At 72.7% G+C, this 46,770-nt stretch carries 48 protein-coding genes (1 of these 48 running past the window's edge); 40 read left to right on the plus strand and 8 right to left on the minus strand.

Translation table 11 applies throughout. The features are described from left to right. The 9 genes from ABTZ99_RS13475 to ABTZ99_RS13515 all read left to right on the plus strand — a co-directional run. On the plus strand, positions 1 to 313 hold the 3' end of the coding sequence (locus ABTZ99_RS13475) for an AICE element replication initiation protein (RefSeq protein WP_499611219.1). Its footprint begins 1,397 nt before the window's first position; the window shows 313 of its 1,710 coding nt (coding positions 1,398-1,710); the start codon falls outside the window, past its left edge; it ends in the stop codon at positions 311 to 313. Further along, positions 310 to 600 (plus strand): hypothetical protein, encoded by a 291-nt coding sequence (locus ABTZ99_RS13480; protein WP_499611221.1) that lies wholly within the window; start codon positions 310 to 312, stop codon positions 598 to 600. Before ABTZ99_RS13475 ends, ABTZ99_RS13480 begins: the two co-directional genes overlap by 4 nt. Positions 601 to 984: 384 nt before the next feature. Beyond that, positions 985 to 1,341: a hypothetical protein gene (locus ABTZ99_RS13485; protein ID WP_499611223.1), complete on the plus strand. Its 357-nt coding sequence runs from the start codon at positions 985 to 987 to the stop codon at positions 1,339 to 1,341. Then, entirely contained in the window at positions 1,328 to 1,621 is a 294-nt protein-coding gene (locus ABTZ99_RS13490) for a hypothetical protein (RefSeq protein ID WP_499611226.1), read from the plus strand. The genes ABTZ99_RS13485 and ABTZ99_RS13490 overlap by 14 nt, the downstream gene beginning before the upstream one ends. 221 nt (positions 1,622 to 1,842) lie before the next feature. Then, the gene (locus tag ABTZ99_RS13495; protein WP_499611298.1) at positions 1,843 to 2,112 is read left to right on the plus strand and encodes a helix-turn-helix domain-containing protein; all 270 of its coding nucleotides are present in this window, start codon (positions 1,843 to 1,845) and stop codon (positions 2,110 to 2,112) included. Beyond that, positions 2,042 to 2,641 carry a hypothetical protein gene (locus tag ABTZ99_RS13500; RefSeq protein ID WP_499611228.1) on the plus strand — a complete coding sequence of 200 codons (600 nt, stop codon included), beginning with the start codon at positions 2,042 to 2,044 and terminating at the stop codon, positions 2,639 to 2,641. Before ABTZ99_RS13495 ends, ABTZ99_RS13500 begins: the two co-directional genes overlap by 71 nt. Positions 2,642 to 2,652: 11 nt before the next feature. Further along, positions 2,653 to 3,480 carry a hypothetical protein gene (locus tag ABTZ99_RS13505; RefSeq protein WP_499611230.1) on the plus strand — a complete coding sequence of 276 codons (828 nt, stop codon included), beginning with the start codon at positions 2,653 to 2,655 and terminating at the stop codon, positions 3,478 to 3,480. A gap of 245 nt (positions 3,481 to 3,725) precedes the next feature. Continuing rightward, positions 3,726 to 4,280, plus strand: a complete 555-nt coding sequence (locus tag ABTZ99_RS13510) for a hypothetical protein (RefSeq protein ID WP_499611232.1) — start codon at positions 3,726 to 3,728, stop codon at positions 4,278 to 4,280. A gap of 87 nt (positions 4,281 to 4,367) precedes the next feature. Further along, a complete protein-coding gene (locus tag ABTZ99_RS13515) occupies positions 4,368 to 4,592 on the plus strand; it encodes a hypothetical protein (RefSeq protein WP_499611235.1) in 225 nt (74 codons plus the stop codon). Positions 4,593 to 4,657: 65 nt separating this feature from the next. Here ABTZ99_RS13515 and ABTZ99_RS13520 read toward each other — a convergent pair whose 3' ends face one another. The 4 genes from ABTZ99_RS13520 to ABTZ99_RS13535 form a co-directional block, all read right to left on the minus strand. After that, positions 4,658 to 4,909, minus strand: coding sequence for a hypothetical protein (locus ABTZ99_RS13520; RefSeq protein WP_499611237.1), 252 nt, complete (start codon positions 4,907 to 4,909; stop codon positions 4,658 to 4,660). A gap of 179 nt (positions 4,910 to 5,088) precedes the next feature. Next, positions 5,089 to 6,279, minus strand: a complete 1,191-nt coding sequence (locus ABTZ99_RS13525) for a helix-turn-helix domain-containing protein (RefSeq protein WP_499611239.1) — start codon at positions 6,277 to 6,279, stop codon at positions 5,089 to 5,091. A 126-nt stretch (positions 6,280 to 6,405) separates the two neighbouring features. Continuing rightward, a complete protein-coding gene (locus ABTZ99_RS13530) occupies positions 6,406 to 6,681 on the minus strand; it encodes a hypothetical protein (RefSeq protein ID WP_499611241.1) in 276 nt (91 codons plus the stop codon). A 238-nt stretch (positions 6,682 to 6,919) separates the two neighbouring features. After that, a complete protein-coding gene (locus ABTZ99_RS13535; protein WP_499611243.1) occupies positions 6,920 to 8,116 on the minus strand; it encodes a site-specific integrase in 1,197 nt (398 codons plus the stop codon). A 167-nt stretch (positions 8,117 to 8,283) separates the two neighbouring features. Here ABTZ99_RS13535 and ABTZ99_RS13540 point away from each other — a divergent pair, with 167 nt between their 5' ends. The 7 genes from ABTZ99_RS13540 (at position 8,284) to ABTZ99_RS13570 (ending at position 16,086) form a co-directional block, all read left to right on the plus strand. Next, positions 8,284 to 8,841 carry a prepilin peptidase gene (locus ABTZ99_RS13540; RefSeq protein ID WP_499611245.1) on the plus strand — a complete coding sequence of 186 codons (558 nt, stop codon included), beginning with the start codon at positions 8,284 to 8,286 and terminating at the stop codon, positions 8,839 to 8,841. A gap of 667 nt (positions 8,842 to 9,508) precedes the next feature. Then, positions 9,509 to 10,708, plus strand: coding sequence for a chorismate synthase (gene aroC / locus ABTZ99_RS13545; protein WP_498779873.1), 1,200 nt, complete (start codon positions 9,509 to 9,511; stop codon positions 10,706 to 10,708). After that, complete coding sequence (locus ABTZ99_RS13550) at positions 10,705 to 11,223, plus strand: shikimate kinase (protein WP_498779872.1); 519 nt, start codon at positions 10,705 to 10,707, stop codon at positions 11,221 to 11,223. The genes aroC and ABTZ99_RS13550 overlap by 4 nt, the downstream gene beginning before the upstream one ends. Continuing rightward, on the plus strand, positions 11,224 to 12,252 hold the full coding sequence (locus ABTZ99_RS13555) for a DNA glycosylase AlkZ-like family protein (RefSeq protein WP_499611248.1): 1,029 nt from the start codon (positions 11,224 to 11,226) through the stop codon (positions 12,250 to 12,252). 19 nt (positions 12,253 to 12,271) lie between these two features. Further along, positions 12,272 to 13,378, plus strand: a complete 1,107-nt coding sequence (gene aroB, locus ABTZ99_RS13560; RefSeq protein ID WP_498779869.1) for a 3-dehydroquinate synthase — start codon at positions 12,272 to 12,274, stop codon at positions 13,376 to 13,378. Between the two features lie 680 nt (positions 13,379 to 14,058). Continuing rightward, a complete protein-coding gene (locus ABTZ99_RS13565; RefSeq protein ID WP_498779867.1) occupies positions 14,059 to 14,451 on the plus strand; it encodes a VOC family protein in 393 nt (130 codons plus the stop codon). Positions 14,452 to 14,550: 99 nt separating this feature from the next. Continuing rightward, entirely contained in the window at positions 14,551 to 16,086 is a 1,536-nt protein-coding gene (locus tag ABTZ99_RS13570) for a glycoside hydrolase family protein (protein WP_499611252.1), read from the plus strand. Between the two features lie 52 nt (positions 16,087 to 16,138). On the opposite strand, the gene ABTZ99_RS13575 is transcribed toward ABTZ99_RS13570, so the two are convergent. Further along, a complete protein-coding gene (locus ABTZ99_RS13575) occupies positions 16,139 to 16,558 on the minus strand; it encodes a B-4DMT family transporter (RefSeq protein WP_498779863.1) in 420 nt (139 codons plus the stop codon). Between the two features lie 144 nt (positions 16,559 to 16,702). Between ABTZ99_RS13575 and ABTZ99_RS13580 the strand changes: the two genes are divergently transcribed. The 3 genes from ABTZ99_RS13580 to nusB all read left to right on the plus strand — a co-directional run bounded on the left by ABTZ99_RS13580 (position 16,703) and on the right by nusB (position 18,859). Then, a complete protein-coding gene (locus ABTZ99_RS13580) occupies positions 16,703 to 17,797 on the plus strand; it encodes a M24 family metallopeptidase (protein WP_498779861.1) in 1,095 nt (364 codons plus the stop codon). Positions 17,798 to 17,874: 77 nt separating this feature from the next. Next, the gene (gene efp / locus ABTZ99_RS13585; protein WP_498779860.1) at positions 17,875 to 18,438 is read left to right on the plus strand and encodes an elongation factor P; all 564 of its coding nucleotides are present in this window, start codon (positions 17,875 to 17,877) and stop codon (positions 18,436 to 18,438) included. A 1-nt stretch (position 18,439) separates the two neighbouring features. Beyond that, the gene (nusB, locus tag ABTZ99_RS13590) at positions 18,440 to 18,859 is read left to right on the plus strand and encodes a transcription antitermination factor NusB (protein WP_053721638.1); all 420 of its coding nucleotides are present in this window, start codon (positions 18,440 to 18,442) and stop codon (positions 18,857 to 18,859) included. A gap of 93 nt (positions 18,860 to 18,952) precedes the next feature. On the opposite strand, the gene bldD is transcribed toward nusB, so the two are convergent. After that, positions 18,953 to 19,441 (minus strand): transcriptional regulator BldD, encoded by a 489-nt coding sequence (bldD, locus tag ABTZ99_RS13595; protein WP_015103676.1) that lies wholly within the window; start codon positions 19,439 to 19,441, stop codon positions 18,953 to 18,955. A gap of 258 nt (positions 19,442 to 19,699) precedes the next feature. Here bldD and pyrR point away from each other — a divergent pair, with 258 nt between their 5' ends. From pyrR to ggt, 15 genes are all read left to right on the plus strand, one after another. After that, a complete protein-coding gene (gene pyrR / locus ABTZ99_RS13600) occupies positions 19,700 to 20,272 on the plus strand; it encodes a bifunctional pyr operon transcriptional regulator/uracil phosphoribosyltransferase PyrR (protein WP_498779858.1) in 573 nt (190 codons plus the stop codon). After that, positions 20,269 to 21,231, plus strand: coding sequence for an aspartate carbamoyltransferase catalytic subunit (locus ABTZ99_RS13605; RefSeq protein WP_499611259.1), 963 nt, complete (start codon positions 20,269 to 20,271; stop codon positions 21,229 to 21,231). The genes pyrR and ABTZ99_RS13605 overlap by 4 nt, the downstream gene beginning before the upstream one ends. Beyond that, on the plus strand, positions 21,228 to 22,511 hold the full coding sequence (locus tag ABTZ99_RS13610) for a dihydroorotase (RefSeq protein WP_499611262.1): 1,284 nt from the start codon (positions 21,228 to 21,230) through the stop codon (positions 22,509 to 22,511). The genes ABTZ99_RS13605 and ABTZ99_RS13610 overlap by 4 nt, the downstream gene beginning before the upstream one ends. Continuing rightward, positions 22,508 to 22,993 carry a PH-like domain-containing protein gene (locus ABTZ99_RS13615; protein ID WP_230569196.1) on the plus strand — a complete coding sequence of 162 codons (486 nt, stop codon included), beginning with the start codon at positions 22,508 to 22,510 and terminating at the stop codon, positions 22,991 to 22,993. The genes ABTZ99_RS13610 and ABTZ99_RS13615 overlap by 4 nt, the downstream gene beginning before the upstream one ends. Next, positions 22,990 to 24,102, plus strand: coding sequence for a glutamine-hydrolyzing carbamoyl-phosphate synthase small subunit (gene carA / locus ABTZ99_RS13620; protein WP_499611265.1), 1,113 nt, complete (start codon positions 22,990 to 22,992; stop codon positions 24,100 to 24,102). The genes ABTZ99_RS13615 and carA overlap by 4 nt, the downstream gene beginning before the upstream one ends. 2 nt (positions 24,103 to 24,104) lie before the next feature. Continuing rightward, the gene (gene carB / locus ABTZ99_RS13625; protein WP_498779852.1) at positions 24,105 to 27,413 is read left to right on the plus strand and encodes a carbamoyl-phosphate synthase large subunit; all 3,309 of its coding nucleotides are present in this window, start codon (positions 24,105 to 24,107) and stop codon (positions 27,411 to 27,413) included. Between the two features lie 29 nt (positions 27,414 to 27,442). Further along, complete coding sequence (gene pyrF / locus ABTZ99_RS13630) at positions 27,443 to 28,243, plus strand: orotidine-5'-phosphate decarboxylase (protein ID WP_499611300.1); 801 nt, start codon at positions 27,443 to 27,445, stop codon at positions 28,241 to 28,243. A 301-nt stretch (positions 28,244 to 28,544) separates the two neighbouring features. Then, complete coding sequence (mihF, locus tag ABTZ99_RS13635; RefSeq protein ID WP_077005726.1) at positions 28,545 to 28,862, plus strand: integration host factor, actinobacterial type; 318 nt, start codon at positions 28,545 to 28,547, stop codon at positions 28,860 to 28,862. Further along, positions 28,859 to 29,458 (plus strand): guanylate kinase, encoded by a 600-nt coding sequence (gene gmk / locus ABTZ99_RS13640; RefSeq protein ID WP_498779850.1) that lies wholly within the window; start codon positions 28,859 to 28,861, stop codon positions 29,456 to 29,458. Before mihF ends, gmk begins: the two co-directional genes overlap by 4 nt. Before the next feature lie 65 nt (positions 29,459 to 29,523). Beyond that, entirely contained in the window at positions 29,524 to 29,802 is a 279-nt protein-coding gene (gene rpoZ, locus ABTZ99_RS13645) for a DNA-directed RNA polymerase subunit omega (RefSeq protein ID WP_053721631.1), read from the plus strand. Further along, positions 29,799 to 31,058, plus strand: coding sequence for a bifunctional phosphopantothenoylcysteine decarboxylase/phosphopantothenate--cysteine ligase CoaBC (gene coaBC, locus ABTZ99_RS13650; protein ID WP_499611270.1), 1,260 nt, complete (start codon positions 29,799 to 29,801; stop codon positions 31,056 to 31,058). The genes rpoZ and coaBC overlap by 4 nt, the downstream gene beginning before the upstream one ends. A gap of 39 nt (positions 31,059 to 31,097) precedes the next feature. Continuing rightward, positions 31,098 to 32,300 (plus strand): methionine adenosyltransferase, encoded by a 1,203-nt coding sequence (gene metK, locus ABTZ99_RS13655; RefSeq protein ID WP_498779847.1) that lies wholly within the window; start codon positions 31,098 to 31,100, stop codon positions 32,298 to 32,300. A 181-nt stretch (positions 32,301 to 32,481) separates the two neighbouring features. Beyond that, the gene (locus tag ABTZ99_RS13660) at positions 32,482 to 33,957 is read left to right on the plus strand and encodes an alkaline phosphatase family protein (RefSeq protein WP_499611273.1); all 1,476 of its coding nucleotides are present in this window, start codon (positions 32,482 to 32,484) and stop codon (positions 33,955 to 33,957) included. A 37-nt stretch (positions 33,958 to 33,994) separates the two neighbouring features. Next, the gene (locus tag ABTZ99_RS13665) at positions 33,995 to 36,043 is read left to right on the plus strand and encodes a primosomal protein N' (RefSeq protein WP_499611275.1); all 2,049 of its coding nucleotides are present in this window, start codon (positions 33,995 to 33,997) and stop codon (positions 36,041 to 36,043) included. 118 nt (positions 36,044 to 36,161) lie between these two features. Beyond that, positions 36,162 to 37,943: a gamma-glutamyltransferase gene (gene ggt, locus ABTZ99_RS13670; RefSeq protein ID WP_499611278.1), complete on the plus strand. Its 1,782-nt coding sequence runs from the start codon at positions 36,162 to 36,164 to the stop codon at positions 37,941 to 37,943. A 51-nt stretch (positions 37,944 to 37,994) separates the two neighbouring features. On the opposite strand, the gene ABTZ99_RS13675 is transcribed toward ggt, so the two are convergent. Beyond that, positions 37,995 to 39,194 (minus strand): hypothetical protein, encoded by a 1,200-nt coding sequence (locus ABTZ99_RS13675; RefSeq protein ID WP_499611281.1) that lies wholly within the window; start codon positions 39,192 to 39,194, stop codon positions 37,995 to 37,997. After that, positions 39,191 to 39,766 (minus strand): RNA polymerase sigma factor, encoded by a 576-nt coding sequence (locus ABTZ99_RS13680; protein ID WP_498779838.1) that lies wholly within the window; start codon positions 39,764 to 39,766, stop codon positions 39,191 to 39,193. The genes ABTZ99_RS13675 and ABTZ99_RS13680 overlap by 4 nt, the downstream gene beginning before the upstream one ends. 144 nt (positions 39,767 to 39,910) lie before the next feature. On the opposite strand from ABTZ99_RS13680, the gene ABTZ99_RS13685 reads away from it, so the two are divergent. The 6 genes from ABTZ99_RS13685 (at position 39,911) to ABTZ99_RS13710 (ending at position 46,661) form a co-directional block, all read left to right on the plus strand. Continuing rightward, positions 39,911 to 40,075 (plus strand): hypothetical protein, encoded by a 165-nt coding sequence (locus ABTZ99_RS13685; protein ID WP_498779836.1) that lies wholly within the window; start codon positions 39,911 to 39,913, stop codon positions 40,073 to 40,075. 46 nt (positions 40,076 to 40,121) lie between these two features. Further along, on the plus strand, positions 40,122 to 40,664 hold the full coding sequence (gene def / locus ABTZ99_RS13690) for a peptide deformylase (RefSeq protein ID WP_498779834.1): 543 nt from the start codon (positions 40,122 to 40,124) through the stop codon (positions 40,662 to 40,664). Positions 40,665 to 40,964: 300 nt separating this feature from the next. Continuing rightward, positions 40,965 to 41,894, plus strand: a complete 930-nt coding sequence (fmt, locus tag ABTZ99_RS13695) for a methionyl-tRNA formyltransferase (protein ID WP_498779833.1) — start codon at positions 40,965 to 40,967, stop codon at positions 41,892 to 41,894. Next, positions 41,891 to 43,318, plus strand: a complete 1,428-nt coding sequence (locus tag ABTZ99_RS13700) for an RsmB/NOP family class I SAM-dependent RNA methyltransferase (protein ID WP_498779832.1) — start codon at positions 41,891 to 41,893, stop codon at positions 43,316 to 43,318. Before fmt ends, ABTZ99_RS13700 begins: the two co-directional genes overlap by 4 nt. Before the next feature lie 178 nt (positions 43,319 to 43,496). Continuing rightward, positions 43,497 to 44,048, plus strand: coding sequence for a flavoprotein (locus ABTZ99_RS13705; protein WP_499611285.1), 552 nt, complete (start codon positions 43,497 to 43,499; stop codon positions 44,046 to 44,048). 36 nt (positions 44,049 to 44,084) lie between these two features. Further along, positions 44,085 to 46,661, plus strand: coding sequence for a helix-turn-helix transcriptional regulator (locus tag ABTZ99_RS13710; protein ID WP_499611288.1), 2,577 nt, complete (start codon positions 44,085 to 44,087; stop codon positions 46,659 to 46,661). Positions 46,662 to 46,770 lie beyond the last annotated feature (109 nt).

Raw genomic sequence — 46,770 nt, forward strand, 5'->3', positions numbered from 1 at the left:
TAAGCGGCTGTACCGGCTAACCGCCACCCCCGAACGGCGTAGTGAAGTGGCCCGGTGGTCTATCCGCGCCGCCGCGGGAGACGCTGCGGAGACGCTAGCGTCTCCAGAACTTCAAGCGTCTGACCAGCGCAAACGCGCACATGGAGACGCTGGAGACGCTGGAGACGCTGTTTTGCACCTTCTCTCTGTCGGACGCCCCGACCAAGGCGACCCGCAGCCCTGCGACACCTGCGGCGCCACACCAACCCGACTCGACAGCCGCGGCCGACGCTGCTGCCGCACCCACGCCCGGCACCTCTGGAGCGCCTCATGACCACCCGCACCACCCTCAACCGCACCGCGACCTACCTCGGCGGACCACTCGACGGCCAACAGGTCAGCCGCACCAGCGGCCCCTTCCCCCTCTACCGCGACGATGACGGCAACCCGATGAACCCCCGCGACGGTGACCGCGGACTACTTGCCCACCTGGCGGATGGCGCAGCCAGCTTCTACACGCGCCGCCTGGTCGACGCCGACGCCACCACCGTCACGCACGCCTACGTCCACACCACAGCCCTAATCGGCTGGGCACTCGGCACCGACCAGGTAGCCGCCTGATGACTCGCCGGTCGCGTCAAAGTCACCCCGTGAGCGCTGTACGGCACGCCGCACGAGGAACCAAGCCGAGCACCAACGACACGATCCGCTCCTGGACGTGCCACCCGGCTGCGCGACCGGCACCCACCACCCACCGGGGCCTCCCCTCCTCCCCCCACCCCTCAGGACAGCGGGGAGTTGCTGGGCCTCGCCGTGCGTGGCACCTGAAATCGTTCCGCGCGCGTGCGCGTGCGCGTTGCCCAGCTGGCCGTGGGGGCGGTTTCGGGGGGTGTCTGGGGTGTTGTGACCCCCTGTTCAGGCTCAGGACAGATCAAGGGATTCGTCTACTGAGGACTTGCGAAACCGCAGGTCAGAGGCTTAAAAGCGTTACACGGGAGGCCCGTCGTGGATGACGTGGGAGAGGTTCCGGCGGGGCTGGCCGATGCTGGCCGCGAGTTGTGGTGCTCGATCGCGGAGGAGTTCGAGCTGGCGCCGCACGAACTGGCGGTGTTGGAGCAGGCCGCGCGGGTGGCCGACCAGGTGGCGCTGTTGGACGCGGTGGTCGCGCGTGACGGGGTGCTGTTGGAGCACCCGCAGCGGGGACCGATGACGCATCCGTCGTTGGTGGAGCTGCGCAACCAGCGGACGACGCTGGCGAGGCTGTTGACGGCGTTGCGGTTGCCGGACGACGACGATCAGCGTCCGCAGCGTCGGGGGATCCGCGGGGTGTACCGGCCGAGGGGGGCTCGTGGCGCGGCGTAGGCAGCGGCAGGCGGCGCAGGAGCCGCAGGAGCTGCCCGAGGAGTTGCGGCGTGGTGTCGCGCGGGTTGAGGACTTCGTCACGGTGTCGGAGAAGCCTCCGGACCGCGGCCACCCGGACCCGGCGGGGTGGCGTCGGTTCACGGCGTGGCGTCGCTGGCAGGCCGCGGTCGAGGCGTGGGGGGCCGAGCGTGGTCTTGAGCGGCCGGCGTTGATGGCGGCGCACTACTGGCCGTCGTCGCCGTTGGCGTTCGACGCGGCCCGGACGAGGGGGCGTTGGTGACTCGTCCTCCGGAGGCGTTCGTGCATGGCCTTGGCGGGCCGGTGGTGGTGGTTCCGGGCCGGGTGGCGGCGGTGCTGCTGCGGACGACGTTGGGCCGGTACGCGGCCGAGCATCGTGGCGACGATCCCGAGGTGGATGCGGTCGTGGTGGCGTTGCGGGTGGCTGCCGCGGCGTGGCGTGCGCAGGTGGGTGGGTCCGGTTCCGGACCTTCGCTGTCCCCGGTGGACGGCGCGGGCGCATCGTCGGGTCGGCTCACCACTGTCCAGGCGGCGCGGAGGCTCGGGATCGCGGAACGCAGCGTGCGACGGGCGATCCAAGCGGGTCGGCTGCCGGCCACCCTCCTGGGCAGTCGGTGGGTCTTGGACCCGGACGACGTCGAGCACTTCCGGGCTCGGCGCACAGCACGAGAGGGGGCCGCCCGTGGCCCGTTCAGCAGCGGAGATCCGCAAGGCATTGGATCGGGAGGTCGCCCACATTCGGGGGCTGCGTGACCTGTCCGACGACGGTAAGCGGCGCCGGATCGCGGCGGCGTACGTCAAGGCGAATGACGAGATGGGACAGGCGAAGCGGGAGACGAAGGCCGAGCGCGAGACGCGTGTCGACGAGTTGCGCCGCAAGCTGTTCGGCAACCCGACCGCCGGTGATCCGGCGAGCGCGATCAACTTCCGGGACGCGTTGGAGCGCGCCGAGGGAGTGAAGACAGCCCAGCAGGCCGCGCGGCTGTTGCAGCGGGCGCACGAGACGGGCGACGAGGCGTTGGGCAAGGCCGTCGCCATGCGGGTGTTCGAGCACGCGCCGATGGGCGGTGCCTGGGGTGCCCTGATGACGGAGTGGGCCGAGCTGAACGGCCGCACCGAAGCGCTCGGTGATCTCGCCGAACTCACCACGTCGAGCCCGATGGCGGGCTTGCACCGCAGCTGGGAGCACAAGCTGGCTGTGCCCTCGGAGCTGGGCAGTGGTGCTCACGCGCGGGAGTGGGCGGCCGAGGCGGATGCCGACGGCTCCGACGACGCGGCCTGAACGGAGGGCACATGAGCAAGCTCCACACACGCAATGCGCTTCGGCTGCGCGCGCTGCTGGAGGCAGCGCCCACCCGCCGTTGGACGCTGCCGAGCGCTGTCGCCGACGCCTACCGCACCACCGTGCGCCTGTCCGAAGCGCTCGCCCACCTCGACCAGCCCGTCTACCCGTGGGAAGACCACGTTGAGGCGGCGCTGGCCAGCAAGACGCCCGCGAAGCTCGACGTGTCCGGCCTTGTCGACCACGACCGCGCCGAACGCGAATACCTGGCGCGCGCCGAGGTGCTGACCGCTGCGGCGAAGCGCGCCGACGACACGCTGAGCAAGGCGGTGGACGGCCAGCGGGATCGGATCATCCGCGAGTTCCTGGCGCCCGCCGGCGGGCGGCTGTGGGTCGACATCGTGGCCGCGGTGAATGACCTCGGTGAGGGTCCACCGCCCGGCGCGGGCGCGGACGTGCGTGCCAAGTGGGCGCTGCAGGCCGGTGAGCGGGAACGCGCGGCGTACGCGCGGCTGGACGACGAGACCGGCTTGGCCCGTGAGTACGTCGAGCTGCGCACCGCCTGGTCCATGGTGGTCGGCCCGGATCCTGAGCACGACTACAGCGGCGACCACGCCGAGTTCGAGGCTGGCTTGTGCACGGTGTGGCCGGGTCGCTCCCGCGGCTGGGTATCTGCGCCGACGACACCGCCGTGGCCGGACAACACCCGTGACCGGCTGGTGTGGCTGGTCCGTAACGGGCACGAGCCGTGGTGGCCGACCCGTGCCGAGCAGGACGCGGCGTGGCGCGCGGTACATGGCAACGGCAAGGGGCTCCGGATCTACACGGAGGGCGACTGATGGCAGCGATGACCAGGCAGAACACCCGGAGCTGATCCGCTTCGACAACCACCCTGTCGCCGGAGATCACCCATGGGGTGCAGATGGCGAAGGACTTCGGGTGTGGGCGCGGTACACCCGAAATCGGTGACGGTGACTTCTGAGCTGGTCTGTTCCTACGACGCCACCCGGTTGGCCTTCAGCGGGCGACGCACGCTGGCGCCTGTGCCCAGCCGTGATCATTGGCGATAAGGCACGCTAGCGCGATGTCGTGGACCACCAACGCCCCCGTCATCAGTGCCATGGCCGGCTCTGTCTCCGCGGTCGCTGCTGCCTTCTCTGCGAGAGCGGCCTTGCGTACGGCTCGCAAGACAAGTGCCACTGCCGATGCCGCAACCCGCGCGCTCGCCCTCGCACTACGACCGATCTTCAACGTCGAGATCATCCCGCAGCACGCAGAGGCAGCCGTGAACAAGATCCTGCTTCACAACGGATCACAGTTCGCGGCGGTCGACGTGATGGTGGAAGTACGCACAGCCCCACAGCAACTGCGGCAGGCGATCAACATTCCGAGGGTGGCGCCACGCCCCGTTAACGCGCTGCAAGCGACGGTTGAGGTGCCTGTCGAGCTGCCTCTCCTGCGCGAGCGAGGCGATCAGCACGACCTCACTGTGACTGTCCGGTTCAACGACGAGCAGGGTTTGGAGAGGTGGGAGCAGCAGTACCGCCTGGTACGGACGCTGGACGACCCGAACAGCGCAACCTACACGTGCTCGACTCGAACTTCTGGCGGTGAGGTCGTGGCTTACAAGCGAACCTGACTAGCCGAGGTCGCCCGTCGACGGCTGGTCTGCCGTGGCGTCCTGAGACCCGGCCGAGTGGCGGTGATTGCCGTAGGTTCACCCGGCATGGATGAGCGCTACCACGTCACCGAGGGCATCGCCGAGCCGCTGCGTACGAAGCTCGAAGTCGCGCTTCGGGAGTTGGAGCACCTTCGGGACCGCGGGCATGAAGCCGAGCAGTACCCCGATGAGAAGACGTACGCGATCACGCCGATGGAAGTGTGGGAGCACGCGAACGATGGCGCGAAGGCACTGATCAACGCCATCGCGTTGATCAACCCGAAGGGCTAGCTCTCAAGGTTGGGCAGACCGCGCAGGCGCGCCTCTGGTGAGCCGGAGTGAGGAGAACGGGAACCTCACTCCGGCTCACCGTCGCGTACATCTGGGACGAATGTCCGCCACGCGACCTGACCGCGAATCCGGGCGATCGTGTCCAGCACGAGGTCGTGGCAGCCTTGGCCGGCCTCGATCACCACCTGGTTCATGAAGGAGTTGGCGCCGTCGAGGTCGTCAGCGGCCAGGTAGGACTCGACCTCCGCCACACAGCGCCGGAGGTAGCCCCACAGTTGCGACACCTGCTCCTCAGTCAGGGTGATGCGGAAGCTCACCGCGTGCCCCCGGTGCGCTCGCGGACCACCAGGGCGCACAGCCACACGACCGCGCCGAGTGCGACGGTGCCCAGGATGACGACGACGAGCCAGTTCATGCCTGGACGCTACGAAAACGCAGGTCAAGCCGGGTACTACGCCGCGTGGTACTACCCGACCGAACTACCGTCGGGTAGTACCTAGGCGGCGGTGACTCCGAGGCGCCGCGCGAGGCTGCGCAGAGTCGAGTCGTGGTCGCGACGCACCAGTTCGGCCGCGACCTGGCGGGGCAACGTCTGATACTTGATCCACGCCGGTGCCATCTGCTCGACGGTCAGCAGCGCGTCACGTGCCTGCCGGACCTTGCCCATCTGCGCCAACGCGAAAGCCACGTCGGTGGTGTGCCGCGCACGTGCGGCCAGGGGCAGGGCGGCGTCTCGTGGCATGGCCTTGGCGGCTTCGACCGCGGCCGGGTACTCCTCGGTCACCACGGCGACGTCGACGCGTTGCATGGTGACCTGTGCCGACCCGAACGGGCTTTCGTAGTCGGTGCGGTCGGTGCCGTTCCGTGCGGCCATCAGCGCGGCTTCGTCCAGTAGGTCGCGGGCGCGGTCGGCGTTTCCGTCCCGGCCTGCCGATGTGGCCCCGGAGATGAGCAGCGACCCGTACACCGACAGGTGTTCGACTGGCGCGGCGCCGACTGGCTGGATCGCCTCTGCGGCCTTGACCGCCACTCGCTCGGCTTCGTGGTAGCGGCCCTGGACCAGCAGTTGCCACGACACGGACCCTCGCAGCACCGCGTCGAGCAGCGCGTCGGAGCCTCCCTGTGCCGCGTCGAGCGCGTGCCGGATAGCGAGCCACGCGGCCTCTTGCTGCCCGAGGTGGACCAGCGAGCACGCCGTCAACCAGTAGCCGCGCGCCAGCAGCTCGAGCGCGCTGGCCTGTTCACCGGCTGTTGCTGTGTGCGCGGTCGCGCGGAGCTGCGGCAGCGCCGAGGGCAGCAGGGTGGTCAACGTGTCGTATCGGCCGGACCAGTACAGGCCCCAGCCGTACTCGACCAGCCTGCGGGCCTCGCGCCGGTCGACCGGTTCGCCGTCGAGCACGGGTTCGCCGAGCAGGTCGTCCACCGGGGTCAGCGCGCGGCGGATCGCCATGACGCCGGTGTCCGGGGCACCCGGCATGTTCGTGGTCTTGCCCAGCAGCGTCCCGGCGTCGGTGTCCAGTGCGCGGGCGAGCTTGTGCAAGGTCGTGATGGACGCGGTGAGCCGCTGGTCCTGTTCGAGTGCCCGGATCAGCGAGAGGGACACGCCGGACTGCTCGGCGAGCTCCCGCTGGGTCATGGTGTTGCCGCGCAACCGCTTGATGCGCGCGCCAATGGTCAAGTCGTCCATGGTGCCGCCTTCGCCGAGGTTCTTCGCCGACGCCCCCGGCCCGTCGACCGGGGGCTACTACCTCGGCGAAGAGGTGCCACCAGGGTAGCCACCCCGCCTACTGCTGTGGGGAGGGTCGAGGGTCGGTTAGACGTCCGGGCCAGCCAGCTGGCGTGACGCAAACACCACGTGTACCGCAACGCCACCCGCCGGACTTCGGGGGCCGACAGCTTTCACCCTGTAGCGGGTCGTCCGAGGCCCGTTCTGCAGTATCAGGAAGTCACCGCGCTCCGGCGGCGTGCCGGTGAACGTCCAGCACAGGAGCATGCCGGACTGCCGGTCGATCGGGTCATAGTCGTAGTCCACGGCGGTCCAGTCATGGGTCACCGATGCTCGCTTGATCTTGCGTCTGAACCACGCCACCTTGACCACCATTCGTCGTGTGCAGTGAGCCGTAAGGTTCGCCTCCGTCGCCTCGGCAATCAAGGCATCCGCGCCGCTGCGCGGGCCTGTGCGGGCCTAAACCGACATGGTCGGCACACCTCCGCACAGACGCTCTACGGCCCGTACAGCGCAGCTCAGGGCGCGCTGTACGGGCCGTAGACGGCTCAGCACGAGGGGCTGAGGGGTCGGCACACCCCGTGCGGAGCCTGTGCGGACCTCACGCGGTGCGCTTGGCCGGGTTGACGGCCGCGTCCAGCGCCGCCGCAGCCTCCGGGTTCGCCTGCCCGCGGCCGAAGTAGGTGTTCTGGGTCATCGACACCTGAGCGTGCCCGAGCACGTCGGCGACCTTGCGCGCGGACTGACCCGCACCGTCGAGGATCGTCGCCACCGTCTTGCGTGCCCGGTGCGTGGTGAAGTCCGGATAGCCGATGCGGTCACGCAGCCTCTGGACCATACGCAGCGTCGCGTTCGGGTTGCGGTAGCCACGCTGGCCGGGGAACACCGGTGCCGCGCCCACCCCGACGCTCGCCTGCTGGCGCTCGGTCAACAGGCGGTGCAGGAACCCCGGCAAGGTCACCAGCCGGCGCGCGTTGAACGTCTTGCCGTCGTGACGGATGACCCCCTTACCGGCGACCGACACGGCGTTGCCGGTGACAGCGAGCGAGCGCGGCGGGATGGTCAGACCGTCGACGACGACCGGCTCATCGGTGAGGTTGACGTCGCACCAGCGCATCCCCAGCGCCTCGCCGATGCGGCAACCACTGCCGAACAGGAACCTGACCAGGTCACCCAGATCTGTGCGCTGCGCGATGCGGTCCGCGTCCAGCTTGGCCATGAAGTCGAGCAGCTGTTCCGCCGTGAGGGCGACCGGCCTGTTCTTGGCGTCGCCGGTGATGCGGCTCATGTCACGGGCCGGGTTCCGGTCGAGAGCGTCGGTGCGCACGGCGAGCTGGAACGTGCCGGTCAGGATGGCCCGTAGGACACGCTTGGTTGCCGGGGCTAGGTGGTCCTGCGCTTCGAGGAACTCGTCAAGCCGACCAGGGGTGCACTCGCGTAGCCGCAGCTTCCCGAGCGCAGGCAGGACGGTGTGGTGCAGGTGCTTGCGGTACGTGTCGTAGGTCGTGCCCTTGTTCCGGGCCCGCACCTGGTCGAGCCACGTCAGGGCGAGTTGTTCGAACCGGGCATCGCCGGTGAGGGCGCCTACCGATCGGACCTTCCGGTCACGCAGGGCCGACTTCAGCTCGGCGGTGGCCTTGGCGCTGCTGGCACCACGGCGCTCGACCTTGCGGGTGACGCCGTCGTGGTCGCGGACCCTGGCGCTGGCTTTCCAGACCTCCGGCTTGACACCCTCGGCGCTCTCCCGGCTGGTTGCGATCTTTCCGTGGGTGCCGATCGGCAGTGGTGGACGTGCCATCGCAGGGTCTCCGCTCAGCGTTTCCGGTGGGTAAGCGGTGGATCGACGCCGATACGCCGCCTATCCATACCGCCTGAGCAGCAACGATACCGTCTTACGCGCGTGAATGGACCATTCACCCGCACTTCTCGTTGCGCCCCCGCCATCCCGGTGACCACGCTGGACCCATGGTCATCTCCGGATTCCTGGCCGGCGCCGCGGGCGCCGGGTTGCTGCGCCACCTCCCGCGCGGGGCGCACGTCGGTCTGCTGTGGTGCGCCGTGCCGACGGCCGTGTTGTGGTTCGTGGCCTGGGCGTTGGCCCCGCCGCACTGGCTGCCCGTGCCGCTGCTGGTGGCGTGGCTCGGCGTGCTGCTGACCGTGACCGACCTGCGCCACCGCCGCCTGCCGGACGCGTTGACGCTGCCCGCGTACCCGGCGATCGGCGTCACGCTGTGGTTGTGCGGGGCGGACCTGTGGCGGGCGCTGGCGGGCTGCCTGCTGTTCGGCGGCTTCCACCTCCTGGTCCGCCTGCTGGCGCCGTCGGCGATGGGCGGGGGAGACGTGAAGCTGGCGGGCTCGCTGGGCGCCGTGCTGGCCTCGGTGTCGTGGCTCGCCCTACCGGTCGGTGCCCTGCTGGCGAGCGCGCTCACCCTCACCTTGGGCCTGAGATGGCCCCACGACAACCTCCCCCACGGCCCCGGCCTCTTGGCGGCGACGTGGCTGGTCGCAGTCTCCGCCGGCTAACCCCCCACCTCGTGCCGCCGCGTCCACAGCCCACCGCACTCACATCCGCACTCTCGCCCGCATTCACAACCGCGCCCACCAACCTCGCCCGCGCCCACCAACCTCGCCCGCGCCCACCAACCTCGCCCGCGCCCACCAACCTCGCCCGCGCCCACCAACCTTGCCCGTGCCCAACCTTGCCCGTGCCCAACCTTGCCCGCGCCCAACCTTGCCCGCGCCCAACCTTGCCCGCGCCCAACCTTGCCCGCGCCCAACCTCGCCCGCGCCCGGCCTTGCGCGCTCACCCTGGCCGCCCGTCCGGGCGTGCCCGCCCTGCCGACCCGGCCCGCCCACCGACTGGGCCCTCTGCCGCCCCAGTCCTCCGCCCTCCCCCCAGACCGCCCCTCCCAGACCGCCCCTCCCAGACCGCCCCTCCCAGACCGCCCCTCCCAGACCGCCCCTCCCGGGCCGGCCCCCCGGACCGGAACGCCGCCGACCCCTGGACCGGAACGCCGCCGACCCCTGGACCGGAGTGCCACCGACCCCCGACCGGAGCGCTCCGCCCCACCGGCGCGACCGACCGAGGCGTCCCGCGAGGCGTTCCCCTGGGCGTCCACCTGTCGGGACCGCGGAGACCTGCCCTGACCTGCGCCCAGGCCCCTGCCCCCACTGTGGAAGGATTCGCGGCGTGCTGCGCTGGATCACCGCTGGGGAGTCCCATGGACCGGCCCTCGTCGCCGTGCTGGAAGGCATGGTCGCCGGGGTCGAGGTCACCACTGCCGACCTGACCGCTCAACTCGAGCGCCGCCGCCTCGGCTTCGGCCGGAGCCCGCGCATGGGCTTCGAGGCGGACGAGGTCGAGATCCTCGGCGGTGTCCGCCACGGCCTCACCCAGGGCGGCCCGGTCGCGGTCCGGATCGGGAACACCGAGTGGCCCAAGTGGCAGAAGGTGATGTCCGCCGACCCGGTCGACCCGTCCGAGCTCAAGCCGACCGGCCGCAACGAGGCGCTGACCAGGCCACGCCCCGGCCACGCCGACCTGCCCGGCATGCAGAAGTTCGGCTTCGACGAGGCCCGCCCCGTGCTGGAACGCGCCAGCGCCCGGGAGACCGCGGCCCGCACCGCGCTCGGCACGGTCGCCCGCCACTTCCTCAAGCAGGTCTTCGACGCGGACGTGATCAGCCACGTCGTCTCCATCGGCAAGGCCAAGACGCCCGCCGACGCGCCCGTGCCCGGCCCGGACGACCTGGCCGCCGTCGACGCGAGCCCCGTGCGGGCCTTCGACGCACGGGGCACCGAGGCGATGGTGGCCGAGGTCGAGGCGGTGAAGGAGGCGGGTGACACGGTCGGCGGCGTGATCGAGGTCATCGCCTACGGCCTGCCGCCGGGCCTCGGCTCGCACGTCCACTGGGACCGGCGCCTCGACGCGCGGCTGGCCGGCGCGCTGATGGGTGTGCAGGCGATGAAGGGCGTCGAGATCGGCGACGGCTTCACCACCGCCGAGCGCTGGGGCAGCGAGGCGCACGACGAGATCGACCGCGGCCCGGGCCCGAAGGGCGTCACGCGCCGCTCCAACCGGGCGGGCGGCCTGGAGGGCGGCATCACCAACGGCGAGCCGCTGCGCGTCCGCGTCGCCATGAAGCCGATCTCCACGGTGCCCCGTGCGCTGTCCACTGTGGACGTACGAACCGGAGAGCCCGCGGTGGCGATCCACCAGCGCTCGGACGTGTGCGCGGTGCCGCGCGCGGGCGTGGTGCTGGAGTCCGTGGTGGCGCTCGTGCTGGCCGAGGCGGCGCTGGAGAAGTTCGGCGGCGACTCGATCGCCGAGACCAAGCGCAACGTCGCCTCCTACCTGGAAGCGCTGGAAGCCCGCTGGGAGGGTCTGTGAGCCCTCGATTCGTCGTCCTCGGCCCACCCGGAGCCGGAAAGACGACGGTCGGCCTGCTGCTCGCCGAACGCCTCGGCGTCGCCTTCCGCGACACCGACGACGACATCGTCGCCACCGCCGGCAAGCCGATCTCCGACATCTTCACCGACGACGGCGAACCCGCGTTCCGCACGATGGAGGAAGAAGCCGTCGCCGAGGGCCTCAAGACCCACGACGGCGTGCTGGCGCTCGGCGGCGGCGCGGTGCTGTCCGCGACCACCCGCGGCCGGCTCGCCGGGCACACCGTGGTCTTCCTCAACGTCGGCATGGCCGAGGGCGTGCGGCGCACCGGCATGTCCAGCGCCCGGCCGCTGCTCGCGGGCGTGAACCCGCGTGCGACCTTCAAGTCCCTGCTGGACGCTCGCCTGCCGCTGTACCGGGAAGTCGCCACGATCGAGGTGACCACCGACGACCTCACCCCGGAGCAGGTGGTGGACGCGGTGCTCCGCCCGACGGAGCCGGCGCAAGGGACCTGAGTGGACCTGACCGGGGCCCAGGTCCTCGCGCACCGCGCCGCGGTGCAGGGCCTGCACGGCGACGACCCCGACGCGGTGCTGCCGCTGGGCGTGGTGGACAGCCCGCCCAAGACGGGCGCGGCGGCGCTGGGCGTGCGAGGTCGCCGCGAACCCACCGACGACCTGGTCCGCGTGCTGAGCCTGCGCGGCGCGCCCCACCTGCACCGCCGCGAGGACCTGCCCGCGCTGCGCCGCCAACTCCGGCCGCGCACGCCGCGGCAGCTGGCGGCCTGGTGCGGCGCGCACCCGACGCCCGACCTGGAGCACGTCGACCTGGTCGTCGACCTCCTGCACCGCGAGTTCCCCGGCGAGACGGCCACCAAGGGCGAGCTGTCCGCGGCGATCAGCCCGCTGCTGCCCGCCGCCGTCACCCCGCACTGCCCGACCTGCCGGGTCGACCACGTCATCGAGAACGTCTTCCGCCTCGCCACCCTCCTCGCGGGCATCGAGCTGGACCACCTCGGCAAGCAGCTCGTCTTCCGCCGCCCGACCGCGAAACCGGACGTCGACGAGCCCGGCGAACCGACCCTGCTGCGCGACTACGCCCGGCTCGTCGGCCCGTTCGCCAAGGCCGACGCCGAGAAGTGGCTCGGCGCGGGCCCGCGGGACAGCTGGCCCGACCTGCGCCCGGTCCGGGTGGACGGCACGCGGCTGCTCGCGCACGAGGACGTCGCCGAAGCGCCCGACCCGCCCGCCGGCCTGCTGCTGTTCCCGCGCGACCCCTACCTGCTCGGCCCGCGTCACCTGGTCGCCGACCCGGACGTGGCCAAGCGGGTCTGGCGGCCCGTCGGCAGCCCCGGCGCGCTCGTGCTGCACGGCCGGGTGACGGGCGCGTGGCGGCACGAGTTCCGCGGCCGCACGGTGACGTTCCAGGTCACCGGCTGGTCGCAGGTCAGGGGCACGGCGCGGCGTGCGGTCAAGGACCAGGCCGAGGTGCTCGCCGGGGTGTGGGGCGGGAACGCGCTGGGCGCGGACGTGGTCGAATGGTGACCCGACGAGGGGAGTGGTGATGGGCGAGCCGGTGCGGATCCGCGTGGCCGCGGAACGACCGTACGACGTGGTGGTGGGCCGCGGCCTGCTCGGCGACCTGGTCGAGACCCTGAAGGGCACGGCCAAGGCGGCGATCGTCCACACACCGACGTTGGCCGAGACCGCCGAGGCGGTCCGCGGCGAGCTGGAGGCGGCCGGGATCGACGCGCACCGCGTCGAGGTCCCCGACGCCGAGGACGGCAAGGACCTGCGGGTCGCCGGGTACTGCTGGGACGTGTTCGGCCGCATCGGCCTCGGTCGCACGGACGTCGTGGTCGGCCTCGGCGGCGGCGCGGTGACCGACCTGGCCGGGTTCGTCGCCTCCACCTGGATGCGCGGGGTGAAGCTGGTCCACGTGCCCACCACGTTGCTGGCCATGGTGGACGCGGCGGTCGGCGGCAAGACCGGCATCAACACCGACGCCGGCAAGAACCTCGTCGGCACGTTCTACGAGCCGGACGCCGTGATGGTCGACCTGACCACGCTGGAGACATTGCCCCGCAACGAACTCGTCGCGGGCATGGCCGAGGTGGTCAAGGGCGGTTTCATCGCCGACCCGGTGATCCTCGACCTGATCGAGGCCGACCCGGAGGCCGCGCTCGACCCGGCAGGCGACGTGATCGAGGAGCTGGTCCGGCGCAAGATCCAGGTCAAGGCCGACGTCGTGTCGACCGACCTGCGCGAATCGGACCTGCGCGAGATCCTGAACTACGGCCACACCCTGGCGCACGCCATCGAACGCCGCGAACGCTACCGCTGGCGGCACGGCGCGGCGGTCAGCGTCGGCCTGGTGTTCGCCGCCGAACTGGCCCGCCTGGCCGGCCGGCTGGACGACACCACCGCCAACCGCCACCGCTCGATCCTCACCTCGCTGGGCCTGCCGACCGGCTACGACCCGGATGCGCTGGGCCAGCTCCTGGAGGGCATGAGGTCGGACAAGAAGACCCGCTCGGGCGTGCTGCGGTTCGTGGTGCTCGACGGCCTGGCCAAGCCCGGCCGGCTGGAGGGCCCGGACCCGGCGCTCATCGCGGCTGCCTACTCCGCAGTCGCGTCCGAGCCGAAGTCGGGCGGCAGCATCCTCCTCTGACCCCGCAAACGTCCCACCCCGCGCCGACGCACGCTCCCGTGCGCCAGCCCGCCGCGCATCCCACGCACAACCGACACGCACACCCGCGCCCAACCGACCCCGGCGCACACCGACGCGCACATCCCCCGCGCCAGCCTGCCGCAGCCCCAAGGGCCCGGCAGGCCGCCGCACACCCACGCGTGCGCGTCGGTTGTGCTCAGGCGACGCGAACCCCCTCCGCATCAAGCCGCCGCACACCCACGCGTCCCCGCGCGTCACGCGACGCGACATCCCTGGGCGCCGAGCGCCGCAGACCGCCCCCAAGCCGCCGCAGACCCGGAGGCCAAGCCGACCCGGCCAGCCGCCGACCCGGCCAGCCGCCGACCCGGCCAGCCGCCGACCCGGCCAGCCGCCGACCCGGCCAGCCCGAGCCAAGCGACTGAAGTCACCCGAGCGCCAAGCCACCGCAGCCACCCCGAGCCAAGCCACCGCGGCCACTGGCCAACGCAGTCACCCGTGAGCGAAGCCCGCCGCAGTGACCCGTCAGCCAAGCCACCGCAGACACAGGGGGCCGGGCGCCACACCTTCTTTTTTCCGGCAACAAATCCGGCGTTACCGTTCATCCCCGAAGCCGGTGCCACTTTCGGGTGATCATCGGGGGTCGAGGGCGTTAGCGGGCTGAACGAGGGTGAGGAGGCCGGATGACGGCGGGGCACCTGCACCACGTCGAGCTGTGGGTGCCGGACCTGGCCCGTGCCGAGCACAGCATCGGCTGGCTGCTCGGCGAGCTGGGCTGGGTCGAGTACCAGCGCTGGCCGGCCGGGGTGAGCTGGCGGCTCGGCCCGACCTACCTCGTGGTCGAGCGCTCGCCCGCGCTGGAGACGCACCACCGGCTCGGCACGGGGCTGAACCACTTGGCGTTCCACGTCGGCGGCCGGGTGGAGGTCGATCGGTTGGCGGCCGAGGCGACCGGGCACGGGTGGTCGCCGTTGTTCGCGGACAAATACCCCCACGCGGGTGGTCCCGATCACTACGCAGCCTATCTGGAGAACACAGACGGCTTCGAAGTGGAGCTCGTGGCCTCTTCCGGTTGACACTCGACAGACGTAGTCGATCTCTACACTGAACGGAACCGGGTGCGCCGCCGTCATCCCGGTGTCCGAACGCCGGCAGAAGTGGAGATCGGCCCCGCCATGTCCAGGTCCGATGCGGGAGCGGTGAGGCTCCTCGGGTCCGCGATGACCGTCGTGCTGGTGACGGCCTGCGCCCCGAGCGCCGCCGACCCGGCGTCGGCACCCGCCCCGAGCAGCGCCACGCCCACGTCCAGCCCGGCGCCGCCCAGCACCAGCACCAGCACGACCGAGGCCAAGCCGGTGCCGCTGGCCGCCGACCGGGGCAGGCAGAGCGGTGGCGTGGTCGCGCACGGCGGCGACGCGCCGTACAACTACGGCCCGACGATCCTGCTGGAGGGCGGCCGGCACCGCATGTGGTGGTGCAGCCAGCTCATGGTCGCCGCACCACCCGGCGACGACCTGCTCTACGCGGAGAGCGCCTCGGCGGCCGGCCCCTTCGCCGCGCCCAACGGCACGCCGGCCATGCCGGTGCTGTCCGGCAGCGTCACCGGCTTCGACGGCGTGCACACCTGCGACCCGTCGGTGATCAGGCTCGGCGGCACCTACTACCTCTACTACACGGGCGCGGCCGGCGACCACGCCAACGGCAACGCGATCGGGGTCGCCACCAGCCCGGACGGCATCTCGTGGACGCGCGCGGCCGGCGGCAAGCCGATCGTGAGCCCGTCCTACGACACGGTCAGGGACAACACCTACGGCGCGGGCCAACCGTCGGTGCTGGTCGTCGACGGCTGGTTCCACCTCATGTTCACCGACACCACCGGCGAGGCCGCCGGGTGGAACGGCGCGGGCCAGTTCGTGCTGCGGTCCAAGGACCCGACGTTCGCCTCCGGCGTGCAGGCGCTCGGGCCGGCCGGCTTCCAGCAGGTGCCCGACACGCGCTCGAAGCGGACCCGCTCGGTGGTCGACGCGTTCAGCGCCGACTGGATGTACGTCGCCGCGCTGCGCGCGTTCGTCATCGCCCACGAGACCGAGCACGGCACGTCGTTGACGTTCTGGAACAAGGAGTTCACCGCGAACCCGCACCCCCAGGTGCACATCCCGGGCCCTTGGCGGGAAGGCCCCGGCCTGGTCCGCACGCCCCTCGGGCACGCGCCGGTGACCGCGGACGACCCGTGCGGCCGGATCGCGGTGGACGTGGTCCGCGCGACCCTGGACGGCGCGGCGGCCGCGCCGACCGACCTCAGCCAGTTCGGGCTCGACCTGGCGAACGTGCCGGGCTGCGCGGACGAGGACTCGGCGGCGTTGCTGCGCGGTTACGCCGTGCCGTCACCCGCGAACACCACCGACCTCGTGCTGGACGGCGAGGTGGTGCGGCTGGAGCGCCGTTCGGTGACCGACCGGCTCGCCACCAGGGTGCTCGACCGCCGTCCGCCGGTCGTGGACGACCTGCCCGTCGCGGCGGAGATCCCGGCCGGCGCGAAGGCGGTGCGCGCGCCCGACGGCCGGATCGGGCTGCTGGTGAAGGACCGGCTGTGGGCGCTGGGCGCGGGCGAGGCCGCGATCGAGATCGTCACGCTGAACTCGTCGCAGCTCACGTCGGTCACGAAGAAGGAGTGGGAGTCGTACGAGAAGGCGGGCGAACTGCGCCGCTGACGCCGTTCGCCGGACCGGCCCGCCCGCGAGCGGTGAGACCCACCGCCGGGACCTAGTGCGACCCGTCGGCCTGCCGCGACCCGTCCGGCTGGGGGAGGGCGTTGCCGATGCCCATCCCGACCGCCGCCGTCGCCATGACCAGCAACGCGGTGAACGCCGCGCCGCCCGTCAGCGCCGGCCCGAGCGACTCGAGCCCCGTCTGGTCCACCAGCGACCGCCCGGCCACCCCGGCGATCCCGGCCAGCGGCCCGGCCACCAGCGCCGCGGCGAACCACACCATGCCGCGCCCTTCGAGCTGCCGCCAGGCGTCCAACGCGCCCCACAGCACGCCGATCACGACCACGAGCCCGATCGCGATGTACCGGATGGACGCGGCGGCCTCGGGGCTGTGCACGCTCACGGCCGAGGTGCCGGTCTGCACCCCGCCGTGGAACAGACCCAGCCAGAACCCTCGGACCAGCCACGCGCGCATGCGCCCCACCCTAAGTCGGACCGACGGCCCGTCATAGCCCCCACCAGGCACGCACTGTCCGTCACGCGACTGTCGCACGATTCAGCACGGTTCACCCGATCGAGTGGCACGGTGTGGTGGTCCACCGAGCCTTACGCTGCTGACATGCCGCACTCCACTCGCCGCGCCGCCCTGCGCGCCACGCTCCGGGACCGGGAGCTGGACGCGCTGCTGGTGACCAACCTGCTCAACGTCCGCTACCTCACCGGGTTCACCGGCTCGAACGCGGCGCTGCTCGTGCACGCCGACTCCGACGACGCGACGGTGTTCTGCACCGACGGCCGCTACCTCACCCAGGCCGCCGCGCAGGTGCCGGACCTGGAGCGGGTCATCGACCGGCCGTGCGACGCGGTGCTGGTCGAGCGGGCGGCCCGGCAGAACGGGGCGCGGACGGGCCGGGTCGGCTTCGAGAGCCGCCACGTGACCGTGGACGGCCTGGACGTGCTCACGGACGCGGCCGACGGCACCGAGCTGGTGCCGGCGCCCGACCTGGTCGAACGACTGCGGCTGGTCAAGGACGACGCCGAGGTCGAGGCCCTGCGCATGGCGTGCGCGGCGGCCGACCGGGCGCTGGCCGGCCTCGTCGAGCACGGCGGCCTGCGGCCGGGCCGCAGCGAGAAGGAGGTCGCCCGCGAGCTGGAGAGCCGCATGCTCGACCACGGCGCGGCCGGGCGCGCGTTCGAGTCGATCGTGGCGACGGGCGCGAACTCGGCCGTGCCGCACCACCGGCCGACCGACGCCCTCGTCCGCGACGGCGACTTCGTGAAGCTCGACTTCGGCGCGCTGGTCGACGGCTACCACTCCGACATGACCCGCACCGTGGTCGTCGGCCGGGCCGCGGACTGGCAGCGCGAGCTGTACCAGCTGGTCGCGGCCTCGCAGGCGGCGGGCCGGGCCGCGCTGGCGGTCGGCACGCCCTACGCGGACGTCGACGCGGCGGCGCGCGGCGTGATCGAGGAGGCCGGGCACGGCGACGAGTTCCTGCACGGCCTCGGCCACGGCGTCGGCCTGCAGATCCACGAGGCTCCAGCGCTGTCGAAGGCGGGTGACGGTACACTTCTGCCCGGTATGGCGGTCACCGTCGAGCCCGGTGTGTACCTGGCCGGGAAGGGTGGTGTCCGCATCGAGGACACGCTCGTGGTGCGCGAAGGCGCCCCGGAGCTCCTCACCCTGACCACGAAGGAGCTCGTGGTCATCTGAAGTCGGATCGCCTGGAATCGGATTCGTCGGCCGAGCCGACGTCGTCCTCCACTCACGCAACAGGAGAGCCCACCACCGTGGCCACCACCAACGACCTGAAGAACGGCCTGGTGCTGAACCTCGACGGCCAGCTGTGGACCGTCACCGCGTTCCAGCACGTGAAGCCGGGCAAGGGCGGCGCCTTCGTGCGCACCACGTTGAAGCACGTCCTGTCCGGCAAGGTCGTGGACAAGACCTTCAACGCGGGCACCAAGGTCGAGACGGCCACCGTCGACAAGCGCGGCATGACCTACCTGTACAAGGACGGCGCCGACTTCGTCTTCATGGACGGCGACACCTACGACCAGATCAGCATCCCGGCCGAGACGGTCGGCGACGCGGCGAACTACATGCTGGAGAACCAGGAAGCCGTCGTCGCCATGCACGAGGGCGTCGCGCTCTACGTCGAGCTCCCGACCTCGGTCGAGCTCGTGATCCAGCACACCGACCCCGGCCTGCAGGGCGACCGCTCCACCGGCGGCACCAAGCCCGCCACGCTGGAGACCGGCGCGGAGATCCAGGTGCCGCTGTTCGTCACGACGGGCGAGAAGATCAAGGTCGACACCCGCGACGGCCGTTACCTGGGCCGAGTGAACGGCTGAGATGGGCGCACGGAGCAAGGCCCGCAAACGCGCGCTGGACGTCCTCTACGAGGCCGACCTGCGGGGCGCCGACCCGGTGACGCTGCTGGCGGACCGGGTCGGTTCGACGGACGTGCCGCCGGTGAACGACTACACGATCGTCCTGGTGGAAGGCGTCACGGCGCACCGCGCGCGCATCGACGACCTGATCTCCGAGCACGCGGAGGGCTGGACGCTGCAGCGCATGCCCGCGGTCGACCGCGCGGTGCTGCGGATCGGGCTCTACGAGCTGCTGTGGGCCGCCGACGTGCCGGACGCGGTCGCGATCGACGAGGCGGTCGAGCTGGCCAAGGGCCTGTCCACGGACGACTCGCCGCGGTTCGTCAACGGCGTGCTCGGCCGGATCGCGGTCATCGCCGACCAGCTCCGGGCCGTGCTCTAGCCACCCGCGGCCCGCGCGGCCGCAGGGCCTGCCGCCGAGCAGGCCGGAAGGGCCACCCGTTGGCGAACCGCCGGGTGGCCCTCTTCCGCGTGCTCAGTCCTCCTTGGCCGGACGAGCCTCGGGAGGCAGCACGCCCCAGTCGATGAGCTGCTCGGTCAGCTCGCCGGGCGTCATGTCGTAGATGATCGCCAGCGACCGCAGGTCCTCGGTCCGGATGGACAGGACCTTGCCGTTGTAGTCGCCGCGCTGGCTCTGGATGGTGGCCGCGTACCGCGCGAGCGGCCCGACCTTCTCCGCCGGCAGCTGTTGCAGCCGTTCCAGGTTGATGACGATCTTCGTGGCGGGTTCCGCACCGGACGGCACCCGACCTTCCGGCAGCAGCTCGGCCACCGGGACGCCGTAGAAGTCGGCCAGCTCGGCGAGCTTCTGCACGGTCACGGCGCGGTCGCCGCGCTCGTACGAGCCGACGACCACGGCCTTCCAGCGACCGCCGGACTTCTGCTCGACGCCGTGCAAAGACAAGCCCTGCTGCTGGCGGATCGCGCGGAGCTTGGCCCCCAGCGCCTTGGCGTAGTCGCCCATGTGGCGGTTCTCCGTTCATTCGCCCCGTCAGCCGGTAGGGGACTGCCGCGGGGAGGCTTAGATCAATACGCAGAGTAATGATTGCTCTCCGTGGTCACCAGGTCAAGCTGATCTCGCTGGGACAGGTGGGCGAGACCACGCACACCACCCGGAAGATTGACCGCGCTCGCCTGATACGGTGGTGGTCAGCCCGGTCGCAGCCGGGTGTCCGACGTCCTTTAAGGACCCGTCCAGCGAGGCGGGGAAGGAGGTCCAACCGTGGCGCCACGTCAACGTGGCGCGACGGACCCGGCCGGGGAGCGAGAGCTCCTGTCGGCCGGCGACGTCGCGCGCACCGTCGCCCGAATGGCCCATCAGATCATCGAGAAGACCGCTCTTGATGCACCCAGCGCACCCGCGGTAGTCCTGTTGGGGATTCCGAGCCGGGGAGCGCCGCTGGCCCGCCGGCTGGCCGTGCGGATCGCCGAGTTCTCGGGTGTCGAGCCGCCCACCGGCACGCTGGACGTGACCCTCTACCGGGACGACCTGCGCCGAGGGCCCACCCGCCCGCTGGAGGCGACCAAGCTGCCCGAGGGCGGCGTCGACGACAAGCTCGTGGTCCTGGTGGACGACGTGCTGTTCTCCGGCCGCACGATCCGCGCCGCGCTCGACGCCCTGCGCGACCACGGCCGCCCGCGCGCCGTGCAGCTGGCCGTGCTGGTCGACCGGGGCCACCGCGAACTGCCGATCCGCGCGGACTACGTGGGCAAGAACGTGCCCACGGCCCGCACCGAGGAGGTCCACGTGCTGCTGGAGGAGTTCGACCAGCGCGACGGGGTGGTGCTGCGGTGAAGCACCTGCTCACCACCGAGGGCATCGACCCGGCCCAGGCGACCGCCATCCTGGACACCGCGGCGAGCCTCAAGCAGGCCCTCGAAGGCCGTGAAGTGCGCAAACTGCCGACGTTGCGCGGTCGCACGGTCATCACGATGTTCTACGAGAACTCCACCCGCACGCGCGTCAGCTTCGAGATCGCGGGCAAGTGGATGAGCGCGGATGTGGTGAACGTCTCATCGTCCGGCTCCAGCGTGAGCAAGGGCGAGTCGCTGCGCGACACCGCGCTGACCCTGGCCGCGGCCGGCGCGGACTGCGTCATCGTGCGGCACCCGGCCTCCGGCGCGGCGCACCGGCTGGCCGGCTGGCTGCGCGAGGCGGGCACGTCCGTGGTCAACGCGGGCGACGGCATGCACGAGCACCCCACCCAGGCCCTGCTCGACGCGGCCACCCTGCGGGAACGGCTCGGCGACCTGCGCGGTCGCCGGATCGCGATCGTCGGCGACGTGCTGCACAGCCGGGTCGCCCGGTCCAACGTGCACCTGCTCACCGCCCTGGGCGCGGACGTGACGCTGGTCGCGCCGCCGACCCTGCTGCCGGTGGGCGTGCAGAGCTGGGGGGTTCCCTCGCCCGCCGGCGACGGAGGCACGCTCACCGTCTCGCACGAGCTGGACGCCGAGCTGCCGAGCCTCGACGCCGTGATGCTGCTGCGGGTGCAGGCCGAGCGGATGCACGGCGGGTTCTTCCCGTCGGCCCGCGAGTACTCCATCGCCTACGGCCTGAGCGAGCGGCGGCTGAAGCTGCTGCCCGAGCACGCCGTCGTGCTGCACCCCGGTCCGATGCTGCGCGGCATGGAGATCGCCTCGGCGGTCGCCGACTCGCCCCGCGCGGCCATCACCGACCAGGTGCGCAACGGCGTGCACGTGCGCATGGCCGTCCTCTACCACCTGCTTGCCCACGAGGAGGAAACCGCGTGAACCCCTTGATCCTCAGGGGAGTAAGGCCTTACGGCGAGGGTGACCCGATCGACGTGCTGGTCCGCGACGGCGTGATCGCCGCGATCGGGTCCGTGGCGGAGGAGGGCGCGGAGGTCGTCGACGGCAACGGCGCGGTCCTGCTGCCCGGCTTCGTCGACCTGCACACCCACCTGCGCGAACCCGGCCGCGAGGACACCGAGACCATCGCCACCGGCTCGGCCGCCGCCGCGCTGGGCGGCTACACGGCCGTGTTCGCCATGGCCAACACGAGCCCGGTCGCGGACAACGAGGTCGTCGTCGCGCACGTCGCCCGGCGCGGCCGCGAGGTCGGCCTGGTCGACGTGCACCCGGTCGGCGCGGTCACCGTCGGCCTGGAGGGCGTGAAGCTCGCCGAGCTGGGCACGATGGCCAAGGCGGGCGTCCGGGTGTTCTCCGACGACGGCCACTGCGTGCACGACCCGCTGATCATGCGACGCGCGCTGGAGTACAGCAAGGCGCTGGACGTGGTCGTCGCGCAGCACGCCGAGGAGCCCCGGCTGACCGTGGGCGCGCAGGCGCACGAGGGCGAGCAGGCGTCCCGGCTGGGGTTGCCGGGCTGGCCCGCCGCCGCCGAGGAGTCGATCGTGGCCCGGGACTGCCTGCTGGCGCTGCACGCGGGCGCCCGGCTGCACGTCTGCCACGTCTCCACCACCGGCACGGCCGACGTGCTCAGGTGGGCCAAGGCCCGGGGCACGGAGGTCTCCGCCGAGGTCACGCCGCACCACCTGCTGCTGACCGACGAGCGGCTGGCGACCTACGACCCGGTGAACAAGGTCAACCCGCCGCTGCGCACGGCGGCCGACGCGAAGGTGCTGCGCGAGGCGCTGGCCGAGGGCGTCATCGACTGCGTGGCCACCGACCACGCGCCGCACGCCGTGCAGGACAAGGACACCGAGTGGTCCGCCGCCCGGCCCGGCATGCTCGGCCTGCAGACCGCGCTGTCGATCGTGGTGGAGACCATGGTCAGGACGGGGCTGCTGGACTGGCGCGGCGTGGCGCGGGTGATGAGCGAGCGGCCCGCCGAGATCGCGCGCCTGCCCGACCAGGGCCGGCCGATCGAGGTCGGCGAGCCCGCCAACCTCACCCTGGTCGACCCGGACGCCACCTGGACCGTGCGCGGTGCCGAGTTCGCCAGCATCGCGGCCAACACGCCGTTCGAGGGCATGGAGCTGCCCGGCGCGGTGGTCGCGACCCTGCTGCGCGGGCGCGTGACGGCCCTCGGCGGAAGGATCACCGCATGACCCGGGTGTTGCTCTCGCTGGCCGTGCTGGCGATCTTCCTGCTCTGCCTGTACGGCATGTGGCGCGGCTGGCGGCGGCGCGCGCGCCGGCAGGCCGAGGTGCTGCCGGAGTTCCCGCAGCCGCCCGCCGAGACCGGCGCGACGATGCTGGAGACGACCGGCGTGTACGTCGGCACCACCATCGGCGACGACTGGCAGGACCGGGTGGCGGTCGGCGACATCGGCCACCGCGCCGAGGCGACCCTCAAGCTCACCGAGAACGGCGTGCTGGTGGAGCGCACCGGCGCGAGCGCGCTGTGGATCCCGGTAGAACGGGTGGATGGGGCCCGAACGGCCCGCGGCCTCGCGGGCAAGGTGATGACGGCGGACGGCCTGCTGGTCGTGCGCTGGCACCTCGGCGACCGGGTGTTCGACACCGGGTTCCGGGGCGATGACAAGGACGTGTACGAGCAGTGGGTGCAAGCGCTGGGAGGCGACTCATGACGAACGCGGCACTGGTGCTGGAAGACGGCCGCGTGTTCCGCGGTGAGGCCTACGGCGCGGTCGGCGCGAGCCTGGGCGAGGTGGTGTTCTCCACCGGCATGACCGGCTACCAGGAGACCCTGACCGACCCGTCCTACCACCGCCAGATCGTGGTGCAGACGGCGCCGCAGATCGGCAACACCGGCTGGAACGACGAGGACGACGAGTCGAGCCGCATCTGGGTCTCCGGCTACGTGGTGCGCGACCCGGCCCGCGTGCCGTCCAACTGGCGGTCCACGCGCAGCCTGGACGACGCGCTGGTCGGCCAGGGCGTCGTCGGCATCTCGGGCATCGACACCCGGATGCTGACCCGCCACCTGCGCGAGCAGGGCGCGATGCGCGCGGGCGTGTTCTCCGGCGACGAGCTCGGCAGCGTCGAGGAGATGCTGGCGCGCGTCCGCAGCGCGCCGCCCATGGTGGGCGCGGACCTCGCGGGCGACGTCACCACGCCCGAGCCGTACGTGGTCGAGGCCGTCGGCGAGCGCCGCTTCACGGTGGCCGCGCTGGACCTGGGCATCAAGTCCAACACGCCCCGGATGATGGCCGCCCGCGGCATCGAGGTGCACGTCCTGCCGCTGACCTCCACCGTGGACGACCTGGTGGCGGTCAAGCCGGACGGCGTGTTCCTGTCCAACGGCCCCGGCGACCCGGCGACCCAGGCCCACGCGGTCGAGCTGACCCGCGGCGTGCTGGACCGGCGGATCCCGCTGTTCGGCATCTGCTTCGGCAACCAGATCCTGGGTCGTGCGCTGGGCCGCGACACCTACAAGATGCGCTACGGCCACCGGGGCATCAACATCCCGGTGATCGACGTGGCGACCGGCAAGGTGGCGATCACCGCGCAGAACCACGGTTTCGCGCTGGAGGGCGAGCCGGGCGAGGAGTTCTCCTCCGACTTCGGTCGCGTGCTGCTGAGCCACTACTGCCCCAACGACGGCACGGTCGAGGGCGTCCGCGCCCTGGAAGTGCCCGCGTTCAGCGTGCAGTACCACCCGGAGGCGGCGGCGGGTCCGCACGACGCCGCCCCGCTGTTCGACGAGTTCGTGACGATGATGAGCGAGGGCCGCTGACCATGCCGAAGAGGACTGATCTCAAGCACGTGCTGGTCATCGGCTCCGGCCCGATCGTCATCGGGCAGGCCTGCGAGTTCGACTACTCCGGCACCCAGGCGTGCCGGGTGCTGCGCGAGGAGGGCCTGCGGGTCTCCCTGGTCAACTCCAACCCGGCGACGATCATGACGGACCCGGAGTTCGCCGACGCCACCTACGTCGAGCCGATCACCCCGGAGTTCGTGGAGAAGGTCATCGCGGCGGAGCGGCCCGACGCCATCCTGGCCACGCTGGGCGGCCAGACCGCGCTGAACACCGCGATCGCGCTGCACGAGCGCGGCGTGCTGGAGAAGTACAACGTCGAGCTGATCGGCGCGGACATCGACGCCATCGAGCGCGGCGAGGACCGGCAGATATTCAAGGACCTGGTCCGCCGGATCGGCGCGGACGTGCCGCGCAGCGCGGTCTGCAAGACCATGGAGGACGTCCGCGCGACCGTGGCCGACCTGGGCCTGCCGGTCGTCATCCGGCCGTCGTTCACCATGGGCGGCCTCGGCTCGGGCATGGCGCACACCCCCGAGGAGCTGGAGCGGCTGGCCGCGAGCGGCCTGGCCGAGTCCCCGGTCACCGAGGTGCTGATCGAGGAGAGCGTGCTCGGCTGGAAGGAGTACGAGCTCGAGCTGATGCGCGACCGCAACGACAACGTGGTCGTCGTCTGCTCCATCGAGAACATCGACCCGATGGGCGTGCACACCGGCGACTCGGTGACCGTGGCGCCCGCGATGACGCTCACCGACCGCGAGTACCAGCACATGCGCGACGTCGGCATCGCGGTCATCCGCGAGGTCGGCGTGGACACCGGCGGCTGCAACATCCAGTTCGCCATCCACCCCGGCAACGGCCGCATGGTCGTCATCGAAATGAACCCGCGGGTGTCCCGCTCGTCGGCCTTGGCGTCGAAAGCGACCGGTTTCCCGATCGCCAAGATCGCCGCGAAACTGGCCATCGGCTACACGCTGGACGAGATCCAGAACGACATCACCGGGGAAACGCCGGCCAGTTTCGAACCGACCCTCGACTACGTCGTGGTGAAGGTGCCGAGGTTCGCCTTCGAGAAGTTCCCGGGCGCCGACAGCACGCTCACCACGACCATGAAGTCGGTCGGCGAGGCCATGTCCATCGGCCGCAGCTTCATCGAGGCGCTCGGCAAGGCGTTGCGCTCCATGGAGACCAAGGCCGCCGGCTTCTGGACGACGCCCGACCCCGCCGACCCGGCCGAGTCGCTGGAGTCCACTCTGGACGCCCTGCGCAAGGGCCACGACGGCCGCCTGTACACGGTGGACCGCGCGCTGCGCCTGGGCGCGACGATCGAGCAGGTGCACGAGGCGTCGCGGATCGACCCGTGGTTCCTGGAGCAGCTGGCCTGGCTGGTCGACCTGCGGGCCGAGATCGAGGCCGCGCCCGTGCTCGACGAGCGCCTGCTGCGCAAGGCCAAGCGGGCGGGCCTGTCGGACCGGCAGGTCGCCGCGCTGCGCCCGGAGCTGGCCGGCGAGGACGGCGTCCGCTCGCTGCGCCACCGGCTGGGGGTGCGGCCGGTGTTCAAGACGGTCGACACGTGCGCCGCCGAGTTCGCCGCCAAGACGCCCTACCACTACTCGGCCTACGAGCTGGACCCCGACGCCGAGACCGAGGTGACCGGGCAGCGCGACAAGCCGAAGGTGCTCATCCTCGGCTCGGGCCCGAACCGGATCGGGCAGGGCATCGAGTTCGACTACTCGTGCGTGCACGCGGCCATGGCGCTGCGCGAGGCCGGGTACGAGACCGTGATGGTCAACTGCAACCCGGAGACGGTCTCCACCGACTACGACACCTCGGACCGGCTGTACTTCGAGCCGCTGACGTTCGAGGACGTGCTGGAGGTGTTCCACTCCGAGCAGCGCTCCGGCACGGTCGTGGGCGTGATCGTGCAGCTCGGCGGCCAGACGCCGCTGGGCCTCGCGCGGCGGCTCGCGGACGCGGGCGTGCCGGTCGTGGGCACCCCGCCGCACGCCATCCACCTCGCCGAGGAGCGCGGCGCGTTCGGCCAGGTCCTCGCCGACGCCGGGCTGCCCGCGCCGAAGTACGGCATGGCCACCTCGTTCGCGCAGGCCAAGGCCATCGCCGACGAGATCGGCTACCCGGTGCTGGTGCGGCCCTCCTACGTGCTCGGCGGTCGCGGCATGGAGATCGTCTACGACGAGGAGACCCTCCAGGGCTACATCCAGCGCGCCACCGAGGTCAGCCCGGAGCACCCGGTGCTGGTCGACCGGTTCCTCGACGACGCCATCGAGATCGACGTGGACGCCCTCTACGACGGCAACGAGGTGTTCATCGGGGGTGTGATGGAACACATCGAGGAGGCCGGCGTGCACTCCGGCGACTCGGCGTGCGCCCTGCCCCCGATCACGCTCGGCGAGTCGGACATCGACGCGGTCCGGCGGTCCACGCTGGCCATCGCCGAGGGCATCGGCGTGCGCGGCCTGCTCAACGTGCAGTACGCGCTGAAGGACGACGTGCTCTACGTCCTGGAGGCCAACCCGCGCGCCTCGCGCACCGTGCCGTTCGTCTCCAAGGCCACGGCGGTGCCGCTGGCCAAGGCCGCGGCCCGGATCATGCTCGGCGCCACGGTGGCCCAGCTGCGCACCGAGGGGATGCTGCCCGCGACCGGCGACGGCGCGAAGCTCCCGCCGCACGCCCCGGTCGCGGTCAAGGAGGCCGTGCTCCCGTTCCACCGGTTCCGCACGCCGGAGGGCAAGGGCGTCGACTCGCTGCTCGGCCCGGAGATGAAGTCGACCGGCGAGGTCATGGGCATCGACGTGTCCTTCGGCATGGCCTACGCCAAGTCCCAGACCGCCTCCTACGGCTCCCTGCCCACGTCGGGCCGGGTGTTCGTGTCGGTGGCCAACCGGGACAAGCGGGCCATGATCTTCCCGGTCAAGAGGCTCGCCGACCTGGGCTTCGAGGTGCTGGCCACCGCCGGGACGGCCGAGGTGCTGCGCCGCAACGGCATCCCCTGCACGATCGTGCGCAAGCACTTCGAGGGCGCCGACAACATCGTCGACGCCATCCTCGCGGGCACCGTCGACATGATCATCAACACCCCGTACGGCAACAACGGGCCCCGCGTGGACGGCTACGAGATCCGCACCGCGGCCGTGGCCAAGGACATCCCGTGCGTGACCACGATCCAGGGCGCGGCGGCGGCCGTGCACGGCATCGAGGCAGCCATCCGCGGGGACATCGGCGTGCGGCCCCTCCAGGCCCTCCAGGCGGCCCTGCGGGGTGACGCGTGAGCGCGGCGGGGCAGCGGTTCGGGGCGCGGATGGCGAAGGCCGTCGCCGAGCACGGCCCCCTGTGCGTGGGCATCGACCCGCACCCCGGCCTGCTGGCGTCCTGGGGCCTCTCCCAGGACGCCGCGGGGCTGGAGCGGTTCGCGCTGACGTGCGTGGAGGCGTTCGGCGGCCACGTGGCCCTGGTGAAGCCGCAGGCGGCCTTCTTCGAGGCGCACGGGTCACGGGGCGTGGCGGTGCTGGAACGCGTCGTGGCGGACCTCAGGGACAGCGGCACGCTGGTGCTGGTGGACGCGAAGCGCGGCGACATCGGCTCCACCATGGCCGCGTACGCCGCGGCCTACCTCACCGAGGGCTCGCCGTTGGCCGGCGACGCGGTCACCGCGTCGCCGTACCTCGGCTTCGGATCGCTCGACCCGGCGCTCGAAGCGGCCGCCGCGAGCGGTCGCGGAATATTCGTGCTCGCGTTGACTTCGAATCCGGAGGGGGCCTCCGTGCAGCGCGCGGTGGGCCCCGACGGGCGTTCCGTGGCGCAGTCGGTCGTGGACTCCGCGGCCCGCGCGAACGCCGGTCTCGAACCGTTCGGCGACGTCGGCCTGGTGGTCGGCGCGACCGTGGGCGAGCACCGGCTGGACCTCTCCGACCTGCACGGATACGTCCTCGCGCCGGGGTTCGGGGCTCAGGGCGCCACGGTCGCGGACCTGCGTGCGCTCTTCGGTGAGGACCTGCGCGGCGTGCTCCCGACGACCTCCCGGGACGTGCTCAGGCACGGCCCTGAGACCGCAAAGTTGCGGTCGGCGGCGGACGCCGTGCGGCGCTCCCTGGAGATGTGATCACGATCAAATCGCGACACGCTTCACGTGGTCCGCTCACCTGCGCAAACGTTCCCTGGTACGGTCCTGGCCACCGACGGGTCCATCACCCATCGAGCGCATACCACACACGGCGTGCGCAAGGCGTTACCGGTGGCGGTGATGGGCTTGTTGGTGGGTGTTGGTACTACTACCACCCGCCGCAACCACTCCAGCGCTGAAAGATTCACCTGACTGGGACCCACGTTGTACCCAGGCAATTGCGCTCGGTACGGTCGCGGCACCGATCCAGAATTGAAATTCCCACACCACGGAGGAAATCGTGGCCCTTCCCCAGCTTACCGAGGAGCAGCGGGCCGCAGCGCTGGAGAAGGCTGCTGCCGCTCGTCGCACTCGGGCTGAGCTCAAGGAGCGCCTCAAGCGTGGCGGCACGAACCTGACCGACGTGCTGAAGGCCGCCGAGAGCGACGAGGTCCTTGGCAAGATGAAGGTGTCCGCGCTGCTCGAGGCGCTTCCGGGCGTCGGCAAGGTGCGTGCGCAGCAGATCATGGAGCGCCTTGAGATCGCTCCGAGTCGGCGGCTGCGCGGCCTGGGTGAGCGGCAGCGCAAGGCGCTGCTCACCGAGTTCAGCGGCGAGTGACTGATGGCACCGGGGTGGGGTCGGGCGCACGCGCCCGGCCCCGCCTCACCGTTCTGTCCGGCCCGTCCGGCGTGGGCAAGTCCAGCGTGCTGGCCGAGCTCCGCCGGATGGGACCGGAGATCCACTTCAGCGTCTCGGTGACCACGCGGAAGCCGAGGCCGGGCGAGGTCGACGGGGTGCACTACCACTTCGTCGGCGGCGCCGAGTTCCGCGAGATGGTGGCCAGGGGCGAGCTCCTGGAGCACGCCGAGTTCGCGGGCAACTGCTACGGCACGCCCAAGGAGCCCGTCGAGCGGGCACTGGCGGCCGGCACGCCGTCCCTGCTGGAGATCGAGCTGCAGGGCGCCCGGCAGGTCCGGGTCGCGATGCCGGAGGCCCAGCTGGTGATGCTGGCCCCGCCGTCGTGGGAGGACCTGGTCGGTCGGCTCACCGGCCGCGGCACCGAGGACCCCGCCGTCGTCGCCCGCCGGCTGGAGATCGCCAGGGAGGAACTGGCGGCCGAACCGGAGTTCGACGAGGTCGTGGTGAACGACGACGTGAAGTCGGCCGCCGCGAGCTTGCTAAACTTGGTGGTCGGCCCGGTGCCCGACGCGTGAGCACGCGCGTCGCGAGGCACGGGACGGCCCGCAGACCCACCCCTGAACCGCAGGAGCGTTGACGAGTGACCACGCACACCGAGCTGGGCCCGCTCTCGGGTACTCCGGAGGGCATCACCAACCCCCCGATCGACGACCTCCTGGAGCAGGTCAGCTCGAAGTACGCGCTGGTGATCTACGCCGCCAAGCGCGCGCGCCAGATCAACGACTACTACGCGCAGCTCGGCGAGGGCCTGCTCGAGTACGTCGGCCCGCTGGTCGAGCCGGGCCCGCGCGAGAAGCCGCTGTCGATCGCGCTCCGGGAGATCCACGCGGGTCTCCTCGAGCACACCGAGGGCGAGTGACCGAGGCCGTCGCCCCCGACCGCCCCAACGTCATCCTGGGGGTGGGCGGGGGCATCGCCGCGTACAAGGCGTGCGAGGTGCTGCGCCGGCTCACCGAGTCCGGTCACGCCGTGCGCGTCGTGCCGACGGACGGCGCGCTGAAGTTCGTCGGCGCGGCCACGTTCGAGGCGCTGTCGGGCCAACCGGTGCAGACCGGGGTGTTCGAGGACGTGCCGTCGGTGCCGCACGTGAAGCTGGGGCAGAACGCCGACCTGGTAGTCGTCGCGCCCGCCACGGCGAACCTGATCGCGAAGGCCGCCCACGGCCTGGCCGACGACCTGCTCACCAACACGCTGCTGACCGCGCGCTGCCCCGTCCTGCTCGTGCCGGCGATGCACACCGAGATGTGGGAGCACCCCGCGACCCGGGCGAACGTGGCGCTGCTGCGCTCGCGCGGCGTGGTCGTCGCCGAACCCGCCAGCGGCAGGCTGACCGGCAAGGACACCGGCAAGGGCCGGCTGCCCGAGCCCGCCGAGATCGTCGACCTGGCCCGGTTGCTGCTGGCGCGCCCCGACGCGCTGCCGCGCGACCTGGAGGGCGTGCACGTCGCCGTGTCGGCGGGCGGCACGCGCGAGCCGCTCGACCCGGTGCGCTTCCTGGGCAACCGCTCGTCCGGCCGGCAGGGCTACGCGCTGGCCAGGGTCGCCGCCCAGCGCGGCGCGCGCGTGACGCTGGTCGCCGCGCACACCGCGGACCTGGTCGCGCCCGCCGGGGTGGACGTCGTGCGGGTCGGCTCGGCGCTGGAGTTGCGTGACGCGATGCACACCGTGGCCGCCACCGCCGACGTCGTGGTGATGGCCGCGGCCGTCGCCGACTTCCGGCCGGTCGAGCTGGTCGAGCACAAGATCAAGAAGACCGATCGCGACCCCGACCCGGTCGCGCTCACCCGCAACCCGGACATCCTGGCCGAGCTGGTCGCCGCGCGGCGACCTGGCCAGGTCGTCGTGGGGTTCGCGGCCGAGACCGGGGACGCCGGCACCGGCGTGCTCGAGTACGGTCGCGCGAAGCTCAAGCGCAAGGGCTGCAACTGGCTCGTCGTCAACGCCGTCGGCGACGGGCGCGCGTTCGAGGTCGAGGACAACGCCGGCTGGCTGCTGTCCGCGGACGGCGCGGAGACCCCGATCCCGCACGGCTCGAAGGCGCGGCTGGCGTCCGCATTGTGGGACGCGGTCGCCCCTGCCGTCGAACGGGACCCTTCGCGCGCGAGCGCTCAGTAAGCTTGAGACCATTCGCAGATCGGACAGTTAGGGAGTGTCGTGAGCCAGCACAGCAGCAGGCTGTTCACCAGTGAGTCGGTGACCGAAGGGCACCCGGACAAGATCTGCGACGCCATCAGCGACTCGATCCTCGACGCGCTGCTGGCGAAGGACCCGCGCTCGCGCGTCGCGGTGGAGACGATGGTCACCACCGGCCAGGTGCACGTGGCGGGCGAGGTCACCACCGAGGCCTACGCCGACATCCCCTCGATCGTGCGGGACAAGATCGTCGAGATCGGCTACGACTCGTCGGCCAAGGGCTTCGACGGCTACTCGTGCGGCGTGAACGTGGCCATCGGCTCGCAGTCGCCGGACATCGCGCAGGGCGTGGACACCGCGTTCGAGAAGCGCGTCGAGGGCACCGAGGACGAGATCGCCAAGCAGGGCGCGGGCGACCAGGGCCTCATGTTCGGCTACGCGTGCACCGACACGCCCGAGCTGATGCCGCTGCCGATCGCGCTGGCGCACCGGCTGTCGCGGCGGCTGACCGCGGTGCGCAAGGACGGCACGGTGCCGTACCTGCGTCCCGACGGCAAGACCCAGGTCACCATCGAGTACGCGGGCGACCAGCCGGTGCGGCTGGACACCGTCGTGGTGTCGACGCAGCACGCGGACGGCATCGACCTGGAGAAGCTGCTCGGCGTCGACATCCGCCGGCACGTCGTGGCCCCCGAGGTCGACGCGCTCGGCCTGGACACCTCGGACGTCCGGCTGCTGGTCAACCCGACCGGCCGCTTCGTCATCGGCGGCCCGATGGGTGACGCCGGCCTGACCGGTCGCAAGATCATCGTCGACACCTACGGCGGCATGGCCCGCCACGGCGGCGGCGCGTTCTCCGGCAAGGACCCGTCGAAGGTGGACCGGTCCGCGGCGTACGCGATGCGCTGGGTGGCGAAGAACGCGGTGGCCGCCGGGCTGGCCACGCGCATCGAGGTGCAGGTGGCGTACGCCATCGGCAAGGCGGCCCCGGTGGGTCTGTTCGTGGAGACCTTCGGCACCGAGACCGTCGACCCGACCAAGATCCAGCAGGCGATCGGCGAGGTCTTCGACCTGCGCCCGGCCGCGATCATCCGCGACCTGGACCTGCTGCGCCCGATCTACGCCCCGACCGCCGCTTACGGCCACTTCGGCCGCACCGACGTCGACCTGCCGTGGGAGAGCACGGACCGCGCCGACGCCCTCCGCGCCGCCGCGGGCGCCTGACGCCCGACCGGCGTTGGGGCGCCTGACGCCCGAGCGACGCTGCGCAGGGGTCCCCGCCCAAGGGGACCCCTGCTTTATTTTGCAGGCGCGGTCCGACGGTTCCGCGTCGATGTCCGCCGCGGGTTGCGCGGGTGTGGTCCGGAGGACCTCTTGAGTTCACCGGCGCGCGTTAGACACGGTCATGCCCGACACGCGTCGCACGCCGCACACCGCCGTGACGGGTTCCCTGCTGCCGTCGTCAGTGCACGAGGCGTTGGCACGGGAGCCCCGGTCGGGTGGGTTGTCCGCCATCGAGCACGTCGTGCTGCTCGTGCGCGAGCGCCGGTCGTTCGACCACTGCTACGGCACGTTGCGCGGGGTGCGCGGCTTCGCCGACCCCGACGCGATCGACGACGCCCGCAGCGCCACCGCCCACGACCGACGTGACCTGCCGTTCGACTACGAGCTGGCGGACACGTTCACCGTCTGCGACGCCTACCACGGCACGCCCCACGCCGAGGCCGAGTGGGCGGGGTACGCCGAACGGCTCCAGGACGCCGGCACGTCGTGGCGCGTCTACCGGGAGTCGGCCGAACGCCAGGACCAGTTCGCCACCCGGTTCGCGAGGATCGCGCGCGAGGCACTGTGCGACGGGGAGCTGACGGCGTCGTTCCGGGCCGACGTGGTGGCGGGCCGGCTGCCCCGGGTGTCGTTCCTCATGGCGTGCGAGCGCCCCGACGCGTCACTCACCTACGAGGTGCTCGACGCGTTGGCGTCCACGCCGGACGTGTGGGACTCCACCGCGTTGTTCGTCACCCACGTCGAGGCCGACGGGCACTTCGACCACGTGCCGCCGCCCTGCCCGCCGCACGGCGTGGCGGACGCGCCCGGGCTGGGGCCGCGCGTGCCGATGGTCGTCGTGTCGCCGTGGACGGTCGGCGGGTACGTGGACTCGCAGGTGTTCGACCACTCGTCCACGATCCGGTTCCTGGAACGGTGGCTCGGCGTGGCGGCGTCGGGGATCGACGCGTGGCGGCGGACCGCGTGCGGCGACCTGACCTCGGCGTTCGACTTCACCCGGCGGGCGCGCCGGCCGGTGGTGGTGGAGCACGGCCCGCCCGTTGACCGGCAGGAACCGGGCGTGCGGCCAGCCCGCCCGCTGCCCTACCAGCCGGACGTGTCGGGTGCGGCGGTCGGCGGCGAGGTGCGGCTGGAACTGCGGAACTCGGGCGACGAGAGCGTGCACCTGGCGCTGCACCCGCACGCGGGCGAGTTCGAGGGCCCGGTCCACTTCGACGTGCGGTCCTCGGTGGACGTCGTGGTGCCGTTCGAGGGCCGGTACCGGTTCACCGTGGTCGGGCCGAACGGGTTCCGGCGCGAGTTCGCGGGCGCGCGGGGCGAGTCGGTGGCGCTGGCCACGTCGGCGCACAGCCGCATGGTGTCGATCACGCTGGCGAACTTCGGCCCGTCGGACGTGACGTTCGCCGTGGTGGGCGACGGGCGGGACTTCAAGGTGGCGGTGCGGCCGGGCAGGCGGCGGCTGGTGCCGTGGCTGACCGCGTTCCGGCACGGCTGGTACGACGTGACGATCACCTCCGACGGCGGGTTCCGCCGCAGGCTGGCGGGGCACCTGGAGAACGGGCGGGAGAGCGTGTCGCCCGCGATCACCCGGTCGTGATCTTGCCAAGGTCGAACACGTGTTCGATACTGGGGGTATGGTGTCCCGATCGGGGCCCGGGTCGCGGGCGTCCACCCCGGTCTCTGGTAGACCTCCACCCGTGGCGGGCAAGGCGACGAGCAGGAGGGGCGAGCGGGTTCCCGCCGCCTCGCTGCCGGTTGCCCGCGTGTGCGTGGACGTGCCGCTGGCGCACCTCGACCGGCCGTTCGACTACCAGGTCTCGACCGAGCAGGACGCGGACGCCGTGCCCGGCTGCCGGGTGCGGGTGCGGTTCGCCGGCCAGCTGGTGGACGGCTACCTGCTGGAGCGGGCGGAGTCGTCGGAGTACGGGCGGAAGCTCACGTTCCTGGACCGGGTGATCTCGCCGGAGCCGGTGCTGTCGCCGGAGGTGGCCGAGCTGGCGCGGGCGATCGCGGACCGGTACGCGGGGTCGTTGATCGACGTGCTGCGGATGGCGATCCCGCCCCGCCACGCGCGGGCCGAGGCCAAGCCCTCCGACGAACCCGCGCCGGTGCCCGAGGCGCCCTCGGACGAGGGGTGGGCGCGCTACCCGTTCGGGCCGAACCTGCTGGACGCGCTGCGGTCCGGCCGGGCCGCGCGGGCGGTGTGGCAGGCGCTGCCCGCCGAGGACTGGCCCGCCCGGCTGGCCGAGGCGGCGGCGTCGGTGGCGAGCACGGGCAAGGGCGCGCTGGTGGTCGTGCCGGACCACCGCGACCTGGCCCGGCTCCAGCGGGCGTGCGCGGCGCTGGTGGGCGAGGCGGGCGTGGTGACGCTGTCGGCCGACCTCGGGCCGTCCGAGCGGTACAAGCGGTGGCTGGCCGTGCGGCGGGGTGCGGTGCGGGTGGTGCTGGGCACGCGTGGCGCGGCCTTCGCACCGGTGCGGGACCTCGGGCTGGTCGCGGTCTGGGACGACGGCGACGACCTGCACTCCGAGCCGCGGATGCCGTACCCGAACGTGCGGGACGTGCTGGTGCAGCGCTCGCACCTGACCGGCGCGTCGCTGCTGGTCGGCGGCTTCGCCCGGACCGCGGAGGCCCAGTTGCTGGTGGACAGCGGCTGGGCGCACGAGGTGGTCGCGGCCCGCGACACGCTGCGGGCCGTGGCGCCGAGGGTGGCGGCGGTGGGCGAGAGCGAGTGGCAGGAGGTGAAGGACGCGGCGGCGCGGTCGGCCCGGCTGCCGTCGATCGCCTTCGACGCCGCGCGGGCCGCGCTGGCGGCGGACACGCCGGTGCTCATCCAGGTGCCCCGGCGCGGGTACGTGCCCGCGCTGGCCTGCGGTCAGTGCCGGTCGCCCGCCCGGTGCCGCCGGTGCGCGGGCCCGTTGGCGCTGCCGGGCGGCACCCAGGACGGCGTGCCGAGGCCCGCGTACTGCCGCTGGTGCGGCGCGACGGAGGCGGCGTACCGCTGCCCGAACTGCGGTTCGCGCCGGCTGCGCGGCCAGGTCATCGGCGCCCGCCGCACGGCCGAGGAGCTGGGGCGCGCGTTCAGCGGCGTGCCGGTCCGCACGTCGGGCGGCGACGAGGTGCTGGCCGAGGTGCCGGGCGGCCGGTCCCTGGTGGTGGCCACGCCGGGCGCGGAGCCGTTCACCGAGGGCGGCTACGGCGCGGCCCTGCTGCTGGACGGCTGGGCGCTGCTCGGCCGGGCCGACCTGCGCGCGGCGGAGGAGGCGCTGCGGCGGTGGATGACGGCGGCGGCCCTGGTCCACGCGGCCGGGCGGGTGGTCGTGGTCGCGGACTCGTCGTTGGCGCCGGTCCAGGCCCTGGTCCGGTGGGACCCGGTGTGGCACGCGCGGCAGGAGCTGGCGGCGCGTGCCGAGCTGGGCTTCCCGCCCGCCGTGCGGATGGCCACCGTGGACGGCGCGCCGGACGCGCTGGCCGGCGTCCTGGAGGAGCTGGACCTGCCGCCGACGGGCGAAGTCCTGGGCCCGGTGCCGCTGTCGGAGGACAAGGAACGCGCCCTGGTGCGGGTGTCCCGGACGGAGGGCCGCGCGCTGGCCGCGCTGCTGGCCGACGTGCTGGCCGTGCGCAGCGCCCGGAAGGAACCGGACGTGGTGCGGGTCAAGCTCGACCCGCTCGAAGTCCTCTGACCTCGACGTCCTCCGGCCCCACGGCGTCGTCCGCTCCCACGAAGCGCTTCGGTGCGGAACCCGACACGGCGACTCCCGGGTGGTTCTGCTTTCGGCCGGGGTGGAGTAGAAGGGAACGATGCTCCGGTCGACTGTCGCCAGCGTCCTCGCATCCCTCCTCGTCGCACCACTCCTGCCCGCCACCGCCTCCGCGGTCGCCGATCCACCACGCGTGCCCGAAGCGGTCGGCTTCGGCGGCGTGGTGTCCAGCGTCGACCCCGACGCCTCGCAGATCGGCGTCGACGTCCTGCGCCGCGGCGGCAACGCGGTGGACGCCGCCGTCGCCGTGGCCGCCGCGCTGGGCGTCACCGACCCGTTCTCCGCCGGCATCGGCGGCGGCGGGTTCCTCGTGCACTACGACGCCCGCACTCACCGGGTGTCCACAGTGGACGGGCGGGAGACCGCGCCCGCCTCCGCCGACGCGCACCTGTTCGTGGAGAACGGCGTCCCGCTCCCGTTCGCCGAGGCCATGACCAGCGGGTTGTCGGTGGGCGTGCCGGGCACGCCGCGCACCTGGCAGCAGGCGCTGCGGCAGTGGGGCACGTGGTCGCTCGACCAGGCCGTGCGGCCGGCGGAGGAGCTGGCCCGGCGCGGCTTCACCGTCGACGCCACGTTCCACCGGCAGGTCAGCGACAACGCCGCCCGCTTCGCGGACTTCAGCTCGACCAGCGCCCTGTACCTGCCTGGCGGCGCGCCGCCGGCGATCGGCAGCACGTTCCGCAACCCCGACCTGGCCGACACCTACCGCGCGCTGCGCAAGGACGGCATGTCCGCGTTCTACCGCGGTGAGGTGGGTCGCGACCTGGTGGCGGCGGTCCGGCAGCCGCCCGTGGTGGCGGGCTCCACCCGCAAGGTCCGGGCCGGTGACATGACGGCGGCCGACCTCGCCGGGTACGAGGCGCCGCTGCGCGAGCCGACCCGCGTCCGCTACCGCGACTACGACGTGTTCGGCATGGCCCCGCCGTCCTCCGGCGGCACGACCGCCGGTGAGGCGTTGAACATCCTCGAGACCACGGACCTGGCCGCCGAGGAACCGGTCCAGTACCTGCACCGGTTCCTGGAGGCCAGCCGGCTGTCGTTCGCCGACCGCAACCGCTGGGTCGGCGACCCGGCGTTCAGCGACGTCCCGACGAGGGAGCTGCTGTCGCAGCGCTTCGCCGACAGCCGGGCGTGCCTGATCTCGCCGACGGCGGCCATGACCGGCGCGGTCGCACCCGGTGATCCGCGCAACCCGACGCCGTGCGCGACCAGCGGCGAGCCGGCCGCCACGCCGTACGAGGGCACGGACACCACCCACCTGACGGTCGCCGACCGCTGGGGCAACGTGGTCGCCTACACGCTGACCATCGAGCAGGAGGGCGGCAGCGGCATCGTGGTGCCCGGTCGCGGGTTCCTGCTCAACAACGAGCTGACCGACTTCTCGTTCACGCCGGTGACGCCGGGCGTGCCGGACCCGAACCTGCCCGGCCCCGGCAAGCGCCCGCGCTCGTCGATGACGCCGACGATCGTGCTGGAGCACGGCAAGCCGGTGCTGGCGCTCGGCTCGCCCGGCGGCGCGACCATCATCACCACCGTCCTGCAGGTGCTGACCCGGCGGCTGGACCGCGGCACGCCGCTGGTCGAGGCGATCGCCGCGCCGCGCGCGTCCCAGCGCAACGCCGCCAACACCCAGGCCGAGCCCGCGTTCCTGGCGGGCGCGGAGGCCGCGGCGCTGCGCGCGCTGGGCCACCGGTTCACGTCCACCGCCGAGATCGGCGCGGTCACGGCGGTCGAACGCCTGCCCGACGGCCGGTGGCGCGCGGCGGCGGAGACGTCCCGGCGTGGCGGCGGCGCGGCCCGGGCGGTGTGGCCGACGCGATGACGTGGTGGTGTGGTCCCGCCCGCCCCCTGGTCGGGCGGGACCACACCGGTCTCAGCCCAGCGTCACGGTCTCGACCGGTTGGTTGCCGTGGTCGAGCACGCGCACCCGGAAGCCGTCGAGGAGGGCGTCCGCGGCGGTCAGGTGCCGCTGGTCCAGCCGGGCGATGAACGTGCCGTCCCGCAGGGTGGCCGCCACCGTCCGCCCCCGGGGATCGGTGATCTCCAGGCCGCCCACGCGCGTCGCGTCGACCGTGCCGGCCAGCAGCACGTGCCCGTCGCCGGGTCCGGGGCCGGTCTCGCGACTGGTCACGTAGCGGATCGCGAACGACTCGCCACGCCGCGGTGCCGGGTCCTCCTCGTGCACGAGCAGCGGCCGACCCAGGCTGAACTCGCAGAGGGCGGTCTTCCCGGCCTGGTCGTGCAGCACCAGCCGGGCGTCGGCCGCCTGGCCCGAGACCGCTCCGGGTCGCCACTTCAGCGGGTCGCCCACCCACCGCGCCGCGTCCAGCAGGGCCCGGTCCAGGCACCGGGCCACGTCCGGGTCGCCCGGTGGCAACTCCTCCCGCGGCGCCGCCCAGACCTCCGCGGTCGGCAGCGCCACGACGTCGATCCCCGCGAAGACCACGCTCGACGCCGTGGTGAAGCGCGCCGACAAGCCCACCGTGGTGTACGGGGTCACGAACAGGTCCTCTACCAGCGAGACCGGGACGGGTCCGGCGCCGGTCGGGTCCCCGGAGTCCAGCACGACGCGGCCGGTCCCGGCCGGCACGCGCCCGATCAGCACGCCGCTGCCACTGCGCCACAACACCGCCGCCGCGCCGTCCTCGAGCGGGACGGGGCCGACCGCGGGGCTGTTCTTCGAGATCGTCGTGTGCGTGAGCTCGCAGAACCGGTCGTCCCGCGTCACGAGGATCCGGCGGCCCGCCAGGCGGAGCGTGAACCGCACGTCGGCGTCGCCGAGCCCGCACCGCGCCGCGTCGGTCGTGGCCGCGCCGGGCGAGACGCCGGTGACGGGAGGGGCCTGCGACCCGGCCGCCGAGGAGGTGGTGGACGGCGGCGTGACGGCGGTGCGGTCGTCGCCCCCGGTGGACTGGGCGATGATCGCACCGCCCGCGGCGAGTATCACGACGGCCGCCGCGGCGGCGAGCGGCGCGCGCACGGCCCCACCGCCCACGACCCGGCGGCGCAGCCGTTTCCGCACGTCAGGCGGTAGGGGGCGGCGCGGCGGCAGGTTGATCCCCGGCTGGCTCATCGCTCCTCCACGGCACGCAGTCGCGCACGGGCCCGCGAGATCCGCGAGCGCACGCTCACCTCGGCGACGCCGAGCACCTCGGCGGCCTCGGCCGTGGACAGCTCGCCCAGCAGGACCAGCTCCACGGCCTCACGTTCGGCTCTGGGCAAGGTGGCCACCACGTCCAACACCCGGCGTAACGCGCGGTCGTCGTCCACCGAGGCGATGACGCGCTCGGCGTGATCGGGCACCGCTTCCTGGCCGGGCACCCGCCGCAACGCCCGCCGGAACCGGCCGAGGCGGCGGAACTCGGTGCGCGCCAGGTTGCCCGCCACGGTGTAGAGCCACGGCAGGGCGCTGTCGCGGACCAGGGTGATGTCGGACCGGCGCCGCCACGCGGCCAGGAACGTGGCGGAGGTCAGGTCCTCGGCGAGCGACCACGACGCCGTCAGCCGGTAGGCGTGGTTCCACACCGCGTCGGCGTGGCGGTCGAACAGCGCGCCGAACGCCGCCTGGTCGCCGCGCGCCCACAGCTCCGCGTCGGTGTCGGTCACCCGTGCTGCCCCCTGCCGGCCCGATGTCGCAGCAGTCATGTCGGTAAGTAGCCGCAGCCGCCCCCGGCGTTGCAGCCGATCTCATTCCCGAGGATGACGACCCCTCGCGACTCCGAGCGGACGCCAGGCGACGCCGCCGGGGCGCACGCTGGGAGCACAGGAGCCGGGAGCGGAGGAGCCGACATGACCACGATGACCATGACACCCACACCGAGCGCTGTCAGCCGCCCGACCGCCGGCGCGGCGAGCGCGGTGAAGCCGGTGGTCACGACGGCGGCCCGGTTCGTCGGGCACTTCCTGGCCGCGCTGGTCGGCGTCGCCTTCCTCGGCCGTGACCTGGAGCACTGAGCGCGCTTTCGTAGACTGGGACCTCCCCAGGCTTCGAGGAGTGCGCGTGACCGTCCAACCGATCCGGCTGTTCGGCGACCCGGTGCTGCGGACGCCCGCCGTCGAGGTCACCGACTTCGACGCGGAGCTGCGCAAGCTGGTCAAGGACCTGTGGGACACCATGAGCGAGGCGGGCGGCGCCGGGTTGGCCGCGCCGCAGCTCGGCGTCGGCCTGCGGGTGTTCACCTACCACTGCGACGGTTTCGCCGGTCACCTGGTCAACCCGACGTTCGAGGTCGTCGGCGAGGAGGAGCAGGACGGCCCGGAGGGCTGCCTGTCGATCCCCGGCCTGTCGTGGGACTGCCGGCGACACCGCCACGTGGTGGCCAAGGGCTGGAACATGCACGGCGAGCCGATCGAGGTCGAGGGCACGGACCTGCTGGCCCGCTGCATCCAGCACGAGACCGACCACCTCGACGGCGTGCTGTTCCTCGACCGGCTGGACGAGGCGACCCGCAAGGAGGCCATGCGGGCGATCCGGCAGCAGTCGTGGTTCGACGGCGGCGTGCCGACGATCAAGCAGTCGCCGCACCCGTTGTTTGGTGGTTGATGGCCGCTGCTGTGTTTGATTGCCGCTGCTCCGCAGACGGCGGCGAGGTCGCCCGGAAGTCGATCGTTCGCGCCTGATTTTCCGACGATCGAAGAGCGTGATCGCCGGAAAATGAGTCGCGAACGATCGACGCGACCTCGCGGGTGCGGTGGGGGCGAAGGTCGCGGGCGAGCTGGGTCGAAGGCGCTCTTCTAGACTTGCGGCCTGCGGTGTCGCGGAAGATGCGAGGAGAGTGCGTGTTCGTCCAGGAAACCAGGCCGTCCCGGTGGAGTCCCGACGTGCGTCGCGGGGGGATCTGACATGCGGCTGGTCTTCGCGGGCACGCCCGAGGTCGCGCTGCCGTCGTTGCGGGCGCTGCTGGAGTCCGGCCGGCACGAGGTCGTGGCCGTGGTGACGCGGCCGGACGCGCCCGCCGGTCGTGGCCGCCGGGTGGAGCGCTCCCCGGTCGCGGCGCTGGCCGACGAACGCGGCATCGAGGTGCTGGCGCCGGCCAAGGCGGGCGACCCGGTGTTCCAGGCGCGGTTGAAGGAGCTGGAGCCGGACCTGTGCCCGGTGGTGGCCTACGGCGCGCTGCTGCCCGAGTCCGCCCTGGCGATCCCCCGGCACGGTTGGGTGAACCTGCACTTCTCGGTGCTGCCGGCCTGGCGCGGCGCGGCACCGGTGCAGGCGTCCGTGCGGCACGGCGACGACATCACCGGCGCGACCACGTTCCGCATCGTCAAGGAGCTGGACGCGGGCCCGGTGTACGGCGTGGTGACCGAGCGGGTGCGCGACCGGGACACGGCCGGTGACCTCCTCGGCAGGCTCGCCGAGTCCGGCGCGCGCCTGCTGCTGTCCACTGTGGACGGCATCGCGGACGGCACCCTGCGGCCCGTGGACCAGCCCGAGGAGGGCGTGAGCTACGCGCCGAAGGTGACCGTCGACGACGCGCGGCTCGACTTCGGCACGCCCGCCGTCGCGATCGACCGGGTGGCCCGCGCGGTGACGCCGGACCCCGGTGCGTGGGCGGAGTTCCGCGGTGAGCGGCTCAAGCTCGGCCCGGTGCTCCCCGTCGAGGCGGAGGAGCCGCTCGCGCCCGGCGAGCTCCGGGTGGAGCGCAAGCGCGTGCTCGTCGGCACGGCCACCGACCCGGTGGCGCTGGGCGAGGTGCAGGCGCAGGGCAAGAAGCGGATGTCGGCGACCGACTGGGCGCGCGGCGCCCGGATCGAAGCGGGGGAACGGATTTCATGACCCAGAGGTCTTCGCGTCCATCCCGCCCTCGGCGGGCGCACCCGCCCCGCGGTCGCACCGGTCCGGAGCGACCGCCGGTGGAGGACCCCGCCCGCCAGGCCGCGCTGGACACGCTGCGCGCCGTCCGGCAGCGCGACGCCTACGCGAACCTGGTGCTGCCGGGCATCCTGCGGGAACGTCGGATCACCGGGCGTGACGCGGCCCTGGCGACCGAGCTGACGTACGGGTCGCTGCGCGCGCAGGGGCTGCTGGACGCGGTGCTGGCGGCCTGCACCGACCGGCCGTTGTCCGAAGTGGACGGTGCGGTGCTCGACGCGCTGCGGCTGGGCGCCTACCAGTTGTTGCGCACCCGCATCCCGGCGCACGCGGCGGTGGCCTCGACGGTCGACCTGGTGCGCGCCGACCGGGGTTCGGGCGCGGCCGGGTTCGCGAACGCCGTGCTGCGGCGGGTGACCGGGCAGGACGAGGCGGCCTGGGTCGAGGAGGTCGCGCCGGACGAGGACACCGACCCCATCGGGTACGTGGCCATGGCCAACGCGCACCCCCGGTGGATCGCGCAGGCGTTCGCGGAGGCGCTCGGAAGTCGTGGCGAGCCGCTGCGGGAGGCGTTGCTCGCCGACGACGCGCGGCCGGCCGTGCACCTCGCGGCCAGGCCCGGTGAGTGCAGCGCGGAGGAGCTGGCCGCGATGACCGGCGGCGAGGTGGCGCCGTACTCGCCGTACGGGGTGCACCTGGACGCGGGCGCGGGCGACCCGGGCGATCTCGACGCGGTGCGCGAGCGGTTGGCGGCCGTGCAGGACGAGGGCAGCCAGCTGTGCGCGGTGGCGTTGACGCGGGTGCCGGTCGAGGGCCGTGACGAGCGGTGGCTGGACCTGTGCGCGGGGCCCGGCGGGAAGGCCGTGCTGCTGGGGTCGCTGGCCCGGTTGTCGGGCGCGTCGATGGACGCGGTCGAGAAGGCGCCGCACCGGGCGGAGCTGATCCGCAAGGCCATGGGCGACCTGCCGATCACGGTGCACGTGGCCGACGGCCGGGAGTCCGGGCTCGAGGAGGGCGGGTTCGACCGGGTCCTGGTGGACGCGCCGTGCACCGGGTTGGGCGCGTTGCGGCGCCGGCCGGAGGCGCGGTGGCGGCGGCAGCCCTCGGACGTCGCGCCGTTGGCCAGGTTGCAGCGCGAGCTGTTGACGGCGGCGTTGTCGCTGGTCAGGCCGGGCGGTGTGGTGGCGTACGTGGTGTGCACGCCGCACTTGTCGGAGACGGTGGGCGTGGTGGGCGACGTGGCGCGCCGGACCGGGGCGGAGTGGGTGGACGCGCGGGAGTTCTTCCCGGGCGTGCCGGAGCTGGGCGACGGGCCGCAGGTGCAGTTGTGGCCGCACAAGCACGGGACGGACGCGATGTTCTGCGCGATTCTGCGGCGGCCGGTGTGAGTGGTGGGTTGATCCGGTGATCCGTTGGTTCCTTGGTTCGGTGATCCGGTGATCCGGTGATCTTGTGAATCGGTGACCGGGTGAATCGGGGGATCGGTGATTCGATGACGGCGGTTTGGTGAGCGGGATCCGGTGAGCGGGGTCAGATCGGGCCGGGTCGGGTGAATGGTGGGCTCTGGTGAGTGGTGCTCTCGTGAGCGGTGCGGCGGTGCTCGGTGTTGTCGCGTCGGCCGGGGGAGGGGTCGAGCAGTGGTTCGTGGACCGGCTCGCTCGGCCCCTGGCCGCCAAGGGGTGGCGGTTGGCGATCACGTTCACCCCCACCGCGGCCCGGTGGCTCGAGCCCGAGTCTGATTCGCTCCGGGAGTTGACGGGGTTGCCGGTGCGGTGGACGTCCCGCCTGCCGTGGGAGCCCAAGCCCTACCCGGCGCCGGACGCGTTCGTGTTCGCGCCGGCGACGGCGAACTCGCTGGTCAAGCTCGCGCTGGGGATCGCCGACAACCAGGCGCTCACGATGTTGTGCGAGGCGTTGGGCACCGGCAAGCCGATGGTCGCGCTGCCGCAGGTGTCCGAGGGCCAGGCGGCCCACCCCGCGTTCGAGGGCCACTTGGCCGTGTTGCGCTCCGCCGGAGTGGTGCTCGCGCCCGATCCCGAGTCGGTGATGCGTGAACTGGATCGGGTGGCGCCACTCGTCGCATTAGGTGAAAACGCCGGTAACGGCGCGGCCGGCTGAATTGACAGCCAGTCGAGATGCGTAGCAGTCTTGATTGTGTCGAAATTGTACGGCCGGGATCGTGAATGGGCTTCGGTTCTCCGCTTCCTGTCCACGCCCGGTGGCCTGCTGGCCATCGACGGCCCGCCGTGCTCCGGAAAGACCTCCCTGTTGCGCGAGGCGGTCGCCGCCGCCCGCGACCGGGGTTTCGCCGTGGTGCCCGTTCCGGGGGCCGGGTTGGCGGCGTCGGCCGACGTGGCGGCGGCACTCGATCGGGTGGAAAGCGATCGGGTGCCGGTGCTGATCGTGGTGGACCAGGCGCACGAGGACCCGGCGGCGTTGCTCGAGTTGGCGGCGACCGCCGGCGGGGATCGGTCGGTGTCGGTGTTGGCGGCGTTGTGCGGCGAGGCCGTGGAGATCCGGGACGCGCTGAGCCGGCACGGGGAGGTGCTCCCGCTCGGGCCGCTCGACGACGACGCGGTCGAGCGGATGGTCACCGACCTGCTCGGCGCGGTGCCGCACCCCGACCTGGCGTCGTTCACGGCGGGCGCGGGCGGCAACCCGCGCCTGGTCGCCGAGCTCGTGGAGGGCTTGCGGGAAGAAGGACGGCTCGACGTGCGCGACGGCGTGGCCCGGCCGCGCGGCGGGTGGCTGCCGCGCCGGGTCGGGGCCGCGGTGCGAGGTCAGGTCGACGCGATGTCGGCCAAGGCCACCCAGGTGCTGCGGGTCGCGGCCGTGATCGGCAGGTCGTTCCTGCTCCAGGACGTGGCCGCGATGATGGACGAGACCACTGGAGCGCTGCTGCTCGCGGTGGACGAGGTGCTGGCCTCCGGGCTGGTGGTGTGCGTCGACGAGCGGCTGGAGTTCGCGTCCGACCTGGTGTGGCGGGCGGTGGTGGACTCGATGCCCGGGTCGGTGCGGCACGCCCTGCGGCACGACGTGGAGGCGCTGCGCGCGAGGTCGGCCGAGGTGGCGGAGGCGCCCGAGGAGTGGGGCGAGGAGGACGAGGCGCGGGGCGCGGCCGCGGTGGGCGGGGTGCGGTCGTTGGCGGCCAACGGCAGGCTCGGCTCCGCCATCGCGCTGGCGAGGGAGAGCCTGACGGGCGGTGTGCCCACCCGCGCGGCGGCCGAGCTGCACGTGGTGCTGGCGGGGATCCTGCTGGCGGACGGCCGGCCCGCGGACGCGGTGTCCGAGATGGAGCACGTGCTGACCACGCCCGGTGTGCCCGGTCCGTTGCGGCGGCTGGCGCAGGCCGGGCGGTTGCTGTCGCTGTACTTCGCCACGGGGAGCCGGGCGGGCGCGCACGCGTTGTCGGTGTTGACGACGCGGGACCGGGAGCCCGCGGACGCGGACGTGGTGATGGCGGCGACGGTCCACTCGTGCCTGGAGTGGAACGCCGGGAAGCTCGCCGAGGCCATGTACTGGGGTCGTCAGTCGACGCGCTGGGAGCTCGACCGGCCCACCGCGTGGTGGCAGTCGCAGTCGGCGGTGTCGTTCGCGTTGAAGTTGTCGGCGTTGGGTGACTTCGAGCGGGCGGAGAAGTGGGTCCGTGAGGGGGAGGGGTGCGAGGGGGCCGGGTGCGAGGGGGAGAGGTGTCACGGGGCGGCTTGTGAGGACGAGGCGGTGAAGGCGGGTGCGCCGGCCGCGCGGACGATCGCGCGGGCCAGGGTGCTGGTCCAGGCGGGGGAGTTGGACCGGGCGCTGGCGGCGGCGCGGCGCGGGCTGTCGAGCGCGCGCGACCGGGGGCTGCGGATCCTGGTGCCGCTCGCGTCGACGGTGTTGGCGACGGTGGCGTTGCACCGGGGAGACGTGGCGGCGGCGGGCGAGCACGTGCGTCGGTACCGGGCGGATCTGGCGGCGGGTGAGGCGGTGTTGCACTCGGGGCAGTACGACTGGGTGGAGTTGTTGCTGGCGCACGCTCGGGGTGGGGCCGAGCGGGCTGTGGAGTTGGCGCGTGAGCGGATGGACGATCCCGCCGGGGTGCGGCGGATGTTGGTCGAGGAGCCGGGGGCCGCGCCGTGGTTGGTGCGGCAGGCTTCGGCGGTGGGGGATGGGGGGTTGGCGGGGGAGGTGGTCGGCGCGGCCGAGCGGTTGGCGGCCGAGAACCCGGGGTTCCCGGCGGTGTCGGTGGCGGCGCGGCACGCGCGGGCGTTGGTGGAGCGGGACGCGGAGCGGTTGCGGGAGGCGGCGGAGCGGCATCGGCACCCGTGGGCGCGGGCGAACGCGAACGAGGACCTCGCGGAGGTGTTGGCCGAGGCCGGTGAGGTGGTTCGGGCTTCGGCGCACACGACGGTCGCGTCGAGGATCTTCGAGCGGATGGGGGCGGATGGTGAGTTGGCCCGGTTACGCGGGGGTGGGCGGGTGGCTGGTTCTGGTGCGGGTGGTTCTGGTTCGGGTGCGGGTGGTGCGGGTGGGGTGGAGGAGTGGAGGTTGTTGTCCGAGGCGGAGCGGGATATCGCCCGGTTGGTGGGGGCCGGGTTGACGAACCGGCAGGTGGCGAAGCAGTTGTTCCTGTCGCCCCACACGGTGAACTACCACCTGCGGGGGATCTTCAGGAAGCTCGGGATCGGTTCGAGGGTGGAGTTGGCGCGGTTGGCGCACGAGCAGGCGAGTGCGGAGACGTCGACGGTGTGAGTCGAGGGAGGCTGCTCGGGTCAGGTCCGGCTCGATTTGACATGGGGCCCTTACGGGCACTCCAGGCAGGCCGAAGCCGGCAGGCCCGGCGGGGAAAAGCGTCCCGCCG

The organism is Actinosynnema sp. NPDC002837 (assembly GCF_040295345.1).
Lineage (GTDB): Bacteria > Actinomycetota > Actinomycetes > Mycobacteriales > Pseudonocardiaceae > Actinosynnema.

Excerpts from the sequence above, each read along its gene's own strand:
- ABTZ99_RS13480 (WP_499611221.1), top strand. The coding sequence starts at position 310 with ATGACCACCCGCACCACCCTCAACCGCACCGCGACCTACCTCGGCGGA.
- ABTZ99_RS13505 (WP_499611230.1), top strand. The coding sequence starts at position 2,653 with ATGAGCAAGCTCCACACACGCAATGCGCTTCGGCTGCGCGCGCTGCTG.
- ABTZ99_RS13510 (WP_499611232.1), top strand. The coding sequence starts at position 3,726 with ATGTCGTGGACCACCAACGCCCCCGTCATCAGTGCCATGGCCGGCTCT.
- ABTZ99_RS13515 (WP_499611235.1), top strand. The coding sequence starts at position 4,368 with ATGGATGAGCGCTACCACGTCACCGAGGGCATCGCCGAGCCGCTGCGT.
- ABTZ99_RS13525 (WP_499611239.1), bottom strand. The coding sequence starts at position 6,279 with ATGGACGACTTGACCATTGGCGCGCGCATCAAGCGGTTGCGCGGCAAC.
- ABTZ99_RS13535 (WP_499611243.1), bottom strand. The coding sequence starts at position 8,116 with ATGGCACGTCCACCACTGCCGATCGGCACCCACGGAAAGATCGCAACC.
- ABTZ99_RS13540 (WP_499611245.1), top strand. The coding sequence starts at position 8,284 with ATGGTCATCTCCGGATTCCTGGCCGGCGCCGCGGGCGCCGGGTTGCTG.
- aroB (WP_498779869.1), top strand. The coding sequence starts at position 12,272 with ATGGGCGAGCCGGTGCGGATCCGCGTGGCCGCGGAACGACCGTACGAC.
- ABTZ99_RS13565 (WP_498779867.1), top strand. The coding sequence starts at position 14,059 with ATGACGGCGGGGCACCTGCACCACGTCGAGCTGTGGGTGCCGGACCTG.
- ABTZ99_RS13570 (WP_499611252.1), top strand. The coding sequence starts at position 14,551 with ATGTCCAGGTCCGATGCGGGAGCGGTGAGGCTCCTCGGGTCCGCGATG.
- ABTZ99_RS13575 (WP_498779863.1), bottom strand. The coding sequence starts at position 16,558 with ATGCGCGCGTGGCTGGTCCGAGGGTTCTGGCTGGGTCTGTTCCACGGC.
- ABTZ99_RS13580 (WP_498779861.1), top strand. The coding sequence starts at position 16,703 with ATGCCGCACTCCACTCGCCGCGCCGCCCTGCGCGCCACGCTCCGGGAC.
- nusB (WP_053721638.1), top strand. The coding sequence starts at position 18,440 with ATGGGCGCACGGAGCAAGGCCCGCAAACGCGCGCTGGACGTCCTCTAC.
- bldD (WP_015103676.1), bottom strand. The coding sequence starts at position 19,441 with ATGGGCGACTACGCCAAGGCGCTGGGGGCCAAGCTCCGCGCGATCCGC.
- ABTZ99_RS13615 (WP_230569196.1), top strand. The coding sequence starts at position 22,508 with ATGACCCGGGTGTTGCTCTCGCTGGCCGTGCTGGCGATCTTCCTGCTC.
- carA (WP_499611265.1), top strand. The coding sequence starts at position 22,990 with ATGACGAACGCGGCACTGGTGCTGGAAGACGGCCGCGTGTTCCGCGGT.
- carB (WP_498779852.1), top strand. The coding sequence starts at position 24,105 with ATGCCGAAGAGGACTGATCTCAAGCACGTGCTGGTCATCGGCTCCGGC.
- pyrF (WP_499611300.1), top strand. The coding sequence starts at position 27,443 with ATGGCGAAGGCCGTCGCCGAGCACGGCCCCCTGTGCGTGGGCATCGAC.
- ABTZ99_RS13660 (WP_499611273.1), top strand. The coding sequence starts at position 32,482 with ATGCCCGACACGCGTCGCACGCCGCACACCGCCGTGACGGGTTCCCTG.
- ABTZ99_RS13665 (WP_499611275.1), top strand. The coding sequence starts at position 33,995 with ATGGTGTCCCGATCGGGGCCCGGGTCGCGGGCGTCCACCCCGGTCTCT.
- ggt (WP_499611278.1), top strand. The coding sequence starts at position 36,162 with ATGCTCCGGTCGACTGTCGCCAGCGTCCTCGCATCCCTCCTCGTCGCA.
- ABTZ99_RS13675 (WP_499611281.1), bottom strand. The coding sequence starts at position 39,194 with ATGAGCCAGCCGGGGATCAACCTGCCGCCGCGCCGCCCCCTACCGCCT.
- ABTZ99_RS13680 (WP_498779838.1), bottom strand. The coding sequence starts at position 39,766 with ATGACTGCTGCGACATCGGGCCGGCAGGGGGCAGCACGGGTGACCGAC.
- ABTZ99_RS13685 (WP_498779836.1), top strand. The coding sequence starts at position 39,911 with ATGACCACGATGACCATGACACCCACACCGAGCGCTGTCAGCCGCCCG.
- fmt (WP_498779833.1), top strand. The coding sequence starts at position 40,965 with ATGCGGCTGGTCTTCGCGGGCACGCCCGAGGTCGCGCTGCCGTCGTTG.
- ABTZ99_RS13700 (WP_498779832.1), top strand. The coding sequence starts at position 41,891 with ATGACCCAGAGGTCTTCGCGTCCATCCCGCCCTCGGCGGGCGCACCCG.